Below are 41,852 nucleotides of genomic sequence, written 5' to 3'. Positions count from 1 at the left end.
CGTTAGGGAAACGCCCGGTTACATTCCGAACCCGGAAGCTAAGCCTTTCAGCGCCGATGGTACTGCAGGGGGGACCCTGTGGGAGAGTAGGACACCGCCGAACAATTCTTCAGGACCCCTGGTCCCAGCGTTCATGCTGGGACCAGGGGTCCTTTTGTTTTTCCTTGATTTTTCTCCACTGCGCGGCGGAGTGCCGGCTGCGCGAGAATGACTGCAGTACCCGAAGACAGGAGTCACGACCATGCCCACCAACTCTCCCGACGACCGTCCGGAGCGCGAGCCGCGTCGCAGGGACGGTGGTGGTGGCGACCGGGGCGGCTTCCGTGGGCCGCGCCGGGACGACCGGGGTGGCGACAACCGGGGCGGCGACAACCGGGGTGGCGACAACCGGGGTGGCGACAACCGGGGTGGCGACAACCGCGGCGGCGGTTTCCGCCGCGACGACCGTCGTGACGATCGCGGCGGTGACAACCGTGGCGACAACCGTGGTGGGTTCCGTCGTGACGACCGTGGCGGCGACCGGCCTTCCTTCCGTCGTGACGACAACCGGGGAGGCGGTGGCTTCCGCCGGGACGAGCGCCGTGATGAGCGTCCCTCGTTCCGTCGCGACGACCGGCCCTCGTACCAGCGTGACGACCGCCGTGACGACAACCGCGGTGGTGGCTTCCGCCGCGACGACCGTGGCGGCGACAACCGCGGTGGGGGCGGCTTCCGCCGTGACGACAACCGGGGTGGTGACAACCGTGGTGGTGGTTTCCGTCGCGATGACCGCCGGGACGACCGGCGTGACGACCGTCCGTCGTTCCGTCGCGATGACCGGCCTTCGTACCAGCGTGACGACCGTCGTGACGACAACCGCGGTGGCGGCTTCCGCCGCGACGACCGCGGCGGCGACCGGCCTTCCTTCCGGCGGGATGACCGCCGTGACGACCGCCGTGACGACCGTCCTTCGTTCCGTCGGGACGACCGGCGTGACGACAACCGCGGTGGTGACAACCGTGGCGGTGGCTTCCGTCGCGATGACCGGCGTGACGACCGTCCGTCGTTCCGTCGCGATGACCGGCCCTCGTACCAGCGTGACGACCGCCGTGACGACAACCGCGGTGGTGGCTTCCGCCGTGACGACCGCGGCGGCGACAACCGCGGTGGCGGCTTCCGGCGTGACGAGCGGCGTGACGACCGTCCGTCGTTCCGTCGGGACGACCGGCCCTCGTACCAGCGTGACGACCGCCGTGACGACAACCGCGGTGGTGGCTTCCGCCGTGACGACCGCGGCGGCGACCGGCCTTCCTTCCGGCGCGATGACAATCGTGGTGGCGGCGGGTTCCGTCGGGACGACAGCCGGGGCGGCGGCTTCCGGCGTGACGACCGGGGCGGCGACAGCCGTGGTGGGTACGGGCGCCGTGACGACCGGGGCGGTCGGGACCGTGACCGGGACCGTGGTGACCGCGCGCCCGTCAAGCGGCTGCCGATCCCGCCGGAGGTCACCGGTGAGGAGATCGACCCGGACGTGCGCCAGGAGCTGATGAGCCTGCCCAAGGGGCTCGCCGAGGACGTCTCGCGCAACCTCGTCATGGTCGCCCAGCTCATCGACGAGGACCCGGAGAAGGCCTACGGGTACTCCAGGGTCGCCCTGCGGCTCGCCTCCCGCGTCGCCGCCGTCCGCGAGGCCGCCGGCTTCGCCGCGTACGCCACGCAGAAGTACTCCGAGGCGCTGGCCGAGTTCCGGGCCGCGCGGCGGATGAGCGGCGGTGTCGAGCTGTGGCCCGTCATGGCCGACTGCGAGCGCGGCCTCGGCCGGCCCGAGCGGGCGCTCGCGATGGCCGGTGAGCCCGAGGTGCAGAAGCTGGACAAGGCCGGGCAGGTCGAGATGCGGCTCGTGGCCGCCGGCGCCCGCCGGGACATGGGGCAGATCGACGCGGCCATCGTGACGCTCCAGAGCCCCGAGCTCGCCTCCGGCGCCGTGCACCCGTGGACCGCGCGCCTGCGGTACGCGTACGCCGACGCGCTCCTCGCCGCCGGCCGCGAGCAGGAGGCCCGCGAGTGGTTCGGCAAGGCCCTGGAGGCCGACAAGGACGGTGCCACGGACGCCTCCGACCGGCTCGCCGAGCTGGACGGCGTCGAGTTCGTCGACGCGTTCGACGACTCGGAGGAGGACTCCGTGGAGGAGACCGGCGTCGTCGTCGATGACGTCGAGCTCGACGGCGACGACCGTGACGACCGCGAGGACCGTGACGGCGACAAGGGCTGATCCGGGGAGAGACCGGTGAGGGAGAAGGGCGGCACCCGCGGGTGCCGCCCTTCTTCGTTTCCGGTGTCCCTCAGTCCAGCGCGAGGCTCCTCAGGACCAGGCCGGTCGCCGGCTTCGGGCCGAAGGAGGTCGACTTGCGGGGCATCGTGACGCCCTGGCGGGCCAGGTCCCGGACGACCTCCTCCCGTACCGGGTGCATGAGGACCGCCGTACCGCCGCGGCGTTCCGCCTGGGCCACGGCCGCCTCGGTGTCGTGGATGTAGGCGATGTCCTCGGGGGCGTCCGGGACGCGCAAGACGTGCTCCAGGAGGGCGGAGTGCAGGACGGTCGCGTCCAGCGTGCGCCAGGCCTCGGGGCGGTCCGTACGGATCGCGCGGTCCAGGAGGGCCGGGTCCGGGCGGTCCAGGAGGTGGAAGGCGCCGTCGCCCGCCAGCAGGAAGGCGTTGCCGTCGGCCGCGGCGGCCGCGGCGGCCGCGAGGGCCTCCAGGGCCGCCGGCAGGGGGCCGTCGAGGCGGCGCACCCGGAAGGAGCCCTCGACGGCCGCGAGGGCGTCGGCGACCGGGAGGCGGTTGAGGAGGCGGTGGATGGCGCGGACCCGCAGGGGGTAGCGGGCGGTGTCGACCAGGAGGACCAGGCCGCGGTTCCAGGGGCCCGGGGCGACGTGCTCCTCGCGCAGGCGCAGATACGTCGCCCAGCGGTGGTGGCCGTCGGCGATGAGGGCCTGGTGGCGGCCGAGGTCCGCGGCGACGGCCGCCTGCTCGGCCGGGTCGGTCACCGCCCACAGACGGTGGCAGAAGCCGTCCTCGGTGGTGGTGGAGAGCAGCGGTTCGCGCTCCGCGGCCCGCTCGATCACCGCGTCCGCGCCGCCGCCCTCCTCCCCGACGTAGGTGAGGAGCAGGGGTTCGAGGTTGGCCGCGGTCGTCCGCATCAGGTCGGCGCGGTCCTCGACCACGTGCGGCATCACGTCCTCGTGCGGGAGGACGACGCCCGCCTCGGGGGCGGAGAGCTCCAGGGCCCCGATGATCCCGCGCTGGAGGATCCCGTCGCCGCGCTGCTCGTACACGTAGAGCGCGGGCACCGGGTCGGGCGCGAGGACGCCGTCCGCGAGCCAGCGGTCGAGGGTGACGGCGGCCTTGCGGTGGCGGGTGCCGGCGGTGAGCGCCTGGGGGAGGATCAGCCGGACGATGTTGTGCGGGTCCGCCGACTCCAGGTGGAGCAGCCCGTCAGGTCGTACGACGACGTCGTAGGGAGGGGACGTCACGGCGGCGAGGCTGCCGACCCGCTCGGGGACGTACCGCAGCCCGCGGAACGGGGCCAGGCGCAGCCCCGTGCTGTCGTCGCGGACGTCGGCGGCCGCGTGACCTGAGGTGTTCATCTCGACATCGTATGTGCGCCGGGGCATGAGCGATGATCGGGGTAGTGGGGGGATCACAACCGGTGAGGCGAGGAGCGAGCGTGACGGTGCACGGTGACCAGGGACGGCGGAGCGGCGGCAGGACGCGGCCGGGGAGCAGCGCGGAAGCGCTGAGCGGGGCGTACGACACGGCCCTCCTCGATCTGGACGGGGTCGTGTACGCGGGCGGCCTGGCCGTTCCGCACGCCGTCGAGTCGCTCGGGAGGGCCCGGGACGGCGGGATGCGCCTCGCGTACGTCACCAACAACGCGCTGCGGACGCCGGAGGCGGTCGCGGAGCACCTCACGGAGCTCGGGGTGCCGGCGGAGGCCGGGGACGTGGTCACCTCGGCGCAGGCCGTCGCCCGGCTGATCGCGGACGAGGTTCCGGCCGGCTCCCGGGTGCTGCTCATCGGCGGCGAGGGGCTCGCGGTGGCGCTGCGCGAGCGGGGTCTGGTGCCGGTGGAGTCGGCGGACGACGACCCGGCGGCGGTCGTGCAGGGGTACGGAGGGCCGGAGCTGCCGTGGAAGCGGTTCGCGGAGGCGGCGTACGCGGTCGGGCGGGGCGTGCCGTGGTACGCCTCCAACACGGACCTGACGATCCCCGGGGCGCGCGGGATCGGGCCCGGGAACGGGGCGGCCGTGGAGGTCGTGCGGATCGCCACCGGCGGCCGCTTCGAGCCGAAGGCGGCCGGGAAGCCGCTGCCGCCGATGCACCGGGAGACGGTGCTGCGGACCGGGGCGGAGCGGCCCCTGGTCGTCGGGGACCGGCTCGACACGGACATCGAGGGCGCGTTCAACGGCGGCGTCGACTCGCTGCTCGTCCTGACCGGGGTGACGGACGTGGCGCAGTTGCTCGCGGCCGCGCCCGAGCACCGGCCCACGTACGTGGCGGCCGATCTGCGGGGGCTGCTCACGGGCCAGCCGGAGGTGACCGCCGACGGGGACGGCGGGTTCGTGTGCGGGGCGTGGCGGGCCTCGGTGGACGGGGGCGCGCTGACGGTCGAGGGGGCGGCGGCCGGGGAGACCGACCCCATGGACGGCGTACGGGCCCTGTGCGGGGCCGCGTGGTCGGCGGCGGAGTCCGGCGCGGGGGCCCCGGACGGGGAGAAGGCGATCGCGCGGCTGGGGCTGTAGCCGGGGGCGGGCCCCGGGACGGGGGGACCGGAGGAGGCGGGCCGGGACGGGCGGCCGCGGGGCGGCTCAGGAAGTTGGGTAGGCTAACCTAACTCCGCTTGGGTCGTGGTCGTCAGCGTCCGCCACGGTCACGGACGAGGACGACGGGAGTCGCGGGCATGGCGGGTACGGACGGTCGGCAGGAGCGGCGCCTGCGCGCGGAAGCGGTCACCCTGGCGTACGAGCAGCGGGTCATCGCCCGTGACCTGTCCGTCGAGATCCCCGACAACTCCTTCACCGTCATCGTCGGGCCGAACGCCTGCGGCAAGTCCACCCTGCTGCGCGCCCTCTCCCGGATGCTGAAGCCCACCGAGGGGCGCGTCCTGCTCGACGGGCAGTCGATCCACTCCCTGCCCGCCAAGAAGGTCGCCAAGACCCTCGGTCTGCTGCCCCAGACCTCCCTGGCCCCCGACGGCATCACCGTCTCCGACCTCGTCGCCCGCGGTCGCTACCCCCACCAGGGGCTGCTGCGCCAGTGGTCCCCGGAGGACGAGCGGATCACCCGGGAGTCGATGGCGGCGACCGGCGTCGCCGAGCTGGCCGAGCGGTACGTGGACGAGCTCTCCGGCGGTCAGCGCCAGCGCGTCTGGATCGCCATGGCGCTCGCCCAGCAGACCCCGCTGCTCCTGCTCGACGAGCCGACGACGTACCTCGACATCCAGCACCAGATCGACGTCCTCGACCTGTGCGCCGAGCTGCACGAGACGCAGGGGCGCACGCTCGTCGCCGTCCTGCACGACCTCAACCACGCGGCCCGGTACGCGACCCACCTCATCGCCGTCCGCGCCGGCGAGGTGGTCGCCGAGGGGCCGCCGTCCGAGGTCGTGACCGCCGAACTGGTCGAGCGGGTCTTCGGGCTGCGCTGCCAGGTCATCGAGGACCCGGAGACGGGGACCCCGCTGGTCGTGCCCGCCGGACGGAAGGCGCGCGCCGCCGCGACCGCGGAGCCCGCGCTGCGGAAGTGACGCGGGGCGGGGGAGCGGGCTGCGGATGGCGAGTGCCGCTACGGATAGCGGGATTCGCTACAGATAGTGAGCGCCGCTACGGATAGCGAGCGTGGCTACGGATAGTCAGAGCCGCTACAGAGAGCGGGTGGCGCTACAGGAGCGAGCGGAGCCGCAGGAGGTCGCGGAAGCCGGCCTCCAGCCTGACCCGGCCCGAGGCCCAGGCCTTCGCGAAGTGCAGCCGCCCGTCCACCATCGCCACCAGGTCGTCTCCGGTCATCGCGAGCCGGATCTGCGCCTTGGCCGGCGGCGGGCCCTCCACCGTGGAGTCCACCCGGATCCGGCCGTCCGCGAGGCGGCCCGTGAAGGTGGTGTCCAGGTCGGTGATGTGGCAGCTCAGGCTGCGGTCGAGCGCGGCGGCACCGCGCACGTCGCCGTCCGCCCGCGCGAGGCTGTCGGAAAGTCTGTCCAGTGCGCCGCGGCACTCCGTGATCGTCGCCATCGCCGTCGACGGTACCCCAGGGCTTCGCGGTAGCGTCGGGGCATGAGCGACGCGATGCCGGAGCCGGTGGTGGAAGCGGCGACGGAGCCGGTGGTGGACGACCGGACCGACGAAGGGTTCGAGGAGGCCGGTGGAGCGCTCGGCGGGGCGTCCGGGGAGGAGCCCGGGGAGCCCGCCGCGCCCGCGCCCCTCGGGGTCGCCCGGGAGCGCACCGGCCACCCCGCCGTCGACGCCCGCCTCGCGCGTCTCGCCGAGGTCGACGCCCTCCCGGCGGACGGGCACCCGGAGGTGTACGAGGATGTACACAGTGGCCTGCGCGACGAGCTGACCTCGCTCGACGCGCACCCCGCCCCCCGTCCGTACGACAACAGGAGCTGAACAGAACGTGGCAGGAGTGGCACGCCGCCGTCTCGACGCCGAGCTGGTCCGGCGCAAGCTCGCGCGCTCGCGGGAGCACGCCAGCCAGTTGATCGCCGCGGGCCGGGTGACCGTCGGCAAGACCGTCGCCACCAAGCCCGCCACCCAGGTCGAGACCGCCGCGGCCATCGTCGTCGTCCAGGACGACTCCGACCCCGACTACGTCTCGCGCGGCGGCCACAAGCTCGCCGGGGCCTTCGAGGCCTTCGTCCCCCGGGGGCTGGTGGTCGGGGGACGGCGGGCCCTCGACGCCGGGGCCTCCACCGGCGGCTTCACCGACGTCCTGCTGCGCGCGGGCGCCGCCCACGTCGTCGCCGTCGACGTCGGCTACGGGCAGCTCGCCTGGTCGTTGCAGAGCGACGAGCGGGTCACCGTGAAGGACCGCACGAACGTACGCGAGTTGACGCTGGACGCGATCGACGGCGTCCCCGTCGACCTCGTCGTCGGGGACCTGTCCTTCATCCCGCTCGGCCTCGTCCTGCCCGCCCTCGCGTCCTGCACGGCGCCGGACGCCGACCTCGTCCTGATGGTCAAGCCGCAGTTCGAGGTCGGCAAGGAGCGGCTCGGCACGGGCGGAGTCGTCCGTTCCGCCGAACTGCGGGCCGACGCCGTGAAGAACGTGGCCCGGCGGGCCGGCGAGCTCGGGCTCGGTGTCCTCGGCGTCACCGCCAGCCCGCTGCCCGGCCCCTCGGGCAATGTCGAGTACTTTCTGTGGCTGCGGGCAGGGGCGCCCGCGCTGGATCCGGCGGACGTCGACCGCGCCGTGGCGGAGGGACCTCGTTGAGCTCAACGGCAGCACCACCAGAGACCGCACCACGCACCGTCTTCCTGCTCGCGCACACCGGCCGGCCGGCCGCCGTGCGCAGCGCCGAACTGGTCGTCGAGGGGCTGCTGCGCGCCGGGCTCGGCGTCCGCGTCCTGGAGGCCGAGGCGGCGGACCTGCCGCTGCCGTCCTCCGTGGAGAAGGTCCCCGAGGCCTGCTCCGAGGCCATCGACGACTGTGAACTCCTCGTCGTCCTGGGCGGCGACGGCACCCTGCTGCGCGGCGCCGAGTTCTCCCGCGCCTCCGGGGTGCCGATGCTCGGCGTCAACCTGGGGCGGGTCGGCTTCCTCGCGGAGGCCGAGCGCGACGACCTCGACCAGGTCGTCGACCGGGTCGTCACCCGGGCGTACGAGGTCGAGGAGCGGATGACCCTCGACGTCACCGTGTACCAGAACGGCGACGTCCTGCACCGCGACTGGGCGCTCAACGAGGCGGCCGTGCAGAAGGTGTCCCCGGAGCGGATGCTGGAGGTCGTGCTCGCGATCGACGGGCGCCCGGTGACCGGCTTCGGCTGCGACGGGGTGATCTGCGCGACACCGACGGGCTCCACGGCGTACGCCTTCTCGGCGGGCGGGCCGGTCGTCTGGCCCGAGGTCGAGGCGCTGCTCATGGTCCCGATCGGGGCCCACGCCCTCTTCGCCAAGCCGCTGGTGACCACCCCCGAGTCGATCCTCGCGGTCGAGGTCGAGCCGCACACCCCGGACGGGGTGCTGTGGTGCGACGGACGGCGGACGGTGGAGCTCCCGGCGGGCGCGCGGGTCGAGGTCCGGCGGGGCGCCGTCCCGGTCCGGCTCGCCCGGCTGCACCACGCCTCCTTCACGGACCGGCTCGTCGCCAAGTTCGCCCTCCCCGTGTCGGGCTGGCGGGGCGCCCCGCGCTGACCGGCCCCGCCCCGCCGGGTGTCCGAACGATCGGCGCGCCGGAGGGTTACGGCCGGGCCGATGTCGCATCGGACCAGGGAAACCTCGTAAGGTCTGGGGCGTGCTGGAGGAGATGCGGATACGGTCGCTCGGGGTCATCGACGACGCTGTGGTCGAGTTGTCGCCCGGCTTCACCGCGGTGACCGGTGAGACCGGTGCGGGCAAGACCATGGTCGTGACCAGTCTGGGGCTGCTGCTCGGCGGACGGGCCGACCCGGCGCTCGTACGGATCGGCGCGGCGTCGGCCGTGGTCGAGGGGCGGATCAGCGTGCCCCCGGGCGCGCCCGCCGCCGTGCGCGCCGAGGAGGCCGGGGCCGAGCTCGACGAGGGGGTCCTGCTCGTCAGCCGTACCGTCTCGGCCGAGGGGCGCTCCCGGGCCCACCTCGGCGGGCGCTCCGTGCCCGTCGGGCTGCTCGCCGAACTCGCCGACGAACTCGTCGCCGTCCACGGCCAGACCGACCAGCAGGGCCTGCTCAAGCCCGCCCGGCAGCGCGGCGCGCTCGACCGGTACGCGGGCGGGGCCGTCTCGGCGCCGCTCGCCTCCTACGGCGAGGCGTACCGGCGGCTGCGGGCCGTCACCGCCGAGCTGGACGAGATCACCACCCGGGCCAGGGAACGCGCCCAGGAGGCCGATCTGCTGCGCTTCGGGCTCGACGAGGTCGAGGCCGTCGCCCCGCTGCCCGGCGAGGACGCCGAACTGGCCGCCGAGGCCGAGCGGCTCGGGCACGCCGAGGCCCTCGCCTCGGCCGCCGCGCTCGCGCACGCCGCGCTCGCGGGCTCGCCCGAGGACCCCGAGTCCGTCGACGCGACCACGCTGGTCGCGGGCGCGGGCCGGGCCCTGGAGGCCGTGCGGTCGCACGATCCGGCGCTCGCCGCGCTCGCGGACCGGATGGGGGAGATCTCCATCCTGCTCGCCGACGTGGCCACCGAGCTGGCCGGGTACGCCGACGACCTGGATGCCGACCCGCTGCGGCTCGCCGCCGTCGAGGAGCGGCGCGCGGCCCTCACCCAGCTCGTCCGGAAGTACGGGGACGGGGAGGGCACCGGCGCGGTCCTGGCCTGGGCGGAGGAGAGCGCGGCCCGGCTCGGGGAGCTGGACAACGACGACGACCGCGTCGAGGAGCTGACCGCCGAGCGGGACCGGCTGCGCGACGAGCTGTCCGCGCTCGCGCAGCGGCTCACCGACGCGCGCACGGAGGCGGCGGACCGGTTCGCCGCCGCCGTCACCGCCGAACTCGCCTCGCTCGCCATGCCGCACGCGCGCGTGTCCTTCGACATCCGGCAGACCGAGGACCCCGAGGGCGTCGAGGTCGGCGGCCGGAGGGTCGCGTACGGCCCGTCCGGGGCCGACGAGGTCGAGCTGCTGCTCGCCCCGCACCCCGGCGCCCCGCCGCGCCCGATCGCCAAGGGCGCGTCCGGCGGTGAGCTGTCCCGGGTGATGCTGGCCGTCGAGGTCGTCTTCGCCGGGGTCGACCCGGTGCCCACGTACCTCTTCGACGAGGTCGACGCGGGCGTCGGCGGCAAGGCGGCCGTCGAGATCGGCCGCCGCCTCGCCAAGCTCGCCAGGACCGCGCAGGTCGTCGTCGTCACCCACCTCCCGCAGGTCGCGGCCTTCGCCGACCGCCAGCTCCTCGTCGAGAAGACCAACGACGGCTCGGTCACCCGCTCCGGCGTCACCGTCCTGGAGGGCGAGGAGCGGGTCCGCGAGCTGTCCCGGATGCTCGCCGGCCAGGAGGACTCCGAGACGGCCCGGGCCCATGCGGAGGAACTCCTCGCGGCGGCGCGGGCGGACGGGTGATCCAGGGCAGGTCAGGGGGTGGGAAGGTGTGCTGCCACCCCCTGACCGGGCCCGGAATCGCCCGACACCCGGCGCCGTGCCACGTCGTATGCCCATGCGTAGGTCGACACCTTCTTCTCGATCGAGAAGTGCCGTCCGGTAGCGGTGTCGAGCACCGTATGGAATTCCTCCATCAGTTTCTCCCAGACCGCGGAGGTGAAGTCGGCGTCCGTCCAGCCGTAGAGTGCCTTCAGTTCGCGCTTCACGGCTGAGAAGAACGAGGGCTGTTCCCGCTGGGGCGAGCCGATCTGCACTCCTCGTTTCCGCAGCCATTTCTGCAGCTCTTCCGGTGCGTCCAGCCACTTGTCCGGACTGTCCCGCAGCTCGGCGTAGTCGACCCAGGCCCAGAAGCTCTCGGCGTCTGCGACGTCAGGCGCCTCGGCGTGATGAGCGGGGCAGAGCAGAGCGAAGTTCCGTACGTCCAGTGAGCCGCCGAGCGCTTCGGGAACGACGTGACAGCGTTCCACCTGTCTTCTCCAACAGACCAGGCAGGCGGGTTCGTCGAGGCCCAGATACTCGGTGATGGCCTTGAGCGTGGGCTTGGACCTGCGGTCCGCGGGATTCTTTTCCCTCGGTCGCAGCGCCAGCTTTGAGGCGTCGTAACCGTATTCACTGCTGTCGTCCGGGTAACCGATCGTCAGGGTGTTCGGCAGATCGTTGCGCTGTCCGCCGTTGTTGCGGACCTGGTAGAGCGGTGTGCTGAGCTCCGTCAGATACTGCAGCAGGTAGCCCATGCCGAAATCCTTCATCAACTCGTAGGCGTCGTGGTCGTAACCGCCGGCCGAGTTCCGGTGCCCCTGAATGTCCAGGTACAGCCTGCGTGGCGCTCCCGGAGACTGCTCCTGCGCCATACGCACGCACTGGAAGATCCGTTGAGCGCAGCGCTCGAAGTTCTCGTACACCTTCATGTCGTGATAGATCCCCACTTCCTTGGGGACTTCGGCCGCTCCCTTACGGGCTTGTTGCCGGGGTCTCTTCGCCATGACTCGTCCTCTTGAAGTGTGGGCAGGGCCTTCTCGGGCGGAGCTTGGCATAGGGGTCTGACAGCCCGACCAGGACCTGCGGCCGATCATGTGACTGCTCCGCGTCCTGGCCGTTGATGCGGGCATGGGGCGGGCGGATCCGACGGACGCCGACTGGGAACGACTGCGCTCGTTCCTGCCGGTCGGCAACGGGCGTTGCGGCCGGTGACGGGACCATCGGCAAGTGATCAACGGGATTCCGCACCGCGTGTGGACCAGCGTTCAGTGGCGTGACCCGCCCCCGGCTCCCGCTTCCAAGGGGCCGAAGTATCAGAACACCAGGGCGGAAGCGTTACGACGAACGCGGCTACGTCTACCTCGGAACTGCGACAGCGGTCGCCCTCCATATCCGGCTCCGAACGTGATCGGCCAGGCAGTTCTAGCCGTTGACCCTGTGATGGAGTGCTGTCTCGCCGGTCGCTTCGCCAAGCTGCCGTGCCATCTCTTCGACGATCAGGTCGGCGGCTTCCAGCGAAGCAGCGCCTTCGACGTATACGGCCCACGTACCCGCGAGCTCCCATGAGACCGAGATCAGAGCTGTTCCTGTACGGAAGGAGTGATCGCCCTCCGCCTCAGCCGACTCGCAGACCAGTGAGCGGGGCTGGAAGAGCGTTGCGTAGTCGATCCCGGGCGGTGCGGGCCAGTCGTTCCCGCCGGCGGTGCTGATCGTGTACTCCGCCTCAACGGAGCCATGCGGGCGCTCTTGGCCAGTGAGTTCGGCGGCGTCCCGCGCGAAGTCGTAGGGCATCGGCTCGTTTCCGTCCACTACCCACGGCGCCGGGTACCTGGCGTGGCACCCCGTGCACCGAGCAGCGAACGTCCCGATCCCGGGGTTCGTCATGATGCTGTAGTGCGACGAGGGCAGCGCGCGCAGTATGTAGCCGTTCGCGGTCGTCTCGAGCGCAGGCCATTCGGGGGAGCACTCACACGGTCCGGTCTTCGCGAACGTCTCGTCGCCAGGTGCCTCGTGGGTGTTCCTGAGCGTCTTGAGGAGTCTTTTCAGCGGCCGCACGAGGTCTCCTCCAATGACAATCCGACGCCGTTGATCACGCAGGCCCAATGAGTGGGACAGGCTAACCCGAGGCAAGCTGATCGGCTCTTGACCAAGGGTGTCCGCAACGTCGTCCGCGGGTGAAAAGGCGCTGCCTGGTCGATCACGGGCGCCCGAGGACGAGCGAGCTCCCAACGCCGTGTGATCGCCCGGGCAGGTCCTAGGCTGTGGACATGATCGCGGTACGGAGCAGAAGCGTCTCCTTGTTCGTGGCCGCCGGGGCGACCCGCGCGGTGTACGAGGGGCTGCGGCGGCTTCCGCGTGACGCGCGGTGGACGCGGGCGAACCACGCGGGGCGGGAGGTCGGCCTGTACGCCGGGCCCGCCGTCGCCCTCGGGGCGGCGGCCGGGAGCGGCAGCGCGCCCGTCGCGTTCGCCGTGCTCGCGGCCGGGGCGTGCGGGGCGTACGACGACGTGAGGGGGGATCACCGGCGCGGTTTCCGGGCGCACTTGGCGGCGCTGCGGGACGGCGAGGTGACCAGCGGGGCCGTCAAGCTCCTCGGGATCGGGGCCGCCTCGCTCGTGGCCGGGGCGCTGCTCAAGGAGCGGCCCGTGGACAAGGTCCTCGCCGGGATCGTCGTCGCGGGCAGTGCCCATCTGGTGAACCTCGTGGACGTCCGGCCCGGGCGCGCCGGTCTGGCCGTGCTCGCGCTCGCCGCCCCCGGGCTGCTGCGCGGTTCGCCCGCCGCCGCCCCGATGGGAGCCGTCGCCGCGGTCCTCGCGGACGACCTCGGGGAGTCGACCATGCTCGGCGACACAGGCGCGCACGCGCTCGGCGCCGCCGTCGGCGGGGCGATCGCGATCGGGAGCGGGCGGCTCGGGCTCGCCGCGCACGCGGCCGCGCTCGTCGCCGCCGCCGTCCGGGGGGAGCGCGCGGCCTCCTCGCGCGCTCACCCGTGTGAGTGAACCCGTGGGGTGAGTCCCGGCGCCGGGCGCCCTCCGCGCAAGGGAAACGACTCCATTTCGGTGCCGGAACGTGCGTACGGTCGCAGGTCCGGACTGGCATCCTTGGGCGCGTGACACAGCTCCGTACGGTCCAAGTGCTGGGCGGCGGCAGCGCGGGCGGCAGCGCTCACGTCCGATCACTCGCCGCGGGGCTCGTGGCGAGGGGCGTGCGGGTGACCGTGTGCGCCCCTCCCGCACTCGACCGCGTCCACGACTACCCCGCCGCCGGCGCGCGCTTCGTGCCCTTGCCACGCCTCGGCGACCCGGCCGCCGTCACCGCCCTGCGCAACGCCTGCGTCGGCGCGGACGTGGTCCACGCGCACGGCCTCCAGGCCTCCGTACGGGCCGCGCTCGCGCTGTCCGGCGGGGCGCCGGTCCCGCTCGTGACCACCTGGCACACCCGTAGCCACGCGGAGGGCGCGCGGGGCGGGCTCCTCCGGCTCCTGGAACGGCGGACCGTACGGGCCGCGAGCGTCGTCCTCGCGACCTCGTCCGAACTGGTCGACCGGGCCCGGCGGCGCGGCGCCCGCGACGCCCGGCTCGCCCCCGTCACCCTGCCGGCCGCGCGCGGACCGGTCTGCCTCCACGACGGCAAGGCGCGCGCCGAACTCGGCGCCGTCGACCGCCCGCTGCTCATGGCCGTCGGCGCGCTCGAACGCGGCCGGGGCTACCGGACCCTGCTCGACGCGGCCCGGCGGTGGCGGGACCTCGACCCGCAGCCGCTCCTCGTGATCGCCGGGGAGGGCCGCGAACGGGCCTTCCTCCAGGGGCGGATCACCGAGGAGGACCTGCCGGTCCGGCTGATCGGCGCCCGCGAGGACGTCGCCGAGCTGCTCGCGGCGGCGGACGTCGCCGTCCTCCCGTCCCGCTGGGAGGCCCGCTCCCCGCTCGCCCAGGAGGCGCTGCGGCTCGGCGTGCCGCTCGTCGCGACGGCGGTCGGCGGGGTGCCGGAACTCGTCGGGGACGCCGCCGAACTGGTGCCGTACGGGGACTCCGCGGCCCTCGCCGCGGCGGTCCGGGGCCTCCTGGAGGACGCCGACCGGCGGATGGACCTGGCCGCCGCCGGCCGGGTCCAGGCCGGCACCTGGCCGACCGAGGACGACACGGTGGCGCACGTGCTCAGCGTGTACGACGAGCTGGTGGGGCGCTGAGCAGGGGTCACGTCGTGTGGCGGCGCGCCCTGAGCGCCAGGGAGAGCGCCAGGACCGTCTGGGGGTCGTCCAGGTCCGTGCCCAGGAGCTCCGAGACGCGGGCCAGGCGGTTGTAGAGGGTCTGACGGTTGAGGTGCAGCTCGCGGGCCGTCTCCGCCTTGCGGCCCGCGTGGGCCAGATACGTCTCCAGGGTGGGCAGCAGCGGCGGCCGGGAGGTGCGGTCGTGCTCCTGGAGGGGGCCGATCGCCCGGTCCACGAAGGCCGCGAGCACCGTGTCCCCGTGGAAGTGCAGCCGCCACAGGAGCAGGTCGATGTCGAGGCGCCGCGCGTCGTACCAGGGCAGGTCCGACAGTCCCTGCGCCGCCGTCGCCGTCTCCGCCGCGTGCCGCAGGCCCGCCGAGGCCGCCGCCCAGCCTCCCGCCACGCCCACCACGATCACCGGCGGGTGCGTCCCCGCCCGTTCCAGGCCGGCCCGCTCCACGCCCGCGCGCAGGGCCGCCGCGACCCGGTCCGCGACCGCCGTGCACTCGGTCTCCGAACGCAGGCCGAGCAGGAGCGGGACGCGGCCCTCGACCGGGCGGACGCCGAGCAGGACGGGCACGCCGACGGAGGAGAGCTCCTCCAGGACCGCCCGGGCGAGCAGCGCCCAGTTCCCCGAGGGGGACAGCTCCGGGGCCAGCCGCATCACCACCGGCAGGAGCGGGCCGTCCCCGGGCCTGAAGCCGAGCACCCGGGCCTGCGCCGGGGCGTCCTCGGCCGCGATCCGGCCCTCCGCCAGGTCCGTCAGGAAGTCGCCCCGGCCGCGCGCGGCCAGCTCCTCCTCCTGCCGCGCCTGCATGAGGACGACGGCGAGGAGCCCGGCCGCCCGCTCGGCCGCCATCCGGTGGACGGGGGAGAGGGCGCCGGAGACCGCCAGGAGGACCAGGCGGGCCCGCACCGAGCCCGTACCGGGGCCGCCGCCGGGCACGTCCACCAGGACCGTGCCGGTGGGCGGGCCGGACTCGCGGGCCGCCCGGCCGCCGCGCAGCCCGTCCCACACCTGGAGCGGGTCGGCGGGCGCGGACTCGGTGCCCGCCGCGTAGAGCAACTGCCCGTCGGGGGTCTCCAGGAAGACCGGGTTGGCGGCGAAGTCGGAGAGGATCCGCAGCACCTGCGGGACCCCGCCGCCGCCGAGCAGGGCCTCCGTGCACTGCCGGTGGACCTCCTCGGCCCGCCGCTGGAGGGCGTAGTGGCCGTTGACGATCTCGGTGTGGATCTCCTCCGTCACCGTCACGAACGGCACCTCGCGGTGGAGCTGCACCAGCGGCAGCCCCGCCGCCCGCGCGGTCTCCACTATGGTTGCCGGGAGGCGGGCGAAGCGGGGGCCCAGCTCCACCACGAGCGCCGCGATGCCCCGGTCGGCGAGCCGCCGCACGAAGGCCCGCTGCTCGGCCGGCCGGGTCCCGAGCCCGAGGCCCGTGGTGAGGAGCAGCTCGCCGCCCTTGAGCAGCGAGGCGATGTTCGGCACCTCGCCCGCGTGCACCCAGCGCACCGTCCGGTGCAGCCGGTCCGCGCCGGCGACGACCTCCGGGAGCCCGCCGCGCAGGCCGGGGAGTTCGAGGGCCCGCTGCACGGTGATACCGCCCTGGTTGTCCATGGCCCCGGACGCTACCCGCGTCCGACTTCCGGCGACATCACCCCACGGTCACGGCACCGGACACTTCGTACACCGCCCCGACAACTCGTCGACCGCCGAGGGCACTTGCGCGATCATGTGTCGAGTGTGTCCTGCGTCACCCGGAGGGGGCCCGGGGAGGGGCGGGGCTCAGGCCGCCGGGGCGGTGTCGTGGTTGAAGCGGAACACGTTCCCGGGGTCGTACGCCGCCTTCACCTCCGCCGGCCGCCGGGCGTTCTCCGCGCCGAGGCCCGCCGCCACCCGGTCCGCGCCCTCGGCGCCGATGAAGTTCAGGTAGACGGCGCCGACCGCCCACGGCCGCACGCCGGCCCGGACGTCCCGCACCCAGCGGATCGCCCGCTCGTCGTCGGCCGGGTCCTCCCACACCCCGAAGGGGTGCACGGCCCACGGAGCCGTACGCCACGGCAGCGGGTACTCCGAGGGGCCCCGCGCCACCCGCCCGCCCATCGGGAACACCACGTGCTGGGTCCCGGTCGGCACCGGCATGTCCTCCGCCCGCGCGCAGAAGACCTCCACGGCCTCGTCGGGGAAGGCGTCCAGGTACTCGGCCGACCAGTAGTTCCGCTGCCCCGGCGGGTCGTCCAGCACGCACGGGAAGCCGGCGTACGGGATCTCCGCCACCGCCACCGCCGTCGCCGCCGGGCCGAGCGCGAGCAGCGGCGCCACCGCCTCCCGCAGCTCCGCCTCCGGCCCCGCGTACGTGACGACCACGGCGCACATCCGCGTCCCCGCCAGCTCCGGCGGTACGAACTCCGCCGGCGGGGCCGTCAGGCAGAGCACCCCGCCGCCCACCGCGTCGGGGGCCGGCGCGTCCATCAGGTCCCGGTACGCGCGGACCACGTCGGGCCCCGCGTCCGGGGTGAACAGCAGCAGCGCGAAGCAGAACTCCGGCAGTGCGTGCACCCGCAGCGTCATCGACGTCACCACCCCGAAGTTCCCGCCGCCGCCGTGCAGCGCCCAGAACAGCTCCGGGTTCTCCTCGGCGTCCGTGTGCACGTGCCGGCCCCCGGCGGTGACCAGTTCGGCGGAGAGCAGGTGGTCGCAGGCGAGGCCGAACCTCCGCTCCAGCCAGCCCGAACCGCCGCCGAGGGTGAACCCGCCGACCCCGGTCGTGGACGCCCGGCCGCCGGTCACCGCCACGTGGAACGGCTGGCAGGCGCGGTCCAGGTGCGACATGGTCGCCCCGCCCCCGACCCGTACGGTCATGTTCTCGGGGTCCGCGACCACCGCGTGCATCCGGCGCAGGTCCACCACCGGGCCGCCGTCGTCGAGGGCCGTCCCGGCGACGGCGTGGCCGCCGCGCACCGCGACCGGCAGGCCGGTCTCCCGGGCGAAGAGCACCGCGTTGGCGACGTCCTCGGGGGTCGCGCACCGGGCGATGACGGCCGGACGCCGGTCGATCATGCCGTTGAAGACGGTCCTCGCCCCGTCGCAGCCGGGGTCGTCCGGCACGAGGACCTCACCCGCCAGGTCCTCCCGGAGACCGGCCAGGGCACTGTCGGGGACGAGTGTTCGGGGAGTCATGGAGTGCCCCCCTTCCTTGCGGGGGACAGGACCCTTTCATCGTAGGTCCGGGCCCCGGCCCGTGCGCCCCGGCCGCCGCGCGCCCCCGCCGGTTCCCGTGCGCCGGTCGCGCCCGGCGGGTCAGGCCCGCAGATAGGTGAGCACGGCCAGGACCCTGCGATGGGTCTCGTCCGCCGGAGGCAGGTCCAGCTTGGTGAGGATGTTGCCGATGTGCTTGCCGACCGCCGCTTCGGAGACCACCAGCTCCCTGGCGATCGCGCCGTTGGACCTGCCCTCGGCGATCAGTGCCAGCACCTCGCGTTCGCGCGGGGTGAGCCGCTCCAGCGGATCGCGGCGGCGGCGCAGCAACTGGCGCACCACCTCGGGATCGACCACCGTCCCGCCGTCCGCCACCTCGCGCAGCGCCTCCACGAACTCCTCGACCTGGCCGACCCGGTCCTTGAGCAGGTAGCCGACACCCGTTCCGTCGCCGGAGTCCAGGAGTTCGGCGGCGTACGCCCGCTGCACGTACTGGCTGAGGACCAGGACCGGAAGCGCGGGGCGCTCCTCGCGCAGCCGCACCGCCGCGTGCAGCCCCTCGTCCTGGAAACCGGGCGGCATGCGCACGTCCGTCACCACGATGTCGGGGGCGTGCTCCTCGACGGCGGACACCAGCGCCCGCGCGTCCCCCACGGCCGACACCACCTCGTGGCCGCAGCGGCCGAGCAGGCCGACGAGCCCTTCCCGCAGCAGCACGCTGTCCTCGGCCAGCACTACGCGCAGCGGCCGGCCGCCTCGGTCAACTCGCAAGGAAACTCCACACGCAACAGAGTCGGCCCACCCGGGGGACTGGTCAGGGCCAGTCTGCCATCCAGGACCGACACCCGGTCCGCGAGGCCGGTGAGGCCGCTGCCCGCCGAGGGGTCCGCGCCGCCGCGGCCGTCGTCGCGCACTTCGAGGAAGAGACGTCCGTCGTGATGACCGCCGCTCACCCGCGCGCGGCCGGCCCCGCTGTGCCGGGCGACGTTGGCCAGCGCCTCGCAGACCACGAAGTACGCCGCGGACTCGACCGCCTCGGCCGGCCGGCCCGGCAGTTCGAGGTCGACGTCGACGGGGACCGCGCAGCGGTCGGCGGTGTCGGCGACCGCGGCCTGAAGGCCGTAGTCCGTGAGGACCTTGGGGTAGACGCCCCGGATCAGCTCGCGCAGTTCCGCGAGCGCCCTGCCCGCCTCCTCGTGGGCCCTGGCGAGCTGGTCGGCGAGCGGGCCGGGCGGGGCGTCGAGACGGGCGAGGCCGAGGGCCATCGACAGGGCCACGAGGCGCTGTTGGGCGCCGTCGTGCAGATCGCGCTCGATGCGGCGCCGCTCGGCCTCGAAGGCGTCCACCAGCCGGGCGCGGGAGCGGGCCAGCTCGACCACCTCGGCATCGCGCTCGCCCTCGCGGGAGGCGGTCAGCAGGCGGACCAGCCCCGCGCGGGCGCCCGCCGCCGCGCAGAGCGCGTACGCGCCCAGGCCCCACAGGAGCAGACCCAGCACGGCGACGCCGAACGCGGTCGGCCAGGTGGTGACCGTCCACTGCTTGAGCACCTTCACCTCGTGGCCGTCGCCGACCGTGGCCATCAGCAGCGGGGTGGCGACCACGGACAGCGGGAGGAACAGGGCGACCGTGACGGCCAGGGCGTCGACCGGCCACAGCAGCACGGCGAACAGCAGCGCGTGTCCGAGCTCCCGCCAGGTCCCCTGCTCGCGCAGCCGGGTGGTCAGCCAGGCCCACAGCCCCGGCGCGGCCGGCACCCGGTGCAGGCCGGACACCGGAGCGCGGTCGACCAGGCGCAGCCTGCGCCGCTCCACCCAGGCCACGGGGATCCCGCCGAGGGCGACCAGGACGAGCAGGGGCAGCCCCACCAGGACGACGACGAGCGCACCGGAGACCGCCACCGCCGTCACGATCCCCACCAGGACGACGGCACCGGTCACCGCGCCGGTGAACAGGTACGCGGCGGCGCGCCAGGGCCAGGCCGACAGCAGGAAGCCCGGCCGGGACATGGCCTGCCACACGTTTCGAGGGTGCATGCGCACGACCGTAAGCGGCCCCGCCGGTCCGGGGCCATCGGCCCAGGACCCCCCTCGGGGGTGGGCCTGGCACTACCCCGATTCTCCTCCGGGCCGTACTGCGTCACGCGGGACTTCCGCGGTTTCGTGGGGGGACCGACGAGCCGAGGAACAAGCCCTGATGGGGGAACACATGAGCAACGACGCGATCCGATTGCGTTCCGTGACCCGGCGGTACGGCGCGGGCGGCACGTCCGTCACCGCCCTCGACGAGGTGTCGCTCGCCTTCCCGGAGGGGACCTTCACCGCCGTGATGGGCCCCTCCGGGTCCGGCAAGTCGACCCTGTTGCAGTGCGCCGCGGGCCTGGACCGGCCCACGTCGGGCTCGGTCACCGTGGGCGGCACCGAGCTGACCGGACTGAGCGAGACCGGGCTGACCCTGCTGCGCCGCGAGCGCATCGGGTTCGTGTTCCAGGCGTTCAACCTGCTGCCCTCGCTGACCGCCGAGCAGAACGTCTCCCTGCCGCTGCGGCTCGCCGGCCGCCGCCCGAAGCGGGCCCGGGTGCGGGAGGCGCTCGAACAGGTCGGCATCGGCGACCGCGCGCGGCACCGCCCGGCGGAGATGTCCGGCGGCCAGCAGCAGCGGGTCGCCCTGGCCCGCGCCCTGATCACCCGCCCCGACGTGCTCTTCGGCGACGAGCCGACCGGCGCGCTCGACTCGCGGACCGGCCGTGAGGTGCTGACCCTGCTGCGCGGCACGGTCGACCGGGACGGCCGGACGATCGTCATGGTCACCCACGACCCCGTCGCCGCCTCCTACGCCGACCGCGTCGTCTTCCTCGTCGACGGCCGTGTCCACGGCGAGCTGATCGGCGCCTCCGCCGAGGACGTCGCGGCGCGCATGACCGGCCTCGAGGCGGCGCCGTGCTGACCACCGCGCTGAGCACCCTGCGCACCCGCTGGGTCACGTTCGCCGGCAGTTTCGTCGCCCTCTCCCTCGGCGTGGCGCTGATCGCCGTGATGGGCCTGGCCCTGGCGTCCTCGCTGGACGCGCCCGACCGGGGGCCCGAGCGGTTCGCCGCCGCGCAGGTCGTCGTCAAGGGCCGGGACGCCCTGGAGGTGTCCACCCCGATCGGCGTTCGCGGCCGGAAGCTCGCGCAGCCGCGTGCCGTGCCCGTCGGCGTGGTCGCGAAGCTGCGGGACCTCGGGACCGTCGTCGAGGACCGGTCGTTCGCCGTACGGGCCGAGGGCGGGCCCGCCGATCTGGTGGGCCACCCCTGGTCCACGGCGGCCTTCGCGCCGTACGCACTCGACGCGGGACGCGCACCCCGGGCCGCGGACGAGGTCGTCGTCAGCGGCGACTGGGCCCGTCCGGGCGCCCGGGTGCGGACCGACGGCGGCACGGTCAGGGTCGTCGGCACCGTGGCCGGGCTCGGCTTCGAGAACGCCGTGTTCTCCACCGACGCCCGCGCCGCCGAACTGGCGCCGCGCAGCCTCCAGCTCGTGGTCGACGCCGACGCGGCGGCCGTGCGCGAGGCGGTGCGCGGCAGCGAGGGCGTCCAGGTCCTCACCGGGGACGCGCGCCGGTACGCCGACGCCGACCCCGACCGGGACGCCGAGGCCCTCACCGCGATGAACGCCTTGTTCGGTACGGCCGGCGGCGTCACCGGGTTCGTGTCGGTGTTCGTGGTGGCCTCGACCTTCGCGTTCGCGGTGGCCCAGCGGCGGCGTGAGTTCGGGCTGCTGCGCACCGCCGGGGCGACCCCGGGCCAGATCCGCCGCATGGTCGTCCACGAGGCGCTCGCGGTCGGTGTCCTCGCCTCGGCCGCCGGTTGCGTGCTCGGTTCCCGCGCGGCTCCCGAGCTCGTCGAGTGGGCGGTCGACGAGAACCTCGCGCCCCGCTGGTTCACCCTCGGCGACCACACCTGGCCCTACCACGTGGCGTTCTGGACGGGCCTGCTCGTGGCCCTGTGCGGCGTGCTCGCCGCGTCCTGGCGGGCCGGGCGCACCGGTCCCGCCGAGGCACTGCGCGAGGCGTCCGCCGACGCCCGGCCGATGATACGGGGCCGCCTGCTGTGCGGCGCGGTCCTGCTGGTCACCGCCGTGGTGACCCTGGCCCTGGCCCTGGCGGCGGACCCGGGCGGCCTGTTGCAGCGCAAGACCTACGTGAGCCGGCCGATGCTGCTGATCACCGCGGTCGCGCTGCTCGCGCCGCTGCTGGTGCGGCCACTGGTCCGGCTGATCGCCTGGCTGCCGGCCCGGCTGCCGGGCGCCGGCGGGATGCTGGTGCGGGAGAACGCCGCCGCCGGGGTCCGCCGCACCGCAGCCGTCGCGGCGCCCGTGCTCGTCACGGTCGCCCTCGCGGGCTCGCTGCTCGGCGCCACCGCCACCCTCGACGGGGCGAAGGCCACCGAGGTGCGCGAGCGGACGGCCGCCGACTTCGTGGTCGCTCCGGCGGGCGACGCCGGCTTCGACGGCGCGACGCTGCGGAGGCTCCGGGCCGTGCCCGGTGCCGAGGTCTCGGCGAGCTCGTCGAGCGCCGTGTACGTCCTGGAGGAGGGGGTGGCGCTCGTCGGGTCCGACGCCAGGGCCGCCGAGCCGGGACCGCTCGCGGCGACGACCCGCCTCCCGCTCGTCGCGGGGAGGACGGACGATCTGGACGACGACTCGATCATCGTCAACGAGGAGTGGGAGAAGCGCACCGTGGGCGAGCGGGTGGACGTGTGGCTCGGCGACGGCACGAGGAAGTCCCTGAGGATCGCCGCGGTCATGGCCGTCGGCACCGGTGACAACGGCGTCTACGTCACCCCGCGCAACGCCCCCGCGGCACCCGTCGACCGGGTCGACGTACGCCTCGCGCACGGGGCCGACGCGCACGCCGTGGCCGACGGCCTGCGCCGGGCGGTGCGGGCGTCGGACGGGGAGGTGCTCACCGGGGAGGCCTGGGTGCGGGCGACGCGTCCCGGTACCGACCGGACGACCCGGACGGGCTTCTTCCTGGTCCTCGGGATCGCCCTCCTCTACACCGGCGTCTCGCTGGCCAACACGATGGTCATGGCGACCTCCGACCGGGTCCGCGAGCTGGCCGCGCTGCGACTGGCCGGCGCCACCCGGTGGCAGGTGCTGCGGCTGGTGGGCGCCGAGGCGCTGACGGTGGTCGTGGTCGGCGGACTGCTGGGGGCGCTGGTCGCCGGGCTCGATCTGGCGGGCATGTGGAGCGCGCTGGGCCTGCTCTCGGTGTGGACGCCGGTCGAGGTCCCGTGGACGGCGCTCGGGGCGGCCCTGGGCGCCTGCGCGGCGCTCGCCGTGGTCTCGGCGGTCGTCCCGGCCGGCCTCGCCCTGCGGCGCGGGGCGGTGGAACTCGCGGGTGCTCGGGAGTGACCCTCCGGCCCCGGCCTGCCCCGGCCCCGGCCCGCCCCGGTCGTACACGTCGGTGACGACCGGGGCGATCCGCCGCGCGAAGGGCGGAACCGCGTCGGCGCCGGAGGCGTGAGCCCCTCAGCCGCCGTAGGCGCCGCTCGCCGTCAGGCGCAGCGCCGTGTCGATCAGCGGGACGTGGCTGAAGGCCTGCGGGAAGTTGCCCACCTGGCGCTGGAGCCGCGGGTCCCACTCCTCGGCCAGGAGGCCCAGGTCGTTGCGGAGGGCGAGCAGCTTCTCGAAGAGGGTACGGGCCTCGTCGACCCGGCCGATCATCGCCAGGTCGTCGGCCAGCCAGAAGGAGCACGCCAGGAACGCGCCCTCGTCGCCCTCCAGGCCGTCGACGCCGGCCTCCTCGCCGGCCGTGGGGTAGCGGAGCACGAAGCCGTCCTCCGTGGACAGCTCCCGCTGGATCGCCTCGATCGTGCCGATGACCCGCTTGTCGTCCGGCGGCAGGAACCCCATCTGCGGGATCAGCAGCAGCGAGGCGTCCAGCTCCTTGGAGCCGTACGACTGCGTGAAGGTGTTCCGCTCCTTGTCGTAGCCCTTCTCGCAGACGTCCCGGTGGATCTCGTCGCGCAGCTCCCGCCAGCGCTCCAGGGGGCCGTCGGCGTCCCCGGACTCGATGAGCTTGATCGTGCGGTCCACGGCCACCCAGGCCATCACCTTGGAGTGCACGAAGTGCCGGCGCGGGCCGCGGACCTCCCAGATGCCCTCGTCGGGCTGGTCCCAGTTCTTCTCCAGGTACTCGATCAGCTTGAGCTGGAGCAGGGAGGCGTAGTCGTTGCGGGACAGGCCCGTCATGTGCGCCAGGTGCAGGGCCTCGGTGACCTCGCCGTACACGTCGAGCTGGAGCTGGTTGGCGGCGCCGTTGCCGACCCGGACCGGGCCGGAGTTCTCGTATCCCGGCAGCCAGTCGAGCTCGGCCTCGCCCAGCTCGCGCTCGCCCGCGATGCCGTACATGATCTGGAGGTTCTCCGGGTCGCCCGCGACGGCGCGGAGGAGCCAGTCCCGCCAGGCGCGGGCCTCCTCGCGGTAGCCGGTGCGCAGCATCGAGGAGAGGGTGATCGCCGCGTCCCGCAGCCAGGTGTAGCGGTAGTCCCAGTTCCGCACGCCGCCGATCTCCTCGGGCAGCGAGGTCGTCGGGGCGGCGACGATCCCGCCGGTCGGCCCGTACGTCAGCGCCTTCAGGGTGATCAGGGAGCGGACCACGGCCTCCCGGTAGGGGCCGTGGTACGTGCAGTGGTCGACCCACTCGCGCCAGAAGTCGGCGGTCGCCTCCAGGGCCCCCTCGGGGTCCGGCAGCGCCGGCTGGTCCTTGTGGGAGGGCTGCCAGGAGATCGTGAGGGCGACCCGCTCGCCGGGGCCGACGGTGAACTCGGAGTACGTGGTGAGGTCCTCGCCGTGGGTCTCGGCCTCCGCGTCCAGCCACACCGAGTCGGGCCCGGCGACCGCGACCGTGCGGTCGCCCACCTTGTGCACCCAGGGCACGATCCGGCCGTAGCTGAACCGCATCCGCAGCGCGGAGCGCATCGGGACCCGGCCCGAGACGCCCTCGACGATCCGGACGAGCTGCGGCGCTCCGTCGCGCGGGGGCATGAAATCGGTCACCCGGACCGTGCCGCGCGGGGTGTCCCACTCGGACTCCAGGATGAGCGAGTCGCCCCGGTAGCGGCGCCGGTCGGCGGGGGCCGGCTCACCGTCCTCGGGGCCCGCGGGGGCCACCCGCCAGAACCCGTGTTCCTCGGTGCCGAGGAGTCCCGCGAAGATCGCGTGCGAGTCGAAGCGGGGCAGGCAGAGCCAGTCCACGCTGCCGTCCCGGCAGACCAGGGCAGCGGTCTGCATGTCTCCGATGAGTGCGTAATCCTCGATGCGCCCGGCCACGTGCTTCACTCCAGTCGAACGGCCATGTCCGCCCCTCGGGGCGCTTGCTCCAGATGCCCGGCCGCATGTGCCGGCCGGGGTCCGAGTGTGTCAGCGATCGGGGGGTCTGCGACAAGCCTCGGTCCGGGATGGGTCCCCGGGCGTTCGGCCCCGGGGGGACAGGCGGTGGCGTCGTCGGCCGGCCGGCTCGGCGGGCCATGTCCGAGCAGGATACGTTGCGCCCCGCGCCACCCGTTGGTCACACCAGTAACGTCGTTGCTCCAATCGGGTGAACACCCCCTTTCCCCGTCCGGAGCCGGTCGGACCCCGCTCGCTCGCCGTCCGTGAACACCCGGCTGCCGCGTGTGGCCGGAAGCGGCCTCCCCGGGTCGCTGATACCCTGGTACCCCGTGGACCGGTGGGAAACGGCGACAGCCGAGGACCCCGCAACCGCAGCGACGGCACCCCCCGATTCTTCCGGAGGGGCAGCCGGTACGCACCTCCAGAACGCGACCACGGGAGCCCCCTCTTGGCGATGCCGCCCAACACCACGACGACCAAGCACATCTTCGTCACCGGGGGTGTCGCCTCCTCCCTCGGCAAGGGCCTGACCGCCTCCAGCCTGGGTGCGCTCCTCAAGGCGCGGGGCCTGCGGGTCACGATGCAGAAGCTCGACCCGTACCTGAACGTCGACCCCGGCACCATGAACCCCTTCCAGCACGGTGAGGTGTTCGTCACCAACGACGGCGCCGAGACCGACCTGGACATCGGCCACTACGAGCGCTTCCTCGACGTCGACCTCGACGGCTCGGCCAACGTCACCACCGGCCAGGTCTACTCGCAGGTCATCGCCAAGGAGCGGCGCGGCGAGTACCTGGGCGACACCGTGCAGGTCATCCCGCACATCACCAACGAGATCAAGTCCCGGATCCGCCGCATGGCGACCGACGACGTCGACGTGGTCATCACCGAGGTCGGCGGCACCGTCGGCGACATCGAGTCCCTGCCGTTCCTGGAGACCGTCCGCCAGGTCCGCCACGAGGTCGGCCGCGACAACGTCTTCGTCGTGCACATCTCGCTGCTGCCCTACATCGGCCCGTCCGGCGAGCTGAAGACCAAGCCGACCCAGCACTCGGTCGCCGCCCTGCGCAACATCGGCATCCAGCCCGACGCGATCGTGCTGCGCGCCGACCGCGACGTCCCCACCGCCATCAAGCGCAAGATCTCGCTGATGTGCGACGTCGACGAGGCCGCCGTGGTCGCCGCCATCGACGCCAAGTCGATCTACGACATCCCGAAGGTGCTGCACACCGAGGGCCTGGACGCCTACGTCGTCCGCAAGCTCGACCTGCCCTTCCGCGACGTGGACTGGACCGTCTGGGAGGACCTCCTGGACCGCGTCCACAACCCGGAGCACGAGGTCACCGTCGCGCTCGTCGGCAAGTACATCGACCTGCCCGACGCCTACCTGTCGGTCACCGAGGCCATGCGGGCCGGCGGCTTCGCCAACAAGGCCCGGGTCAAGGTCAAGTGGGTCACCTCCGACGAGTGCAAGACCCCGGCCGGTGCCGAGAAGCAGCTCGGCGACGTCGACGCGATCCTCATCCCCGGCGGCTTCGGCGACCGCGGCGTGAGCGGCAAGGTCGGCGCGATCCAGTACGCCCGCGAGCACAAGGTGCCGCTGCTCGGCATCTGCCTGGGCCTCCAGTGCATCGTCATCGAGGCGGCCCGGAACCTGGCCGACATCCCCGAGGCCAACTCCACCGAGTTCGACCCGGCCACCGCGCACCCCGTCGTCTCCACGATGGAGGAGCAGCTCGCGTACGTCGAGGGCGCGGGCGACCTGGGCGGGACGATGCGCCTGGGCCTGTACCCGGCGAAGCTCGCCGAGGGCTCGATCGTCCGCGAGGTCTACGGCGACGAGCCGTACGTCGAGGAGCGCCACCGCCACCGCTACGAGGTGAACAACGCCTACCGCGCGGAGCTGGAGAAGAAGGCCGGCCTGGTCTTCTCCGGCACCTCCCCGGACAACAAGCTCGTCGAGTACGTCGAGTACCCGCGCGAGATCCACCCCTACCTGGTCGCCACCCAGGCGCACCCGGAGCTCCGCTCCCGCCCGACCCGCCCGCACCCGCTCTTCGCGGGCCTGGTGAAGGCCGCGGTGGAGCGCAAGACGGGCCAGTAGGACGCAGGCGTTAACGTTGCCGGGGTGCGGGCCCGTTCGGGTCCCGCACCCCGGTTTTCACGTGTCCACGGGAGGACGGCTGATGGAGTTGCAGGACACCCCGCAGGAGTGGCGGGTCGTCGCGTCGGAGACCCCCTTCCAGGGGAAGAAGACGGGCGTCCGCACGGACGACGTGGTCATGCCGGACGGCACGGTCGCGCGCCGCGACTACCAGGTCCACCCCGGCTCGGTCGCCGTCCTGGCCCTGGACGAGGAGGACCGGGTGCTGCTGATCAAGCAGTACCGGCACCCGGTGCGCCAGAAGCTCTGGGAGATCCCGGCCGGGCTGCTCGACGTGCCCGGGGAGAACCCGCTGCACGCGGCCCGGCGCGAGCTGTACGAGGAGGCGCACGTCAAGGCCGGCGACTGGCGGGTCCTGACCGACGTCTACACCTCGCCGGGCGGCTGCGACGAGGCCGTGCGGATCTTCCTCGCGCGGGACCTCGCGGACGCGGAGGGGGACCGCTTCGAGGTGGCCGAGGAGGAGGCCGACATGGAGACGGCACGGGTGCCGCTCGCGGACCTCGTACGGGGGGTCCTCGCGGGCGACCTGCACAACAACTGCCTGGTCGTGGGCGTCCTCTCGCTGGCCGCCGCCCGCGCCGGCGACGGCCTGGACGCCCTCCGCCCGGCGGAGGCCCCGTGGCCGGCCCGCCCCTTCGAGGCGTAGGCCCCGGCCGGACCGCCGCGTCCGTGCCGAGTGCGGCGGGGGTGTGGCGGGGGTGCCGGGGGCGGACACAGCTCCCGGTGTGACCATCTGTTGATCCGATCGGGGGATGTGTCCGCCCTGCTCCGCCGGGTACCCGTCCCGCCCTGAACTACGCTCGGAAACGCCCGTGTGGAGCCCCTCCCGCGGGATCGGCTCGTGCGCAGGTGGACGGGAGCGTGGCCCGTGACGGATCAGGCGGTGGCGGCAACCGGCAGCCGGCGGTTCTTCGGCCGCCAGCGCGAGTTGAAGGCCCTGCGCGCCGACATCGAACGGACCGGGCTCGACACCCTCACCGGCCGCAAGGCGCCCCGCGCCCGGGTCCTGCTCGTGGCCGGCCGGCCCGGCTCCGGGCGCACCGCCCTCGCCGAGGAGCTGGCCGCCGAGGTCGCCGACCGCTACCCCGACGGGATCTTCCGCGCCCGGCTCACCGAGCCCGGCGGCGTGCCCGTGCCCACCGCCCGGGCCGCCCAGGAACTGCTCGCCGCCCTCGGGGTCGCCGAACCCCCCGGCGCCGCCGAGGACGAGCTGGCCGAACTGGTCCGCGGCGCCTTCGCCGGGCGCCGGGCGGTCCTGATCCTCGACGACGCCGTCGACGCCGAGCAGGCGGACCCGCTGATCCCCGACGAGCCCGAGACCCTGGTGATCGGGGTCGCCGGAGGACCGCTCACCGGCATCCCCGACGTGCGGCCCTGCACCCTCGGCGGCCTCGACCCCAAGTCGGCCATCGAGCTGCTCACCTCCTTCACCGGCTCCGTCCGCGTCACCGTCGACCCGCAGGCCGCCGAGGCCCTCGTCGAGGAGTGCGGGGGACTGCCCGCCGCGGTCGTCCTCGCCGGCGGCTGGCTCTCCACCCACCCCAAGTCCTCCGTCGCCGACCTCGCCAAGCGGCTGCGCGAGCCGAGCGGCGACCCCCTCACCCGGGCCTTCCTGCTCGCCCACGACGGCCTGCCCGCCACCGCCGCCCGGATACTGCGCTTCCTCGCGCTCGCCCCGCTCGGCCGGGCCGACGCCCACACCGCCTCCGCCCTGGCCGGCTGCTCGGTCTCGGCGGCCGCCACCACGCTCGCCGACTTCGAGGCCCTGGGCCTCGTCTCGGCCGGCGAGGACGGCCAGTACGAGGTGCGCGCCCACCTCGTCCCCCTCCTGCGCGCGCAACTGGAGGAGCGCGACCGGCCCGCCGAGGTGCAGCTCGCGCGGGCCCGGATGCTGGAGCGGACCGTGCGGCTCCTCCAGTCCTGCCGCGCGGTCACCGAACCCGAGGGCTCGCCCGCCCGCAGGAAGCTGGCCGGGCTGCCGCGCGCCCTGCGCTTCCCGAACGCCGCCGCCGGGGCGGCCTGGCTGGACTCCCGGCGGCCCGTCCTGCTCGCCTCCGCCCGCCTCGCCGTCGCCGACGGGGAGCTCGACACCCTGGCCCGCCGCCTGATCGCCTCCCTCGTCCGGGCGCTCGCCGCGCACCGGGGCGCCGAGGCCGCCGCCCCCGAGCTGTACGGGCTGCACCGGCTCGTCCTGGACGTGGCCGAGCGGCGCGGACTGCACCGCGAGCGGGCCGCGGCCCTGCTCAACCTGGCCGACCTCGACGCCCGCACCGGCAGGACGAAAGAGGCTCTGCTGCGATATCGGTCGGCTTTGGAGGCCGGACGCGCAGCAAATGACCCGTACGCGACCGGTCGGGCAATGGAATCCGTAGGTGGCTCCTATCAGGAGCTGGGGGACTGGCAGCGGGCCGGCGACTGGTACGGACGGGCCCTCGCCCAGCGCCTCGCCCGGGACGAGCGCGCCGACCAGGCCCGGCTGTACGCCCGCCTCGGCGCCGTACAGACCTACGCCGGGCGGTACGGGGAGGCCCTGCGCAACTGGCGGGCCGCCGCCGCCGGCTACCGCAGGCTCTCCGATCTCCCGGGCTACGCGCGGGCGTTGAGCGAGGCGGCCCGGGTCCAGGAGTACGCCGGGCGGCCCGAGGAGTCCCTGCGGACCTGCGAGGAGGCCGTGGAGTGGGCCCGCCGGGCCCGGGACGTCCGGCTCCAGGCGGCGCTCCGGCTGCGCCTCGCCGACACCCTCGACCGGCTCGGCGACCCGGCGGCGGCCAAGCTGCACCGGGCCGGGGCGGGGAGACTGCTGGAAACGGAACCTTCCGCCTACGAAATCCGCAGTGGCTCCGGCGAAGATTAGTACTTTGAAAGGCTAGACAGCGGGAACTCCTTCATTAGACTGGTTCTGCCGCGTTCGAACGTGGTCTGCCCCGGTGCGTCGCGATGCATCCGGGTATGTATCGCAGTGCGCCAGTTATCCCTCCCTGATTCAAGGACCGTGATCGACGATGAAGGTCGGCATCCCCCGCGAGGTCAAGAACAACGAGTTCCGCGTGGCCATCACCCCCGCCGGTGTCCACGAGCTCGTCCGCCACGGCCACCAGGTCTTCGTCGAGCAGAACGCCGGTGTCGGCTCCTCGATCACGGACGCGGAGTACGTCGCCGCCGGCGCCGAGATCCTCCCCACCGCCGACGAGGTCTGGGCCATCGCCGACCTGCTGCTCAAGGTCAAGGAGCCCATCGCGGAGGAGTACCACCGCCTCCGCAAGGACCAGACCCTCTTCACCTACCTGCACCTCGCCGCCTCCCGCGAGTGCACCGACGCGCTGCTCGCCTCCGGCACCACCGCCATCGCGTACGAGACCGTCGAGACCGCGAACCGCGCGCTCCCGCTGCTCGCCCCGATGTCCGAGGTCGCGGGCCGCCTGGCCCCGCAGGTCGGCGCCTACCACCTGATGCGCTCGGCCGGCGGCCGCGGCGTCCTGCCCGGCGGCGTCCCCGGCACCCACGCCGGCAGGGCCGTCGTCATCGGCGGCGGCGTCTCCGGCTGGAACGCCACCCAGATCGCCGTCGGCATGGGCTTCCACGTGACCCTGCTCGACAAGGACATCAACAAGCTCCGCGAGGCCGACAAGGTCTTCGGCACCAAGGTGCAGACGATCGTCTCCAACGCCTACGAGCTGGAGAAGGCCGTCGTCGAGGCCGACCTCGTCATCGGTGCCGTCCTCATCCCGGGCGCCAAGGCCCCGAAGCTGGTCACCAACGAGCTCGTCGCCAAGATGAAGCCCGGAAGTGTCCTTGTCGACATCGCGATCGACCAGGGCGGCTGCTTCGAGGACTCGCACCCGACCACCCACGCCGAGCCGACCTTCCGGGTCCACGACTCGGTCTTCTACTGCGTCGCCAACATGCCGGGCGCGGTCCCGAACACCTCCACCTACGCCCTCACCAACGCCACGCTGCCCTACATCGTGTCGCTGGCGAACAACGGCTGGGCCGAGGCGATCCGCCGCGACGCCGCCCTCGCCCTGGGCCTCAACACCCATGACGGCAAGGTGGTGTACAAGGAGGTCGCCGAGGCGCACGGCCTCGAGCACGTCGGGCTGAGCAGCCTCCTGGGCTGACCCCCGCGGCGCCGCGTCAACGCGCGCCGTCAATACCACGCACCCGGCCGGACCTTGTTCGACAAGGTCCGGCCGGACGTGTCTCCGGCCACGCCGAAACGTTCGGGCAACTCGCGGCGAACGTAACTCTTTAACCGTTTCGCACACCCCGGAAACGTGCGGATGCGTGCCCGCGCGCCCTTGACAGAGGCCTGTTCGGTTACCGACACATCGGGCCGGGTCCGGCGGATTGTGTTGCTGCGGACCGGTGACACGCCATAGAGTCGCCAACCGTCGGCATGGTGCCACGCTGACCTATCGATAAATGTTCCCGGTCACACCCAAGGAGGTAAGACGACTTGTGAATGAGTCGACATTTACTCCCGGGAGTGGTGCGCCGGGAGCTCCGATCGGCTCCGTCGCGGTGCGGACCTTCGCGACGCACCAGCCCGTGACGACAGCCCACACGATGAAGACGATGGACGGCCTACACGTGAACGCCACGGCCGGCAACGAGATGGGCCGAGAGTCCACCCACTTCGCCGCCTACGACGAGGTGCCCGAGGGGCACTTCTACGACCCCGACGCCGAGTACGAGCCCGATCCGGAGTACGCGGCCACCCTCGCGCCCGACGCTGCCCGCCAGCGCCGCGAGCGGATCGGCCCGACCGGACGGCCCCTGCCGTACTTCCCGATCCCGGGTCCGCTGACCGACCACGGACCCGCGAAGATCATCGCGATGTGCAACCAGAAGGGCGGCGTCGGCAAGACCACGTCGACCATCAACCTGGGAGCCGCGCTCGCCGAGTACGGACGGCGGGTCCTGCTCGTCGACTTCGACCCGCAGGGAGCCCTGTCGGTCGGCCTCGGCGTGAACCCGATGGAGCTCGACCTCACCGTCTACAACCTGCTCATGGAACGGGGCATGTCGGCGGACGAGGTCCTCCTCAAGACCGCCGTGCCCAACATGGACCTGCTGCCGAGCAACATCGACCTCTCGGCCGCCGAAGTCCAGCTCGTCAGCGAGGTCGCGCGCGAGTCCACGCTCCAGCGCGCCCTGAAGCCGCTGATGAACGACTACGACTACATCGTGATCGACTGTCAGCCCTCGCTCGGCCTGCTGACCGTGAACGCCCTGACGGCCGCTCACAAGGTCATCGTGCCGCTGGAGTGCGAGTTCTTCGCGCTGCGCGGCGTCGCGCTGCTGACCGAGACCATCGAGAAGGTCCAGGAGCGGCTCAACCCCGAGCTGGAACTCGACGGCATCCTCGCCACGATGTACGACTCCCGGACCGTGCACAGCCGCGAGGTGCTCGCGCGCGTCGTCGAGGCCTTCGACGACCACGTGTACCACACGGTCATCGGGCGGACCGTGCGCTTCCCGGAGACCACGGTCGCCGGCGAGCCCATCACCACGTACGCCTCCAACTCCGTGGGCGCCGCCGCCTACCGTCAGCTCGCCAGGGAGGTGCTCGCCCGGTGTCACGCCGAGTGAGTCTGCCCGGCGCCGACGAACTCTTCCGTACGACCGGGGGGACGGCGCTGCAGGCGTCCTCACCCCGCCGGGCCGTCCCGGCACCGGCGGGCGAGAGCGACCCGGCGGCGGCCGAGGGCTCCGCGGAGCACGCGGCGGCGGACTCCGAGGCCGCGGAACCGCGCGCCCGGACGTCCCCCGAGGCCGAGAAGGCGGCTCCGGCCGCCGCCTCCGCCCAGGCCGCCGCGTCCCGGCGGCGCGGCGGAGGCCGTACCGCGAGCCGGCGGCCCAGCGGCCGCGAGCGCCACGACGAGAAGATCACGGTCTACGTCTCCGCCGAGGAGCTGATGGACCTGGAGCACGCCCGGCTCGTGCTGCGCGGCGAGCACGGCCTCGCCGTCGACCGGGGCCGGATCGTCCGGGAGGCCGTCGCGGTCGTCCTGGCGGACCTGGAGTCCCGCGGCGACGCGAGCATCCTCGTCCGCCGTCTGCGCGGCCGCTGACGGTAGCCTGCGGGCTGCCGCGCCCTCCGCTCCCCCTGGACCTCCATGCACCACGCCGCCGACTCCGCCCCTGACGAAACGTCCCGCCCGTCGCGCCGCCGCGCCCTGGGGCACGGCGGCGGCACGGGACCCCTGCGGGGGGCGTGGGCGGGGCCCGAGGCGTCTGAGCCCTCCGGGGCCCCCGCTGGAACTCCTGCGGCTCCCGTCCGCACCTCCGGGGCGCCCGCCGAAGGCCCCGAGACGGCCGTACGGGCCCCCGCGCCCGATCGGGAGCCCCTGGCGCTCCTTGAGCACCAGGGGGCCGTGCCGGAGCCCGGCGACGGGCCCCCGGCCGCCACGGACGGCCCCCCGGCCGCCGCTCCCGGTGGCGCCGACGGGCGGTTCACCGTGCGGCTCTCGAACTTCGAGGGGCCCTTCGACCTGCTGCTCCAGCTCATCACCAAGCACAAGCTCGACGTCACCGAGGTCGCGCTCTCGCGGGTCACCGACGAGTTCATGGCGCACCTGCGCGCCCTGGGGCCCGACGGGGACCTCGACCAGACCACCGAGTTCCTCGTCGTCGCCGCCACCCTGCTCGACCTCAAGACCGCCCGGCTGCTGCCCGCCGCCGAGGTGGAGGACGAGGCCGACCTCGCCCTCCTGGAGGCCCGCGACCTGCTCTTCGCCCGGCTCCTCCAGTACCGCGCGTACAAGCGCGTCGCGGCGATCTTCGAGGAGCGGTGGGAGAGCGAGGGCCGCCGCCACCCCCGTACCGTCGGACTCGAACCGCACCACGCCGAGCTGCTCCCCGAGGTGATCATCTCCATCGGCGCCGAGGGCTTCGCGAAGCTCGCGGTCAAGGCCATGCGGCCCAGGGCCGAGCCGCAGGTGTACGTCGAGCACATCCACGCCCCCCTCGTCAGCGTCCGCGAGCAGGCCGCCGTGGTCGCCGCCCTGCTGCGCGAGCGCGGCACGGCGGCCTTCCGGGAGCTGATCGAGGACGCCGGCGACACCCTCACCGTCGTCGCCCGCTTCCTCGCCCTCCTGGAGCTCTACCGGGAGCGGGCCGTCGCCCTCGACCAGGAGACCGCCCTGGGCGACCTCACGGTCTCCTGGACCGGCGGGGACGCGGAGGCCCGGGTCACCGACGAGTTCGACCAGGAACCCGGACAGGAAACGGAGGCCCGCGCGTGAGCGCCCCCGAAACCGAAACCGAAACCGACACCGACACCGGTGCCGGCACCACCGGCACCGGCCTCAAGCCCTCCCTCGAAGCCGTCCTCATGGTCGTCGACGAGCCCGCCACCGAGGCCCACCTCGCCAAGGTCCTCGGCCGCTCCCCCGGGGAGGTCGCCGACGCCCTGCGCGAGCTGGCCGGCGAGTACACCGCCCAGGGCCGCGGCTTCGAGCTGCGCCAGGTCGCCGGGGGCTGGCGCTACTACACCCGCCCCGCGTACGCCCCGGCCGTCGAGGCCTTCGTCCTGGAGGGCCAGCAGGCCCGGCTCACCCAGGCGGCCCTGGAGACCCTCGCGGTCGTCGCGTACCGCCAGCCGGTCAGCCGTTCCCGCGTCTCCGCGGTCCGCGGGGTCAACTGCGACGGCGTGATGCGGACCCTCCTCCAGCGGGGTCTGGTGGAGGAGGCGGGCGCGGAACCCGAAACAGGTGCGATCCTGTACAGGACGACGAACTACTTCCTGGAGCGGATGGGCCTGCGCGGCCTGGACGAACTCCCCGAGCTCGCGCCCTTCCTCCCCGAGGCGGAGGCGGTCGAGCCGGACTCCCTCGAAGGCGTCCCGTCGTTCGAACCCGACGCAGACGTAGACGACAAGACGGAACTTTGATGCGAAGCAGCAGCGGCAGGAACAGCAGCGGAAACAACGGCGGGAGCCGTGGTGGCAACAGCGGCGGCCGCGGCGGCAGCGGTGGCGGCCGCGGAAGCGGCGGCGGTGGCGGCGGACGCGGGAACTACCGCGGCGCCGGCAACGGCCGCGACGACCGCCAGGGCGGCGGCCGCCCGGGTCAGAGCGGCGGCCGTCCCGGTGGTCAGGGCGGCGGCTCCCGGCAGGGCGGCCAGGGCGGTCAGGGCGGCGGCGCCAACACGCGCCGGCCGCGCCCGGAGGAGCGCAGCTACGACGTGGACGGCCTCGCCGGCCGCCCCGACGGCCCGCCCAAGCGCGGTCGCGGCGACGCCGCGCGCGGCGGGGCCAAGGGCGGCCCCCGGCAGTCCCCGCAGCGCGGCGGCGGCCGTACGGCGCCGGCCCGCTCGCGCGAGTACGACGCCCGCACCGAGGAGCGGAACCGGGAGCGGTACGCAGGCAAGCCCGAGATCAAGACCCCCAAGACCTTCCCCGGCGCCGAGCAGGAGGGCGAGCGGCTCCAGAAGGTCCTCGCCCGCGCCGGCATGGGCTCGCGCCGCGCCTGCGAGGAGCTGATCGAGCAGGCCAGGGTCGAGGTCAACGGCGAGATCGTCGTCGAGCAGGGCATGCGCGTCGACCCGGAGAAGGACGAGATCAAGGTGGACGGCCTGACCGTCGCCACCCAGTCGTACCTCTTCTTCGCCCTGAACAAGCCCGCCGGCGTCGTCTCCACCATGGAGGACCCGGACGGCCGCCAGTGCCTCGGCGACTACGTCACCAACCGCGAGACCCGGCTCTTCCACGTCGGCCGGCTCGACACGGAGACCGAGGGCATCATCCTGCTCACCAACCACGGCGAGCTGGCCCACCGCCTCACGCACCCGAAGTACGGCGTGAAGAAGACCTACCTGGCCGCCGTCACCGGCCCGCTGCCCCGCGAGGTCGGCCGGCGGCTCAAGGACGGCATCGAGCTGGAGGACGGCTACGCCCGCGCCGACCACTTCCGCGTGGTCGAGCAGACCGGCAAGAACTACCTGGTCGAGGTCACCCTGCACGAGGGCCGCAAGCACATCGTGCGCCGGATGCTGGCCGAGGCGGGCTTCCCGGTCGAGAAGCTGGTCCGCACCGCCTTCGGCCCGATCGGCCTGGGCGACCAGAAGTCGGGCTGGCTGCGCCGCCTGACCAACACGGAGGTCGGCATGCTGATGAAGGAAGTCGGCATGTAACGCCGCCGAGGCGCCCGTACGAAGGGGCCCGTGACCGTTCCGGCGGTCACGGGCCCCTTCGCGTCCGTGCCCGGCCCTTGTGGGCGCGGTCCGCCACCCTTTATAGTCAGGATGACTCTTAAGGAGGCGGGCGTGAGCCTCGCGACTTTGCTCGAACCCCTGCAACAGCCGCTCTTCACCGTCCTGGACACCCCGGTCAGTTGGACCGAGGTCCTGGGCTTCGGCAGCGGAGCGCTCTGCGTCTGGCTCGTGGCACGCCAGCACGTGGCCAACTGGCCCGTCGGCATCGCCAACAACCTCTTCTTCGTCCTGCTCTTCGCGCAGGCCGGGCTCTACGCCGACGCCGGCCTCCAGATCGTCTTCATCACCCTCGCCGCGTACGGCTGGTGGACCTGGACCCACGGGGGTGGACCGGGCTCCGACACCCTTCCGGTGCGCCGCACCACGCGCGCCGAAGGGGCGTGGCTGCTCGCGGCGGGGGTGGTGGGGACCCTCGGGCTCACCCTGCTGCTCGACCGCGCCACCGACTCGACCGTCCCCTTCTGGGACGCCCTGACGACCGCGCTCTCCCTCATGGCCACCTACGGCCAGTGCAGGAAGCGCCTGGAGTCCTGGTGGCTCTGGATCGCCGCCGACGTCGTCTACGTGCCGCTGTACGCGCACAAGGGGCTGTACCTGACCTCCCTGCTGTACGTCGGCTTCATGGCGCTCTGCGCGATGGGCCTGCGCGGCTGGAGCAGGGACCTCGCGGGGGCCCGGCGACCGGCGGCGGAGACGGAGACGGCGGAGGCGACGGCGTGAAGCGCTACGGGCACGGCCTCGTCCTCGGCAAGTTCTATCCGCCGCACGCCGGCCACCACCACCTCGTCCGCACCGCCCTCGACCGCTGCGACCGCCTCACCGTCCTCGTCTGCGCCTCCTCCGCCGAGTCCGTGCCGCTGGAGGAGCGCGTCGCCTGGATGCGCGAGGTCCACCCCGACGCCCTCGTCGTCGGCGCCGTCGACGACCACCCCGTCGACCTCCACGACCCCGACGTGTGGGAGGCCCACATGCGCGTCTTCCGGGCCGCCGTGCCCGAGCGCGTCGACGCCGTCTTCACCTCGGAGCCGTACGGCGAGGAGCTCGGCCGCCGCTTCGGCGCCGCGTCCGTCCTCGTCGACCCCGACCGCGTCCGCTTCCCCGTCTCCGGCACCGCCGTCCGCGCGGACCCCGCGGGCTGCTGGGACTTCCTGGAGGCACCCGTGCGGGCCGCGCTCACCCGCCGGGTCGTCGTCCTCGGCGCCGAGTCCACCGGCACCACCACCATGGCCCTCGCCCTCGCCGACCACTACCGGCGGCGCGGCGGCGTCTGGGCCCGCACCCGGTACGTACCGGAGTACGGCCGTGAGTACAGCGAGCTCAAGCTCGCCGAGCTGAGGGCCGAACGCCCCGGCGCCACCTGGCCGGACGTCGCCTTCCGTTCCTCCGACTTCCCCGTCATCGCCCAGCGCCAGGCCGAACTGGAGGAGGAGGCCGCCCGCGACGGCTCGCCCGTGCTCTTCTGCGACACCGACGCCTTCGCCACCACCATCTGGCACGAGCGGTACATGGGCACCACCAGCCCCGACACCGGCGAGATCGCCGCCCGGGGCCGCCAGCACCTCTGGCTGCTCACCGACCACCGGGGCGTCGACTTCGAGGACGACGGACTGCGCGACGGGGAGCACCTGCGGCCCTGGATGACCGCCCGCTTCCTCACCCAGCTCGCCCACTCCGGCCGCCGCACGGTCGTGCTCACCGGCCCGCACGAGGAGCGGCTCGCCACCGCCGTCGCCGCCGTGGACGCGCTGCTCGCCGAGGGCCCCCGCCTCACCGACCCCCTCCCGGAGCGCCGATGACCGCCCACCGGGCCCCCGAGGGCTACGACCCGTACGCCTTCGAGCCGTTCGCCGTCACCGCCGACCTCGCCGTCCTCACGATCCGCGAGGAGCGCCTCCACGTCCTGCTCGTCGAACGCGCCCAGGAGCCGTACGCCGGATCCTGGGCCCTGCCCGGCGGCTTCGTGCTGCCCCGCGAGTCGGCCGAGACCGCCGCCCGCCGCGAACTCGCCGAGGAGACCGGCCTCTCCGGCGCCACCGTCGCCGGACTCCACCTCGAACAGCTCCGCACCTACACCGAGCCGGACCGCGACCCGAGGATGCGGGTCGTCTCCGTCGCCTTCACCGCCCTCGTACCGGACCCGCCCGAGCCGCGCGGCGGCGGGGACGCGGCCCAGGCGCGGTGGATCCCGTACGGGACGCACGGACCGCTCGCCTTCGACCACGACCGGATCCTCGCCGACGCCCACGAACGGGTCGGCGCCAAGCTCGAGTACACCTGCCTCGCCACGGCCTTCTGCCCGCCCGAGTTCACCCTCGGCGAGCTGCGGCAGGTCTACGAGACGGTCTGGGGCGTCGAGCTCGACCGCCCCAACTTCCGGCGCAAGGTCCTCGCCACGCCCGGCTTCGTCCGGGCCGTGGAGGGGCCGCCGCGCCTCACCGGCGGACGGGGGAAACCGGCCGCCCTCTACCGGGCGGGCGGGGCCACGGCCCTCCACCCGCCCCTCCTGCGACCGGAAGGACGCTCCTCGTGAACCACGCACACACCGCCGTCAAGCGGGCCGCGACCGGATCCCTGATCGGACTGGCGCTCGGCGACGCGCTCGGTTTCCCCACCGAGTTCGACGACGTGCCCTCGATCCTCGCGAAGTGCGGGCCCTGGCGGGAGATGGAACTCCCCGTCAGGAACGGGAAGGCATACGTCACCGACGACACCCAGATGGCCCTCGCCTTCGCCGGGGGCATCCGCACCGCCATGGACCGGGGCCCCCTCACCCCGCGGCGCCTCGCCCGGCCGGTCCGCGAGGAGTTCGTCGACTGGTACCACTCCCCGGACAACAACCGCGCGCCCGGCAACACCTGTCTGCGCGCCTGCCGGCTCCTCGACGGCGACCGGCTCTGGCAGGACGCCAGCCAGATCCACTCCAAGGGCTGCGGCGCCAACATGCGGGTCACCCCCATCGGCCTCGTCCCCGGTCTGGGCGAGGAGCAGCGGGCCGGTGCCGCGCAGCTCCAGGCGGCCCTGACCCACGGCCACCCCACCGCGCTCGCCGCCTCCGACCTGACGGCCCGCGCCGCGTACCTGCTCGCGCGGGGCGTGGACCCGGCCGGACTCGTCGGACAGCTCCGCTCGTACGCGTACGAGAACCGCTCCCGTTACCGCGAGGAGTGGCTCGGCGACCTGTGGACCCGCTCCCAGGACCCCTCCGCCCGGCACTTCACCGAGCGCGGCTGGGACGAGTGCCTGGCGGTCCTGGAGCGCCTGGACGCCGTCCAGCGCACGGCCGACCCGGAGCTCGACCCCTGCACCTACACCGGCGACGGCTGGATCGCGGAGGAGGCCCTCGCGACCGGGCTGCTCTGCTTCCTCCTCTTCCCCGACGAGCCCCTCACCGCCCTGCGCCGGGCCGCCTGCACCCGCGGCGACTCCGACTCGATCGCCGCCCTCGCGGGCGCCTTCGCCGGCGCCCACCTCGGCGCGGACGCCTGGCCGGGGGAGTGGGCGGACCGCGTCGAGTACCGGAGCGACCTCATCGCCTTCGGCGCCCTCTGGGACGCTTGAGCCATGACGCCCGCCCGGCTCTCCGACCCCGTCGTACGGGCCCGGCTACGGCTCCCGCAGGGCTGAGGCGCGGCGGGCGCGGGTCAGGAAGTCCTCCACGCGCGCGTGGTCCGGGGCGGCGGGCAGCGGGGAGGCGTCGTGGGCCAGGTCGGCCTCCTCCTGGAGGCGGTTCATCCAGGACTCGACCTCCGGCCAGGGCACCTCGCCGCGCCTGACCGCGAGGAGGCGGTCGCGGTCCCCGCCGACGTCGACGCGCAGCTCGCCCGTGCGCAGCAGGTCCCGGCAGCTCGCCAGGAGCCGCAGCAGGTGCACGGCGTGCTTCCAGCGCGGCTGCCCGTACTGGCGCACGTCCGCGTCCAGCTTGCGGCGCTGCCCGCCCGCGTACCGCACGAACGTCCCGTGCGCCTGCCGGGAGAGGAAGGCGCCGCGCAGGGAGAGCAGCTCGCGGCCGAGGTCGTCGGCGTACTCGACGACGGGGGAGTGGAGGCACTCCAGGACGTTCGGGTTGTTGCGCAGGGCCAGCTCGCAGAAGCGCTCCAGCTCCCAACTGAACTGCTCCTCGCGCGGCCCCTCCACGTGCGCCGGGGGCTTGTCGAAGCGCCAGAAGAGCGGCGTCGGGGCCAGGTAGACGCCCCGCACGTCCGTGTCGCTGCCCTCGGTCGCCAGGCCGAAGGCGCGCGAGCCCATCACACAGGAGTAGATCGTGTGCTCGCGCACCAGCTCGTCCGGAGTCATGCCGGGCAGGTTACGCGAGGGTGATCGTTTCCCCCGAGACAATAATGCGCTCCGCCGGGAGCGGGCGGGTGGCCGGGCCCGTCACCACCGAGCCGTCCGCGACGCGGAACTTCGAACCGTGGCAGGGGCAGTCGATGGTGCCGTCCGCGACCTTGTCCACCAGGCACCCCTGGTGGGTGCAGACCGCCGAGAACGCCTTGAACTCACCGGCCGTCGGCTGCGTCACCACCACCTTCTCCTCCGGGAAGACCGTGCCGCCGCCGACCGGGATCCCGGAGGTCCTGGCCAGCGCCTCGCCGTCACCCCCGGGGGACTCGGAAGACTCAGGGGACTCGGTGGCGTCCGGGGAATCGGGGCCCTCCGGCGTCTCCGGCGTCTCCGGGGCGTCCGGCGCCTCGGGGGTGCCCGCCGTCGTACCCCCGTCGCCTCCGTCGCCCCCGTCACCGCCGTCCGAGCCGCAGCCCGCCGTCGTCAGGGCCGCGGCGGCGAACAGGACGGTGCGGCGGCTCGTGCTGTGGGGCGTCATGCCGCCAGCTTGGCCACGCGCCCGCCGCCGGGCCCCGCGACACGCCTGCTCCCGTACCCCGGACGGCGGAGCGCACGGGTCCGCGCGGCACCGGCCCCTTCCCGCGCGCCCGCCCCGTCCCGTACGCCCGCTCCCCGTCTCGGAGGGCGGGCGCCGTGCTCCCGGCCCCCCGCTCCTGACTAGGCTGAACGGAGCACTGACGCAGGCGAAGGAGCACGACGTGGCGGTACGAGCGGTCCGAGGCGCCGTCCAACTGGAGCGGGACGAGGCCGGGCACATGCGCGAGCGGGTCCAGGAACTGCTCACCGCCGTCCTCGAACGCAACGGCCTCACCGCCGAGGACCTCATCAGCATCTGGTTCACGGCCACGCCCGATCTGCACAGCGACTTCCCCGCCGCCGCGGCCCGGCACATCGGGATCGTCGACGTCCCCCTGATCTGCGCCCGGGAACTCGACGTCGAGGGCGCCATGCCGAGGGTCGTCCGGCTCCTCGCCCACGTCGAGACCGAGCTGCCCAAGTCCCGGATCGCGCACGTCTACCTCGGCGCCGCGGCCGCCCTGCGCAAGGACATCGCCCAGTGAGAACAGCGCTCGTCATCGGAACCGGCCTGATCGGCACCTCCGCCGCC

The 41,852-nt window shown here is 73.9% G+C and carries 38 protein-coding genes and 1 rRNA gene (1 of these 39 running past the window's edge); 28 read left to right on the top strand and 11 right to left on the bottom strand.

From position 1 onward, the window contains the following. The 3 genes from rrf to ACFYNX_RS23960 form a co-directional block, all read left to right on the top strand. Positions 1-103: ribosomal RNA gene (rrf, locus tag ACFYNX_RS23970) — 5S ribosomal RNA — on the top strand; the annotation flags it as partial. A 193-nt stretch (positions 104-296) separates the two neighbouring features. Continuing rightward, a complete protein-coding gene (locus ACFYNX_RS23965) occupies positions 297-1,526 on the top strand; it encodes a hypothetical protein (RefSeq protein ID WP_388663960.1) in 1,230 nt (409 codons plus the stop codon). Beyond that, the gene (locus ACFYNX_RS23960; protein WP_365540160.1) at positions 1,466-2,251 is read left to right on the top strand and encodes a hypothetical protein; all 786 of its coding nucleotides are present in this window, start codon (positions 1,466-1,468) and stop codon (positions 2,249-2,251) included. Before ACFYNX_RS23965 ends, ACFYNX_RS23960 begins: the two co-directional genes overlap by 61 nt. A gap of 70 nt (positions 2,252-2,321) precedes the next feature. On the opposite strand, the gene ACFYNX_RS23955 is transcribed toward ACFYNX_RS23960, so the two are convergent. After that, positions 2,322-3,626 carry a DUF1015 family protein gene (locus ACFYNX_RS23955; protein WP_388663917.1) on the bottom strand — a complete coding sequence of 435 codons (1,305 nt, stop codon included), beginning with the start codon at positions 3,624-3,626 and terminating at the stop codon, positions 2,322-2,324. Between the two features lie 80 nt (positions 3,627-3,706). On the opposite strand from ACFYNX_RS23955, the gene ACFYNX_RS23950 reads away from it, so the two are divergent. Together ACFYNX_RS23950 and ACFYNX_RS23945 are read left to right on the top strand one after the other, a co-directional pair. Then, entirely contained in the window at positions 3,707-4,780 is a 1,074-nt protein-coding gene (locus ACFYNX_RS23950; RefSeq protein ID WP_388663915.1) for an HAD hydrolase-like protein, read from the top strand. A gap of 158 nt (positions 4,781-4,938) precedes the next feature. Further along, a complete protein-coding gene (locus ACFYNX_RS23945) occupies positions 4,939-5,784 on the top strand; it encodes an ABC transporter ATP-binding protein (protein WP_388663913.1) in 846 nt (281 codons plus the stop codon). Positions 5,785-5,917: 133 nt separating this feature from the next. Here the strand turns inward: ACFYNX_RS23945 and ACFYNX_RS23940 are convergent, their stop codons facing one another. Next, complete coding sequence (locus ACFYNX_RS23940; RefSeq protein WP_365540142.1) at positions 5,918-6,265, bottom strand: SCP2 sterol-binding domain-containing protein; 348 nt, start codon at positions 6,263-6,265, stop codon at positions 5,918-5,920. A 42-nt stretch (positions 6,266-6,307) separates the two neighbouring features. Here ACFYNX_RS23940 and ACFYNX_RS23935 point away from each other — a divergent pair, with 42 nt between their 5' ends. The 4 genes from ACFYNX_RS23935 (at position 6,308) to recN (ending at position 10,223) form a co-directional block, all read left to right on the top strand. Continuing rightward, a complete protein-coding gene (locus ACFYNX_RS23935; protein WP_388663911.1) occupies positions 6,308-6,643 on the top strand; it encodes a hypothetical protein in 336 nt (111 codons plus the stop codon). Between the two features lie 7 nt (positions 6,644-6,650). Beyond that, on the top strand, positions 6,651-7,466 hold the full coding sequence (locus tag ACFYNX_RS23930; RefSeq protein WP_365540140.1) for a TlyA family RNA methyltransferase: 816 nt from the start codon (positions 6,651-6,653) through the stop codon (positions 7,464-7,466). Further along, positions 7,463-8,386, top strand: a complete 924-nt coding sequence (locus ACFYNX_RS23925) for an NAD kinase (protein WP_388663908.1) — start codon at positions 7,463-7,465, stop codon at positions 8,384-8,386. The genes ACFYNX_RS23930 and ACFYNX_RS23925 overlap by 4 nt, the downstream gene beginning before the upstream one ends. A gap of 112 nt (positions 8,387-8,498) precedes the next feature. Then, positions 8,499-10,223, top strand: coding sequence for a DNA repair protein RecN (gene recN, locus ACFYNX_RS23920; protein ID WP_388663958.1), 1,725 nt, complete (start codon positions 8,499-8,501; stop codon positions 10,221-10,223). 11 nt (positions 10,224-10,234) lie between these two features. Here the strand turns inward: recN and ACFYNX_RS23915 are convergent, their stop codons facing one another. Next, positions 10,235-11,245 carry an HNH endonuclease gene (locus ACFYNX_RS23915; protein ID WP_388663906.1) on the bottom strand — a complete coding sequence of 337 codons (1,011 nt, stop codon included), beginning with the start codon at positions 11,243-11,245 and terminating at the stop codon, positions 10,235-10,237. Between the two features lie 418 nt (positions 11,246-11,663). After that, the gene (locus ACFYNX_RS23910; RefSeq protein ID WP_388663905.1) at positions 11,664-12,296 is read right to left on the bottom strand and encodes a hypothetical protein; all 633 of its coding nucleotides are present in this window, start codon (positions 12,294-12,296) and stop codon (positions 11,664-11,666) included. A 212-nt stretch (positions 12,297-12,508) separates the two neighbouring features. Here ACFYNX_RS23910 and ACFYNX_RS23905 point away from each other — a divergent pair, with 212 nt between their 5' ends. Together ACFYNX_RS23905 and ACFYNX_RS23900 are read left to right on the top strand one after the other, a co-directional pair. After that, positions 12,509-13,240, top strand: coding sequence for a hypothetical protein (locus ACFYNX_RS23905; protein ID WP_388663903.1), 732 nt, complete (start codon positions 12,509-12,511; stop codon positions 13,238-13,240). A 110-nt stretch (positions 13,241-13,350) separates the two neighbouring features. After that, the gene (locus ACFYNX_RS23900; RefSeq protein WP_365540137.1) at positions 13,351-14,430 is read left to right on the top strand and encodes a glycosyltransferase family 4 protein; all 1,080 of its coding nucleotides are present in this window, start codon (positions 13,351-13,353) and stop codon (positions 14,428-14,430) included. A gap of 7 nt (positions 14,431-14,437) precedes the next feature. On the opposite strand, the gene ACFYNX_RS23895 is transcribed toward ACFYNX_RS23900, so the two are convergent. The 4 genes from ACFYNX_RS23895 to ACFYNX_RS23880 form a co-directional block, all read right to left on the bottom strand. Beyond that, positions 14,438-16,066: a PucR family transcriptional regulator gene (locus ACFYNX_RS23895; protein WP_388663901.1), complete on the bottom strand. Its 1,629-nt coding sequence runs from the start codon at positions 16,064-16,066 to the stop codon at positions 14,438-14,440. Between the two features lie 168 nt (positions 16,067-16,234). Then, on the bottom strand, positions 16,235-17,629 hold the full coding sequence (locus ACFYNX_RS23890) for an FAD-binding oxidoreductase (protein WP_388663899.1): 1,395 nt from the start codon (positions 17,627-17,629) through the stop codon (positions 16,235-16,237). Between the two features lie 120 nt (positions 17,630-17,749). Then, positions 17,750-18,382, bottom strand: coding sequence for a response regulator (locus tag ACFYNX_RS23885; protein ID WP_388663956.1), 633 nt, complete (start codon positions 18,380-18,382; stop codon positions 17,750-17,752). Further along, positions 18,382-19,653 carry a sensor histidine kinase gene (locus tag ACFYNX_RS23880; protein ID WP_388663954.1) on the bottom strand — a complete coding sequence of 424 codons (1,272 nt, stop codon included), beginning with the start codon at positions 19,651-19,653 and terminating at the stop codon, positions 18,382-18,384. The genes ACFYNX_RS23885 and ACFYNX_RS23880 overlap by 1 nt, the downstream gene beginning before the upstream one ends. Before the next feature lie 199 nt (positions 19,654-19,852). Between ACFYNX_RS23880 and ACFYNX_RS23875 the strand changes: the two genes are divergently transcribed. Both ACFYNX_RS23875 and ACFYNX_RS23870 read left to right on the top strand, forming a co-directional pair. Beyond that, entirely contained in the window at positions 19,853-20,590 is a 738-nt protein-coding gene (locus tag ACFYNX_RS23875) for an ABC transporter ATP-binding protein (protein ID WP_388663897.1), read from the top strand. Continuing rightward, positions 20,584-23,040 (top strand): FtsX-like permease family protein, encoded by a 2,457-nt coding sequence (locus ACFYNX_RS23870; protein ID WP_388663895.1) that lies wholly within the window; start codon positions 20,584-20,586, stop codon positions 23,038-23,040. Before ACFYNX_RS23875 ends, ACFYNX_RS23870 begins: the two co-directional genes overlap by 7 nt. Positions 23,041-23,157: 117 nt before the next feature. On the opposite strand, the gene ACFYNX_RS23865 is transcribed toward ACFYNX_RS23870, so the two are convergent. Further along, positions 23,158-24,960, bottom strand: a complete 1,803-nt coding sequence (locus ACFYNX_RS23865; RefSeq protein ID WP_365540135.1) for a glycoside hydrolase family 15 protein — start codon at positions 24,958-24,960, stop codon at positions 23,158-23,160. A 514-nt stretch (positions 24,961-25,474) separates the two neighbouring features. Between ACFYNX_RS23865 and ACFYNX_RS23860 the strand changes: the two genes are divergently transcribed. From ACFYNX_RS23860 to ACFYNX_RS23800, 13 genes are all read left to right on the top strand, one after another. Next, a complete protein-coding gene (locus ACFYNX_RS23860; RefSeq protein ID WP_365540158.1) occupies positions 25,475-27,124 on the top strand; it encodes a CTP synthase in 1,650 nt (549 codons plus the stop codon). 82 nt (positions 27,125-27,206) lie between these two features. Continuing rightward, positions 27,207-27,833, top strand: coding sequence for an NUDIX hydrolase (locus ACFYNX_RS23855; protein WP_365540134.1), 627 nt, complete (start codon positions 27,207-27,209; stop codon positions 27,831-27,833). A gap of 222 nt (positions 27,834-28,055) precedes the next feature. Further along, positions 28,056-30,041, top strand: coding sequence for a tetratricopeptide repeat protein (locus ACFYNX_RS23850; RefSeq protein WP_388663892.1), 1,986 nt, complete (start codon positions 28,056-28,058; stop codon positions 30,039-30,041). A 148-nt stretch (positions 30,042-30,189) separates the two neighbouring features. Further along, positions 30,190-31,305, top strand: a complete 1,116-nt coding sequence (gene ald, locus ACFYNX_RS23845; protein ID WP_365540132.1) for an alanine dehydrogenase — start codon at positions 30,190-30,192, stop codon at positions 31,303-31,305. Between the two features lie 448 nt (positions 31,306-31,753). Beyond that, positions 31,754-32,779 carry a ParA family protein gene (locus tag ACFYNX_RS23840; protein ID WP_030212665.1) on the top strand — a complete coding sequence of 342 codons (1,026 nt, stop codon included), beginning with the start codon at positions 31,754-31,756 and terminating at the stop codon, positions 32,777-32,779. Beyond that, positions 32,764-33,261 carry a hypothetical protein gene (locus tag ACFYNX_RS23835; protein WP_365540131.1) on the top strand — a complete coding sequence of 166 codons (498 nt, stop codon included), beginning with the start codon at positions 32,764-32,766 and terminating at the stop codon, positions 33,259-33,261. The genes ACFYNX_RS23840 and ACFYNX_RS23835 overlap by 16 nt, the downstream gene beginning before the upstream one ends. A 45-nt stretch (positions 33,262-33,306) precedes the next feature. Then, entirely contained in the window at positions 33,307-34,434 is a 1,128-nt protein-coding gene (locus ACFYNX_RS23830; RefSeq protein WP_388663889.1) for a segregation/condensation protein A, read from the top strand. A gap of 89 nt (positions 34,435-34,523) precedes the next feature. Beyond that, positions 34,524-35,081 (top strand): SMC-Scp complex subunit ScpB, encoded by a 558-nt coding sequence (gene scpB / locus ACFYNX_RS23825; RefSeq protein ID WP_388663952.1) that lies wholly within the window; start codon positions 34,524-34,526, stop codon positions 35,079-35,081. After that, positions 35,081-36,322, top strand: a complete 1,242-nt coding sequence (locus tag ACFYNX_RS23820) for a pseudouridine synthase (protein WP_388663887.1) — start codon at positions 35,081-35,083, stop codon at positions 36,320-36,322. Before scpB ends, ACFYNX_RS23820 begins: the two co-directional genes overlap by 1 nt. Positions 36,323-36,454: 132 nt before the next feature. Beyond that, positions 36,455-37,123, top strand: a complete 669-nt coding sequence (pnuC, locus tag ACFYNX_RS23815; RefSeq protein WP_388663885.1) for a nicotinamide riboside transporter PnuC — start codon at positions 36,455-36,457, stop codon at positions 37,121-37,123. After that, positions 37,120-38,199, top strand: a complete 1,080-nt coding sequence (locus ACFYNX_RS23810; RefSeq protein WP_365540126.1) for an AAA family ATPase — start codon at positions 37,120-37,122, stop codon at positions 38,197-38,199. The genes pnuC and ACFYNX_RS23810 overlap by 4 nt, the downstream gene beginning before the upstream one ends. After that, entirely contained in the window at positions 38,196-38,933 is a 738-nt protein-coding gene (locus ACFYNX_RS23805; protein WP_388663882.1) for an NUDIX domain-containing protein, read from the top strand. Before ACFYNX_RS23810 ends, ACFYNX_RS23805 begins: the two co-directional genes overlap by 4 nt. After that, positions 38,930-39,961, top strand: a complete 1,032-nt coding sequence (locus ACFYNX_RS23800) for an ADP-ribosylglycohydrolase family protein (protein ID WP_388663880.1) — start codon at positions 38,930-38,932, stop codon at positions 39,959-39,961. The genes ACFYNX_RS23805 and ACFYNX_RS23800 overlap by 4 nt, the downstream gene beginning before the upstream one ends. A 45-nt stretch (positions 39,962-40,006) precedes the next feature. On the opposite strand, the gene ACFYNX_RS23795 is transcribed toward ACFYNX_RS23800, so the two are convergent. Then, complete coding sequence (locus ACFYNX_RS23795) at positions 40,007-40,696, bottom strand: DNA polymerase beta superfamily protein (protein WP_388663878.1); 690 nt, start codon at positions 40,694-40,696, stop codon at positions 40,007-40,009. A gap of 10 nt (positions 40,697-40,706) precedes the next feature. Beyond that, positions 40,707-41,222, bottom strand: a complete 516-nt coding sequence (locus tag ACFYNX_RS23790) for a Rieske 2Fe-2S domain-containing protein (protein ID WP_388663876.1) — start codon at positions 41,220-41,222, stop codon at positions 40,707-40,709. A 220-nt stretch (positions 41,223-41,442) separates the two neighbouring features. On the opposite strand from ACFYNX_RS23790, the gene aroH reads away from it, so the two are divergent. Together aroH and ACFYNX_RS23780 are read left to right on the top strand one after the other, a co-directional pair. Continuing rightward, entirely contained in the window at positions 41,443-41,805 is a 363-nt protein-coding gene (gene aroH, locus ACFYNX_RS23785; protein ID WP_365540121.1) for a chorismate mutase, read from the top strand. Continuing rightward, positions 41,802-41,852: the beginning of a prephenate dehydrogenase gene (locus tag ACFYNX_RS23780; RefSeq protein ID WP_388663873.1), read on the top strand. Its footprint extends 1,038 nt past the window's final position; the window shows 51 of its 1,089 coding nt (coding positions 1-51); it begins with the start codon at positions 41,802-41,804; its stop codon lies off the right edge, out of view. Before aroH ends, ACFYNX_RS23780 begins: the two co-directional genes overlap by 4 nt.

Source organism: Streptomyces sp. NPDC007872, from assembly GCF_042868165.1.
Lineage (GTDB): Bacteria > Actinomycetota > Actinomycetes > Streptomycetales > Streptomycetaceae > Streptomyces.
Note: the sequence above shows the minus strand (reverse complement) of the source record. Positions and strands in the feature narration are given on the sequence as shown.

Bases quoted from the DNA above. Each gene is read 5' to 3' on its own strand.
- ACFYNX_RS23955 (WP_388663917.1), bottom strand. From the start codon at position 3,626: ATGAACACCTCAGGTCACGCGGCCGCCGACGTCCGCGACGACAGCACG.
- ACFYNX_RS23945 (WP_388663913.1), top strand. From the start codon at position 4,939: ATGGCGGGTACGGACGGTCGGCAGGAGCGGCGCCTGCGCGCGGAAGCG.
- ACFYNX_RS23940 (WP_365540142.1), bottom strand. From the start codon at position 6,265: ATGGCGACGATCACGGAGTGCCGCGGCGCACTGGACAGACTTTCCGAC.
- ACFYNX_RS23935 (WP_388663911.1), top strand. From the start codon at position 6,308: ATGAGCGACGCGATGCCGGAGCCGGTGGTGGAAGCGGCGACGGAGCCG.
- recN (WP_388663958.1), top strand. From the start codon at position 8,499: ATGCGGATACGGTCGCTCGGGGTCATCGACGACGCTGTGGTCGAGTTG.
- ACFYNX_RS23915 (WP_388663906.1), bottom strand. From the start codon at position 11,245: ATGGCGAAGAGACCCCGGCAACAAGCCCGTAAGGGAGCGGCCGAAGTC.
- ACFYNX_RS23905 (WP_388663903.1), top strand. From the start codon at position 12,509: ATGATCGCGGTACGGAGCAGAAGCGTCTCCTTGTTCGTGGCCGCCGGG.
- ACFYNX_RS23895 (WP_388663901.1), bottom strand. From the start codon at position 16,066: ATGGACAACCAGGGCGGTATCACCGTGCAGCGGGCCCTCGAACTCCCC.
- ACFYNX_RS23890 (WP_388663899.1), bottom strand. From the start codon at position 17,629: ATGACTCCCCGAACACTCGTCCCCGACAGTGCCCTGGCCGGTCTCCGG.
- ACFYNX_RS23880 (WP_388663954.1), bottom strand. From the start codon at position 19,653: ATGTCCCGGCCGGGCTTCCTGCTGTCGGCCTGGCCCTGGCGCGCCGCC.
- ACFYNX_RS23875 (WP_388663897.1), top strand. From the start codon at position 19,853: ATGAGCAACGACGCGATCCGATTGCGTTCCGTGACCCGGCGGTACGGC.
- ACFYNX_RS23860 (WP_365540158.1), top strand. From the start codon at position 25,475: ATGCCGCCCAACACCACGACGACCAAGCACATCTTCGTCACCGGGGGT.
- ACFYNX_RS23855 (WP_365540134.1), top strand. From the start codon at position 27,207: ATGGAGTTGCAGGACACCCCGCAGGAGTGGCGGGTCGTCGCGTCGGAG.
- ald (WP_365540132.1), top strand. From the start codon at position 30,190: ATGAAGGTCGGCATCCCCCGCGAGGTCAAGAACAACGAGTTCCGCGTG.
- ACFYNX_RS23840 (WP_030212665.1), top strand. From the start codon at position 31,754: ATGAAGACGATGGACGGCCTACACGTGAACGCCACGGCCGGCAACGAG.
- ACFYNX_RS23830 (WP_388663889.1), top strand. From the start codon at position 33,307: ATGCACCACGCCGCCGACTCCGCCCCTGACGAAACGTCCCGCCCGTCG.
- scpB (WP_388663952.1), top strand. From the start codon at position 34,524: ATGGTCGTCGACGAGCCCGCCACCGAGGCCCACCTCGCCAAGGTCCTC.
- ACFYNX_RS23820 (WP_388663887.1), top strand. From the start codon at position 35,081: ATGCGAAGCAGCAGCGGCAGGAACAGCAGCGGAAACAACGGCGGGAGC.
- ACFYNX_RS23805 (WP_388663882.1), top strand. From the start codon at position 38,196: ATGACCGCCCACCGGGCCCCCGAGGGCTACGACCCGTACGCCTTCGAG.
- ACFYNX_RS23795 (WP_388663878.1), bottom strand. From the start codon at position 40,696: ATGACTCCGGACGAGCTGGTGCGCGAGCACACGATCTACTCCTGTGTG.
- ACFYNX_RS23790 (WP_388663876.1), bottom strand. From the start codon at position 41,222: ATGACGCCCCACAGCACGAGCCGCCGCACCGTCCTGTTCGCCGCCGCG.